Here is a 57,671-nt window from a genome sequence, read left to right as displayed (position 1 = left end):
TCAAAATCGGCAATACCGCTTCAAATGTGGCGCGATCACATCCCGCAAAGATCGAAATATTGCCGGTCGCCGCGCGGTGGCATCCGCCCGACACAGGGCAATCCACGGCCATGCCGCCCGCAGCCTGCACGGCTTTGGCCAACCGCTGCACCTCGTCCGCGTCCGTGGTCGACATCTCAAGCCAGATTTTGCCGGCCCGCACGCTGGGCAACATCGCCTCGACCACCGCTGAACAAGCGGCGGGGGATGGCAGGCAGGTGATGACCACATCACACATATCCATCAATCCCGCAGGCGATCCGCCATCCTGCGCCCCGCGCGCCACGAAACCCGCAACCGCATCAGCGTCCAGATCATGGACAGCCAAATCAAACCCGTTGCGCAATACCGATCCGGCCAGCTTTGCGCCCACCGATCCCAAACCTACAAATCCGACTTTCATGAAAACTCTCCCCGTTTGGCCCCAACTTTGGGCGCAGCAAACGACCCGTCTGCCCCATTCGCGACACGGCTCGAAAATTAGCCTTGGGCCATACCAACAGCCCCGTGCACCATATCGATGTAAATCCGCTCAATCTCGTCCAGCGGCAATCGCCCGCCATCGCGATACCACGTGGTCAAACCCGTCAGCATCGCAATGATCGCCAGCGTGGTGATCTTGGTGTCGCGCACCGCAAACACACCCGCCGCAACACCGTCCTTTAATATCGCCTCAAGCTGGTCTTCGTATGTGCGGCGCAGCCCCTCAAGTTTGGTGAAATTATCGGGCGTTAGATTGCGCAATTCCATATAGGAAACAAACACCGCATCGGGGCGTTCAGAATGGAACCGGATATGAAACCGCGTGAAATCATCCAGCCTGTCCAATACGTTACGCGCTTCGCCCCGCGCCGCACGTGCCGCCAACAGCGCATCCATATGATCGCGCATCAGTTCAAACAGCAGTGTTTGTTTGTCAGGGGTATAGCGGTACAGCGCCCCCGCCTGCACACCGACATCGGCCGCAATCTGGCGCATCGAAACGGCGGCAAACCCGTGGCGCGCAATCAGATGCAACGCCACTTCGCGCACTTTCGGGCCTGTAATATCCCCATGTGATCCGGTTTTGCGCGCCATTACGCTATTTAACTGAACGCGCGTTCATTTGAAAAGCCCCGCACGCACAATCCCATACCTTGCCCGCCACAACGTCCCCCCCTATGGTCCCCCGACCTGATTGGACACCCCATGCGCTTTGCCGTTGCCTTGCTGATCGCCCTTGCCGCCTGCGCCGAATTTCCGGCGCTGGATGACACTGTGCCGCTTGATCAAACGCGCGCGGGCTTTCCGGATTTGATCCCGCTTGGCCCGCTGATTACGCAGGCTGGCGCCGCCACCAGCACCGCCGCCACCGCCGCATCTGATCTGTCGCCGCGCCTTGCGGGGCTAAATGCACGCGCCGCCCGTCTGCGTGGCCCCGTCATTGCAGCACCCGTTCGCACCCGTATGCTGCGCGGCATCCGTTGAAGTCCAATCGCTGACGCGCTAACACGCCCCAGAACCTCATTTAAGGACGCGCACTATGACCACTCCCCTCCGCCTCGGCATTGCTGGCCTCGGAACCGTTGGCGTGGGCGTTGTGCGCATTATTCGCCAACAATCAGCCCTTCTTGAAGCCCGCACAGGCCGCAAAATCACAATTTCCGCTGTGTCGGCCCGTTCCAAAGACAAAGATCGCGGCGTGCCGCTGTCCGATTACGCATGGGAAGACGATCCCGTCGCACTGGCAAAGCGCGACGATGTTGATGTCTTCGTCGAACTGATGGGCGGCGACGCTGGCCCCGCCAAGGACGCCACAGAAGCGGCGATAAAGGCGGGCAAAGACGTCGTCACCGCCAACAAGGCCATGCTGGCCCATCACGGCCAAGCCCTTGCAATCGCGGCAGAATCCGCAGGCCAGGTCATCCGCTACGAGGCCGCAGTCGCGGGCGGCATCCCGGTGATGAAAACCCTCACCGAAGGGCTTGCAGGCAACGACATCACCCGCGTCATGGGCGTGATGAACGGCACCTGTAACTATATCCTCACCCAGATGCAGGCCACGCGCCAAGGCTACAACGCCCTGTTCGATGAGGCAGATAAGCTCGGTTATCTTGAAGCCGACCCAAACCTTGATGTGGGCGGCATTGATGCGGGCCACAAACTCGCGCTGCTGTCCTCCGTCGCGTTCGGCACGCAGGTTGATTTCGATGCAGTCGAACTCGAAGGCATCCAGAACATCACCCTCGAAGATATCGATGCCGCCGCCGATATGGGCTACCGCATCAAACTGCTTGGCGTTGCGCAAATGACGGGCCGTGGCCTTGAACAGCGGATGTCGCCCTGCCTTGTGCCCGCGCAATCCCCCCTCGGCCAGCTTGAAGGCGGCACCAACATGGTTGTCATCGAAGGTGACGCTGTGGGCCAGATTGTGCTGCGCGGCGCAGGTGCGGGCATGGGGCCAACCGCCTCTGCCGTGTTGTCTGACGTCATCGATATCGCCCGTGGTTTGCGTCTGCCCACGTTCGGTCAGCCCGCAACCACACTCAAACAGGCCCGCCCCGCCAAGGCTGCTGTGCCCGCGCCCTATTATTTGCGCATGCAACTCGTCGACAAACCCGGCGCACTGGCCAAAGTCGCCGCCGTTCTGGGTGATGCGGGTGTGTCCATCGACCGGATGCGCCAATACGGCCACCAAGACACCGCCGCACCCGTACTGATCGTGACCCACAAAGTCACCCGCACCGCCCTGGACGAGGCAATGGCCGCCATGGCCAAAACATCTGTTGTACAGGGTGATCCGGTTGCGATCCGCATTGAAGAAGTTGAATAGCCAACGCCGCGTGACCTGCTAAGGTCTTGTTATGACGCCAGCCCTCGCCAGCAACATTCAGCTTTATCGCTGGTCGCGCTTCCTGCGCAGCTTGATCTTCTGGCAAGCCGTCTGGTTTTTATATTTTCAAGACATCCTGTCAGGCGCGCAGGCGATCCTTCTTTATGCCGTCTATGACGTTGCCACCACAGTTCTGGAAGTGCCGTCAGGCTATATGTCGGATCGATTGGGGCGCAAGAAAACCCTGATCGCCAGCGCCATCGCGGGCTTTGTCGCTGCTGTTCTTCTGGTCGTCGGCGACACCTTTCTGGTCTTCGCCCTCGCCAACATCTGTCTTGGCGCCAGCATGGCCTTTGCCAGCGGCACCGACGAAGCGATGCTATACGAAAGCCTTGCAGCGTTGGACAGGACCGATGAAATCGAAGCCCAAGAAGTCATCGCCTGGCGCTATTCGTTCACCGCATTGGCCCTGTCAGCGGTCGCAGGTGGTGCACTGGCGATGGTCGACATGCGCCTGCCCTACATGGGCGTGGTGCTGTCGTTCGCCGCCCTGTTCTGGGTCACGACCCGTTTTGTCGAACCCGCCCGCAGCACAGATACCGCCGAGGGCGCGGAATTGCTGCGCCTGTCCGGCTTGGGCGCAAGTTTTCGCAATCCCGTCCTGCTGTGGTTCTTTGCGCTCGGCGTGTTGATGTACGGGTTCAGCCACCTGCCGTTCGTGTTCGGCCAACCCTTCATTCTTGAAGCCCTGAACACACTAGGCCTTGCCAGCAGCGCCCCGTTGGTCAGTGGCGCGGTCACATCAATGATGATGGCCATTTCTGTCGCCGTTTCCCTGATCGCGCTGAAAATCCGCGACGCCTTGGGCCTGCCCCTATTGTTGCTATGCGCCTTCGGGCTGCAAATCGCGATTTCAGGCGTCATGGCGATCACCGACAGTGCCATCGTGCTGGTTTTCTTGATGCTGCGGATGGTGCCCGATGCCCTGTCGCGCCCGTTCGTGCTGGGCCGCATCCAGCCGCTGTTGCCAAACGACAGCCGCGCAACGTGGCTGTCACTCCAAAGTTTCGTGGGGCGTCTGGCCTTTGCCAGCGCGCTGGCCGCCGGGGCCATTTCAACAACAGACGCGGGCACCTTGCCCTATGCCGACATCGCCCGAATCCTCACCGTGGCCTGCGCAATCGGGGTGCTGGCCCTGCTGGTTCTGGCCGCCGCCGCGCGCACAATTGAGGTCAGCGCAAGAAAAGTGGCCGACCGTTAGCGCACCCAGTGTTGCCTATCCCCGCGCCGACCCGCTAAGCGAAGGATAACCAATACAAAGGAACGCCCCATGACTTCGCCCGATTTTAACGACCGTATGCTGTCCTTGGGCCTCGCCCGCGTCTCCGAGGCAGCCGCCCTCGCCTCTGCGACATTGATCGGGCGCGGTGATGAAAAGGCCGCAGATCAGGCGGCTGTGAACGCCATGCGCGAACAGCTCAACAAGCTCGACATTGCCGGCGTCGTCGTGATCGGCGAAGGCGAACGCGACGAGGCCCCGATGCTGTTCATCGGCGAAGAGGTCGGGTCGGGCACAGGCCCCGGCGTGGACATCGCGCTGGACCCGCTTGAGGGCACGACCCTGACCGCCAAAGACATGCCCAACGCGCTGACGGTCATCGCCATGGGCCCACGCGGATCAATGCTGCACGCACCAGACGTCTACATGGATAAACTGGCCATCGGCCCGGGGTTCAAAGACGGTGTGGTCACACTGGCCATGTCCCCGGCTGAGCGCGTGTCGGCATTGGCCGCCGCCAAAGGGTGTTCCATCGAAGACATCACCGTCTGCGTGCTCGAACGTCCGCGCCACGAAGATATGATTGCCGAAATCCGCAGCACGGGTGCGGCGATCCGCCTGATCACGGACGGCGATGTGGCCGGTGTGATGCACTGCGCCGAAGCGGCCACCACGGGCATTGATATGTATATGGGCAGCGGCGGCGCGCCAGAAGGCGTGTTGGCCGCCGCCGCGCTGAAATGCATGGGCGGGCAGATGTTCGGCAAATTGCTGTTTCGCAACGACGATGAACGCGGCCGCGCCGCAAAAGCAGGAATCACGAATTTTGACCGCGTCTACACCCGCGATGATATGGTCACATCCGATGTGATCTTTGCCGCCACCGGCGTGACAGACGGATCGCTTCTGTCGGGCATCAAACGCGAACCGGGGTTTTTGACGGCCGAAACGATCCTGATGCGGTCCAAAACCGGATCCGTGCGCCGCATGACTTACCGCAATCCGGTCTAGGGTTTGCGCCGCCTGTCGGCGTCGCGACAGCGGGGGCCAGCCCCCGCACCCCCGGAGTTTAAGGGCCAGATGAAGAAGAGCGTGGCGAATCCACAGGCCGCGCCATATAGTGGTGGGCGATGAATAACGCACCACATATGACCCCCGCCTTCCTGAATGTTGAGGTTTCCACCACAGGTCGGCGTTGGGTCGGACCCAGCGGTGAAGACGACCGTTTGGCCGAAGCGATGGCGCAAGATACCGCACTGCCGGCGCCTGTGTGCCGCACGTTGGTGCGACGCGGCGTGGAGGCGCGCGATGCCGCCGCTTTCCTTGCCCCGACCTTGCGCGACCTGATGCCAGACCCGCGATCCCTGCGTGATATGGAACCTGCCGCCGCGCGCATTGTAACCGCCGCCCGCAGCAACCAGCGCATAGCCATTTTCGCCGATTATGACGTGGACGGCGGCACATCTGCGGCCCTGCTGATCGACTGGCTGCGCAGTTTTGGTGTCACCCCGACGCTATACGTGCCTGACCGCATCGACGAAGGCTACGGCCCCAACGATGACGCCATGTCAGCCCTCGCGCGTGATCATGATCTGATCATCTGCGTGGATTGCGGCACGCTGTCCCATGGCCCGATTGAGGCGGCCAAAGGCGCGGACGTTGTCGTGCTCGATCACCATTTGGGCGGCGAAACCCTGCCCCCTGCGCTGGCCGTGGTGAACCCGAACCGCCAGGATGAAACCGGCGATCTTGCCCATCTGTGTGCGGCGGGCGTCGTGTTCTTGATGCTGGTCGAGGCAAACCGCCAACTGCGCGACGCAGGCCAGAAAACGCCCGACCTGATGGCGATGCTTGACCTCGTGGCGCTTGGAACGGTCGCAGACGTGGCCCCCCTGATCGGCGTAAACCGTGCCTTCGTGCGACAAGGCCTTACGGTTATGGCGCGGCGTCAGCGTGTCGGGCTTGTCGCGCTTGCAGATGTGTCGCGTATGGACACAGCACCATCGTCCTATCACCTTGGGTTCCTGCTGGGGCCGCGGGTGAATGCGGGCGGGCGCATCGGCAAGGCGGACCTTGGCGCGCGCCTGCTGTCCACCACCGACCCGCGCGAAGCGGGCAGCATGGCCGAACGCCTTGATCAACTAAATACCGAACGCCGCGAAATCGAATCCAGCGTGCGCGACATGGCCATCGAACAAGCCGACCAACGCGGCACCGACGCCCCACTGGTCTGGGCCGCTGGCGAGGGCTGGCACCCCGGCGTGGTCGGCATCGTCGCATCCCGCCTGAAAGAGGCCACAAACCGCCCCGCCATCGTCATCGGGCTGGATGGCGAAACCGGCAAAGGATCAGGGCGCAGCGTGTCCGGCATCGACCTTGGCGCGGCCATCCAGCGCTGCGCAGCCGAGGGTTTGTTGATCAAGGGCGGCGGGCACAAAATGGCGGCGGGCCTGACCGTGGCGCGCGACAAACTTGACGCGGCAATGGACCGCCTGTCTGAACTTCTGGCCAAACAAGGCGCGGGTGACATCGGGCCCTCCGATCTGAAGGTCGACGGATTGCTCATGCCAGGTGCTGCTACGGTTGAACTGATCGAAACGATTGAACAGGCCGGCCCCTTTGGCGCGGGCGCCCCTGCCCCGCGATTTGTCTTTCCCGATTGCACGATCCACTTCACCAAAGTTGTCGGGGCCAACCATCTGAAAATCACCTTCGGGGATGGAATTTCCGCCCGCGTCGATTCGATTTGTTTTGGCGCAATGGACGGCCCGATCGGCCCGATGCTCCAGAACCACGGCGGCGCGCGCTTCCATCTTGCGGGGCGGCTTGAAATCAACACATGGCAGGGCCGCCAAAGCCCACAATTACGCCTAGAAGACGCCGCACCAGCCGCCTGAAAAATCAACGCACTTTTTGCTAAGTTTCTGCTTGCGCAAGCGGGACAGGTTCCCTAGAACCGCCTCACCAAGAGCGGTCCCTTCGTCTATCGGTTAGGACGCCAGGTTTTCAACCTGGAAAGAGGGGTTCGATTCCCCTAGGGACTGCCACTTGGGATTATCCAGACAATTCAGATGGTTGAAGCGCGCATAGCGCATCTGCCATTTTGACGATCACCGCGTGATTGTTCAGGCCTGTGCGCCAGTGTGGGGGGATTCCCTTATGGCCTAGATCCGGCCTGCCCAATCAGCCCGGCGGCGCGTAATCCGTCCCGGCGATTGCGGCCATACGCGCCAGCACATCATCCCCCTGCTGCATCAACCAATACAGCATATCGATAAAGATCCAGTTTTCCGCCAGCTTGTCCCCGTCGCGGCGATAAATATCGATCACACGGAATTCGCAATCTTTGTCATTGGCCGGCAATCCCATAAACCCGCCACGATGTTTTGCGGTAAAGTTCGGCCAGCCAAAGAACCCGCCGAAATGCCCCTCTGACACGCGGGCCTCGTGACCCGTAAAAGAGCGGTCATAAAACGCCGCGCGAAACGGGCCAGAATGCTGTTTGGCATAGCGTTCAATGGTGTAGGTCGCGCCTATTCCGGCAGGGCCCCACCAAATCATGTCGTCGTGCCATGTGCGCGCCAGTTCTTCTTCAAGGGGAAGGCCAAGCGCCCACGTGCCCAAATCGCTGCACATCGCATCAATCAGGTCTTGCGTCTGGGTGCCCACATCCGCGGGCTGCGCATCAAACAACATCCCCCCATGGCCAATCGGGCCGGGTTGCACAATCGGCGCGCCCGTTTGCGGGCCGAACGGGTTCTGCCCCGCCTGCGCCATCAGATGCGGGATATCGACGTGCAGCATCGTCTTTGTGATCCTGCCACCTTCGACACAGTTGAATTCGCAGTACCGCAGCATCACCATCTTGCGGGTCGCTGCAATACCGAGCCATGGCGCATCAAACAGCCCCATCAAATGGCCCATCGACACCACCCAAACGCCCTCACCTACGGAATTCCGCCCCGCAAAAAATACGTCCTCGCGCCGCTGCAATCGGGTCAGGGACGTCAGCAAAGGGCCCCAGAACGCTGCGGCCACATCTGCTGCCCCGCGCCGTTCATAAAACGGATGCATCCCGCGCCAATGCCAATCGGGGGCCGTATGATCCGCCAGAATGCCAGCAATATCATCCGCGCCCGCACCCTTCATGGCTGCGTATAAATCACGCACCACGGTCTTTTCAGATTGAAACATAAATCAGCCTTTCACGGCACCTGCGGTCAGACCAGACACGATCTGACGCTGGAAGAACAGGATCAACACAAACAACGGCGCCGTCGCCGACACAACCGCTGCAACCGCAAACATCACGTTGCCCTTGGTTTGTGTCGTACCAAGGAAAGACGCGATTTTCGGGATCATCGTCTGGTTTTCCTGATCCAGCAACATCGCCGCAACGGGGAAGTCATTGTAGGCTAACAGGAACGAAAACAGCCCCGTCGTAATCACACCCGGCCACATCACCGGCAGGATCACATGGCGAAACGCCTGAAACCTGTTACACCCGTCGACCATGGCGCTTTCGTCCAGATCTTTTGGGATATTGCGGAAAAACGATGTCATCATCCACAGGCTGAACGGCTGGTTGATGGCCACCAAAACGATGATCGTCGTGCCCAGTTTCCCCCAAAGGTTCCATTCGTAAAACGGCAACAGATACCCGGACACCAGCGTGATCTGCGGCATCGCGCGAAACATCAGCGCGGCGATCAAAATCCAGAACGCATAGTTAAACGTAGACCGCGACAGCGCGTAGCCCGCCAAAGTGCTCAGCGTCAGTGAAATCGTTACGACGCAGACACACACAATCGACGTGTTCAAAACCGCGCGCCCAAATTCTTCTTGGCCCCATGCCCCGGCGTATCCGTCCCCCGTAAAGGACCCGCCGGTTTCCACCCGCGTCAGCTCCCCGCTCAGCGCGAAGGCCCAATTCGCCTTGGAAAAGAAATCACCCTCAACCTTGAACGATCCCCACAAGGTCCACATGAACGGAAACGCCGCCATGATCACCCAAAGAACAAGGAAACCGATCAGAAAAAGCCGCAAGGACATCGGCAGTTTGCGGGGGCTTGCTGTGCTCATGGATCAGGCTCTCTTAAAATCGCGCCACGTGCGCACAAGGACAGGGGACAACAGGATGCCAACGCAGATCACCGTCAACAAAGACGTCGCCGCAGCGGAATTCAAAAGGCGCGTTTCACCGCCAAGATCATAGTAAATATAGGTCGACAGGGATTGGGCGTGGGCCTCTGCGCTGAACGAAATCAGCGGCTCGAACACCCGGAAATTGTCCATCAACTGGATCAGCGCCACGAACGTCACAAGCGGCATGATGTGCGGGATCGTCACGTATCGCACCCGCTGCCAGCGGTTCGCACCGTCAATCATCGCCGCCTCGTTGGTGTCCTGGTTGACCGTTTGCAGGCCTGCATAAAACACCACAAACGCGAAGGGCGCGGAATGCCACACACCATACACCATCAACATAATCCACATCAGCGGCGTTGACGCCTTAACGGATAAGTCAGGATTGCCCGCCAACCACTGGATCGCATGGCCCAGAATTCCGCGCGCATCCACCATCCAGAACAACACCAACGATCCGACCAACGGGGTGATGATGAACGGCAACAAAGACACGAAAATCAACGGGCCACGCACAGCACGGCTGGCCGAATTCACCGCAACTGCAATGGCAAAGCCAAGCCCGATGGTCAGCGGCGTCACAACAAACGTAAACGTCAAGGTAAACACAATGGCCGAATAAAACGGCAGGTTCATCACCTTGTTCCACCAATCGCCCCACCCCGTGGACGTGCGCCATGCCTCGCCCATTTCGGTAACGGCCAGATGGCCACGATTGAAATAATTATCAAACCCGACAAAACGGCCCAGCGGTTCAGCCTCGCGGATCGCTTGTGTGGCTTCTTGGTTCACCGTCACTTCGTCGGAACACCCGAACGGGCCACAGTTCTGAACGGTCTCGATGACCTGTTCGTGCTGGGCATACAGCGATTGAACCACAACGGAAATGACAGGCAACACGATCAGCAATGTCATCGCCAAAAGCGACGGAAAGACGAAGGTAAAAAAGGTGCTGTGTTTCAAGGCGTGGCCCTCGTCCTAAAGTGATCGCGCAAAGTAGAATGACCGGCGCGCAAATTCGCGTTGCGCGCCGGTCGTTTGGTTTATTCGGTCAGGAAACCGGATTCGATTGCAGCCGCAGTGTAGGCCGCTTCGACGTCTGCCAAGGCTTGCTCGGCGCTCTCGTTGCCTTGCATGAAATCAGACAATTCGTTGCCAAGCGCTGTGTGCAGCAGGCCTTGGAACGGGATCATCGGATAGGGCTTTGATCCAGCCGCAACCGCCGCCAAAACGCCCTCATTGGCCGCCTGTGGTTCAAACCCGTCGATCAACCAGACCGCTTGGTTCATTGTCTCCTCGTTAAGCAACGTTGGGGAAACACCATGCGCCATCGCGATGAATGTCGCGGCTGCGTCTTCGTCGCTGATGTTCTTGGCCACAGTCCAGCCGTCCCACCACAATGTTGTCGCCGGAACGCCGCTGTCACCCACCGTCAGTGGTGCCGTGATGCGTGTGTTTTCGTACACCTGCGGCTCGGATCCTTCTGCGTCCATCAGAACCTGGGAACGTGATCCCCACATGTTCATCAACGCCACATTGCCCGCTTCCCATTCCGCGCTTGTCGCGTTGGAATCGTGTGTCAGGAAATCGGGGTTCATGTAGGCAGACAGCGCTTTCATCATCTCAAGCGCTTCAACACCTTGGGCGTTGTTGATGGACACTTGCGCTGTGCCCGGCTCAAAGAACGCGCCACCCGTACCAAGGTACATGTTGTTGAATTCCTGCGCGAGGTTCCAACCCGCCGCATAGGCACCACCCAGTGGGTTTTCCATGATGCCAGCGGCACGGATCGCCTCAGCGGCAACAAGCATGTCTTCGTAAGATGTCGGAATTTCAAGGCCGGCTTCGGCCAGCACGTCTTCGCGATACATCAACGTCTGCGCATTCGCCATGAACGCAACAGCCATGACCTTACCGTCAACCGTGATCAGCTGGCTTGGGGACAATGCAGACCCGTGCGCCGCGATCAGATCATCCAGCGGGCGAATGACGTCTTCGTTGATCAGCGCCACGATGGACGAATTCGCAACAACCGCCGTCGTGTACTCAGCCGGATCACCGGACATACCCGCAAGGTTCAGCGTCTGGTGGTCTGCCGTCAGGTTGGCTTCGCCTTCAATGCCGTCGCAGGATTGGGCAAGGGCGGCGATGGATTGGATCGCTGGAAATTCGTTACCGATGATGCTCAGGCGGCCTTCAGCGGCACAGCCATGGCCGTCTGCAAACGCAGCGCTGCCCATCGTCAAGGCAACAGCGGTCGCCCCCATAAGTTTCGTCATTTTTGTCATTTTTAGTCTCCCGTTGGCGCACTCTTGGTGCTGTCGTGGTGCATTTAAGTGTGAACGCACCCCGACTCACGAATCGGATTACGCTATGCATACGTTTGCAATGAAACGTCTTGCGCGGCTACATTGCAAGAAAAAATCACATATTGTCGATGCGGGCTGAAATTCTGCATGTGCAAACAAAACAAGGCAAAGAAACCACTTGCCGAAGGGGCAGAATCGGAATTACACCTATTGCATACGTTTGCAAGAAAGGCGCGGACCATGGCCGAAATTCAGCTTAAGAACATCTCGAAACGCTGGGGCAGTTTTGTCGGCGTTGATGATTTCAACCTCACCATCGCAGATCAAGAGTTTCTGGTGCTGCTCGGCCCGTCCGGCTGCGGCAAGACCACGACGATGCGCATGATCGCGGGCCTTGAAGACGTAACAAGCGGTGACATTCTGGTAGACGGCGAACGCATCAATGATCTGGAACCAAAGGATCGCGATTGCGCCATGGTGTTCCAATCCTACGCGCTTTATCCGAACCTCGATGTCTACGAAAATATCCGTTTTCCACTGCGCATGCGCAAGGTTCCCCAATCCGAACACAAAGACCGCGTGATGCGCGCCTCCGCCATGGTTGAACTCGACGATTTCCTGCACCGCAAACCCGCCGAACTGTCGGGCGGTCAACGTCAGCGTGTGGCACTGGCCCGCGCCATCGTGCGCCAGCCCAACGTGTTCTTGATGGACGAACCCCTGTCCAACCTCGATGCAAAATTGCGCGTCTCCACCCGTGCCCAGATCAAAAACCTCAGCCACGAATTGAAGGTGACGACAATCTACGTGACCCACGACCAGATCGAAGCCATGACACTCGCCGACCGCGTTGTCGTGATGGAAAAAGGCGTCGTTCAACAGGTCGGCACACCCACCGACATCTACGATATGCCCGCCAACACGTTTGTCGCCAGCTTCATCGGATCACCTGCGATGAACCTGCTGACGGGGACGTTGGACAATGGCACCTTCAGCGGCGCCAACGTCAAAATCACCGGCATCGACAGCCCCCATTCCGGCCCCGTCACCTTGGGCTACCGCGCCGAAGACGCCATCGTGAACGGCGACAATCCGTCCATCGATGCACCCGTCTATTCAATGGAACTGTTGGGCGACGCCACCATGGTGACGTTCAAGATCGGCGGCACCATCGCCACCGTCAAAGCCGACAAAGATTTCCGCGCCAAAATCGGTGACAAAGTCCGCGCCAATATTCCTGCCGCGATTTGCCACCTGTTTGACGCGACCACAGGCGAGCGGCTGTAAAACCCGCCGGCCTCCACCAACTTGCAGCCCACTCACGCCCGAGGAGTCCCGATGACCATTCGCCACCTGAAAACCGCCCGCTCCCAAGAAGCCCGCGCAGAAGATGACGCCAAGACACGCGCCGTCGTAGAAGACACGCTGGCCCAGATCGAAAAGGGCGGCGATGCGGTGGTGCGTGAACTCTGCATCAAGTTCGACAATTACGACCGCCCGACCTATCGCCTTACCGACGATGAAATCGCGGATTTGATGGTAAAAGTCACACCGCGCGAAATGGCAGATATCAAATTCGCACAAGAACAGGTTCGAAACTTTGCCCAAGCGCAAAGAGACAGCATGTTGGACATCGAAATCGAAACCATGCCGGGCGTCATTCTGGGCCACAAAAACATCCCCGTACAATCGGTCGGTTGCTACGTTCCGGGCGGCAAATTCCCGATGGTCGCCAGCGCGCACATGTCCGTGGCCACAGCATCCGTCGCCAAAGTCCCGCGCATCATCGCCTGCACCCCGCCGTTCAAAGGCGAACCAAACCCGGCCGTGATTGCCGCCATGCATCTTGGCGGCGCGCATGAAATCTACGTCATGGGCGGCATTCAGGCCATCGGCGCCATGGCCATCGGCACCGAAACGATTGATCCAGTCCATATGCTCGTCGGCCCCGGAAACGCGTTTGTCGCTGAAGCGAAACGTCAGCTGTTCGGCCGCGTCGGCATTGATCTGTTCGCAGGCCCCACCGAAACCATGGTGATCGCCGATGAAACCGTTGACGGCGAACTTTGCGCCACCGATCTGTTGGGTCAGGCCGAACACGGCTACAACTCCCCCGCCGTGCTGCTGACCAATTCCGAAAAACTGGCGAATGATACGCTGGCCGAAATTGACCGCATCCTTCAAATCATCCCCACCGCCGACACCGCTGGCAAAAGCTGGGAAGACTACGGCGAAATCATCGTCTGCGACACCTACGATGAAATGCTCGCCGTGGCCGATGATATCGCGTCCGAACACGTGCAGGTCATGACTGACCGCGACGATTGGTTCCTCGAACACATGACGTGTTACGGCGCATTGTTCCTTGGCGCGCGCACCAACGTGGCCAATGGCGACAAGGTCATCGGTACGAACCACACCCTGCCAACGAAAAAGGCAGGCCGATATACGGGTGGCCTTTGGGTTGGTAAGTACCTGAAAACCCACAGCTATCAAAAAATCATCACGGATGAGGCCGCAACATTGGTCGGTGAATACGGGTCGCGTCTGTGCATGCTCGAAGGGTTCGTCGGCCACGCGGAGCAATGCAACATCCGCGTGCGTCGTTACGGCGGGATCAACGTGCCCTACGGGACCGGCGCCCCCCACCGCGAGGCCGCCGAGTGACCCTGCACCCCGCCCTCGCCCCCCTCCAAAAGGCCCTCGCGACCGCCACACCCGAGGCCGCCAAAACGCTCACCCAAACCATCGCGCCAGACGCCAAGATCCAGATGTGCCACCCCTTCGGCACGATCACAGGCGCACACGTCTACGACACACTTTACGCCCCGCTTCTGCACGCCATGCCAGACCTTGAACGCCGCGATATGATCACACTGTCAGGCACCATCCCAGAAGGCCAAACATGGGTCGGCTGCATGGGCAATTACATGGGCACGATGATCCGGCCGTGGCTTGATATCCCGCCCACGGGCCACCTCACCCACATGCGCTACCACGAGTTTTTCAAACTCGAAGGCGGCAAAATCACCGAAGCCCAGATCATCTGGGACATTCCCGAATTGATGATGCAGGCGAACGCTTGGCCCATGGCCCCGCAGCTTGGCAAATACCTGTGCACCCCCGCCCCCATGACGCAAGACGGCCTCACAGCCCATGGCGACGGCCAGGCAACGATGGATCACGTCATCGCCATGCTGACCGATCTGTGCAAACACCCCGCGCAGGGCGGGCCAGAGGTGATGAATCTGGAAACCTATTGGCATCCGCGTTTCAACTGGTACGGCCCCGCGGGCATCGGCACAGGGCGCGGCATCGCAGGGTTTCGCAACTGGCACCAAATCCCGTTCCTGCGCGCCATGCCGGACCGCAAACTTGATGCGATGGGCGATCTGATGTCGCATTGGTTCGCCCAAGGTGATTACGTCTGCGAAACAGGCTGGCCCAACATGCGCCTCACTATTACGGATGACGGCTGGATGGGCATCGCCCCCGCAAACACCGAAGTCCTGCTGCGCTCGCTCGATTTCTGGCGCATGGAAGACGGGCTGATCCGCGAAAACTGGGTGCTTGTCGATCTGCTCGATCTTTATCGTCAATGCGGCGTGGACGTTCTGGCCCGCATGGGCGAATTTAACAAAGCCCGCAACATCGGCCCCGTCACCGTTCCAGAAAGCCAGTTCACATGACCCTGCCCCGCACGCCATCGTTCAATCTATCCGGCAAACGCGCCCTGATCACCGGGGCCACGTCAGGCATCGGCGAAGGCTGCGCCGTTGCCTTGGCCGAGGCAGGCGCCCACGTGACCCTTGTGGCGCGCACCGCCGACAAACTGCACGCCCAAGCAGCGGCATTCACAAACGAAGGCTGGGGCGCAACGGCCCTGCCGCTGGACATTTCGGACATCGCATCAACCGAAGCCGCAATCGCGCAGCATGGCCCGTTCGACATTCTGGTAAACTCCGCCGGACTTGCCCGCCATTCCCCGGCTGTGGCCACCACAATCGATGATTACGACACGGTCACAGACCTCAACGTCAAGGCGGCCTATTTCCTGACCCGCGCAGTGGCCAAAGGCCTGATCGCGGCGGGCAAAACGGGCAGCCTGATGAACATTTCTTCGCAAATGGGCCACGTGGGCGGCATTGATCGCGCTGTCTATTGCGCCACAAAACACGCGCTCGAAGGGATGACCAAATCCATGGCCATCGAATGGGGCCCGCACCAAATCCGCGTCAACACGATCTGCCCGACATTCATCCGCACGCCGCTGGGCGAACAGACCCTCGCCATCCCCGAACGCCGCGCCTGGATCGAAGAGAAAATCAAACTCGGCCGCGTCGGCGAAGTCACTGATATCATGGGCGCCGTTGCCTTTCTGGCATCCGACGCCGCAGCCCTGATCACCGGCACATCTTTGTTGATCGACGGGGGTTGGACAGCGGATTGATGCCCCAAAAAGTGACCTCCCTTCAGGTGGCCCAACGCGCGGGCGTCAGCCAGTCCGCCGTCAGCCGCGTGTTCACCAAAGGCGCGTCCGCATCCCCCGCCACGGTCGAAAAAGTGAAAAAAGCCGCCGCCGAACTGGGCTATCGTCCCAACGTGCTGGCCCGCGCTATGATCACCGGAAAATCCCGCATCATCGGGCTGGTCGTGGCCTACCTCGACAACCAATTCTACCCTGAAGCTCTCGAACGGCTGTCAAACGCCCTTCAGGCCGAAGGCTACCATGTGCTGTTGTTCACCATCCCCAATTCCAGCGAAGGCGTCGAAGGCGTCGTGCAGGATTTGATGGATTATCAGGTCGATGGCATCATCGCCGCCTCTGTGTCGATTTCATCGGGGCTGGCGGAACTGTGCCACGGCGCTGGCATCCCCGTGGTCCTGTTTAACCGTGGCCAACCCGACAGCGGCCTGTCGTCCGTCACATCCGCCAACATCAAAGGCGGGCACACCGCAACCCAAGCGTTGATAGACGCCGGACACACCCGCATCGCCCATATCGCAGGCTGGGGCGGATCCCTCACGGGGCGCGACCGCAAACAAGGGTTTGAGGACGCGATGGAAAACGCAGGCCTGACCCCCTTCGCGATCATCGACGGTATGTTCAAACGCGACATCGCCGCCGCCTCTGCGCGCCAGATGATGCAGGGCCAAACCCGCCCCGACGCGATATTCGTAGGCAACGATCACATGGCCTTTGCCGTCATGGACACCGTGCGCACCATGGGCTTTTCGATCCCCGGCGACGTCAGCATCATCGGCTATGACGACGTGCCCCTCGCCGCATGGGCCGCCTATGATCTGACAACGATGCGCCAGCCCGTCAACCGCATGGTTGAGGCCACGGTGGACACCATGCTGGCCCAGATCAACGGGCGCGACACCTATTCACAAACCATTGAAATCGAAGGGCCTTTGATCCAAAGGGGCTCCTCTCTGCCACCCAAAGGACAACGACAATGAAGGGTTTTTCAAACCGCTGGAAAGATTTCCCCGACTACATCATCGGCATCACCAAAGAAATCTGGGAAGATCGCGGCGTCGGCACCCTGCACGACTATTACGCCAAGGATATCGTCGTGCGCTCGCCCATGGGCATCCAGCGGGGCAACGCGGCTGTCATGGCGTCCACGATGGCGACGATCAATGAATTTCCCGACCGTGAATTGCTCGCCGATGATGTGATCTGGTCTGACGATCCTGACTTCGGCCTTCTCAGCTCGCATCGGCTCAACACCCGCGCGACCCACACCCGCGACGGCCAATTCGGCCCCGCGACGGGCAAACCCTGGAATGCCCGCGTGATCGCCGATTGCGCCGCCAAAAACGACTGCATCTATGATGAATGGCTGATCCGCGATTACGGCGGCATCGTGCGTCAGCTTGGCTTTGATCCGGCGGATTACGCCGCCGCGCTTATCGATGCCGAAGGCGGGCCAGACAGCTGTTCCCGCCCCTTCACCCCCGATCAGGACATCGACGGCGGATACAATTCCAAAGGCAACGACAACACGTGGGGCCAGCGCTACGCCGACACCCTGCACCAGATCATGAATATGGATTTCCAAGTCATCGCCAAAGACTACGACCGCGCCGTGGGCTGTGATTACGCAGGCGGCATCCATGCCTATTCCCATGATACGGTTACAAAATTCTGGCTCGGCCTGCGGTCCTCGTTCCCGGACGCTAAATTCACGATCCACCACCAGATCGGCATGGACAACGACATGCTCCCGCCGCGCGCCGCGATCCGCTGGGCGCTGGATGGCACCCATTCCGGCTGGGGATCGTTCGGCGAACCCACCGGCGCCAAGGTGCACGTGATGGGCATGTGCCACGCCGAATACGGCCCCTTCGTAAACAAAGACGGCCCGCAAGACGCAACAATCCGCCGCGAATGCGCCCTGTATGACGAAGTCGCAATCTGGAAACAGATCCTGATGCAGACCGGAAAGGACGGCCAATGACCCCCGCAGACATGGACGCCCGCATTGTGCGCTACGGCGATTTGCAGCCCTGCAAAACCGCCTTCATTGACGCCCACACACCGGGCAGCGATCAAAAGGAAAACTTCACGATCATCGGCGGCGGCGTATCTGAATCGCCTGATCAACACGTCCACATCGCAATTCCACACGGGTTCAACATTGGTGCTGCGGGCCAGCCCCCGCGCGTGACCAATTCCCTGCACGATCACCACACCGCCGAAGTGTTTTTCGTTCTAAAGGGCAAATGGCGGTTTTTCTGGGGCCGCTACGGCGACGCAGGCGAAGTCACGCTGGAAGAAGGCGATATTTTCAACATCCCGACCGGCATCTTTCGCGGCTTTGAAAACATCGGCACCGATTACGGAATGATCATGGCGGTGCTTGGCGGCGATGATGCAGGGGGCGGCGTCATGTGGGCCCCACAGGTCATTGAAAACGCCGCCGCACACGGGCTTGTCCTTGGTGAAGACGGCAAACTCTATGACACCAAGCGCCAGCAAAAACTTCCCGACGGCGTGGCGCCCATGCCGCTTATGTCCGCCGAAGACCTCGCCAAGCGGCCCGAACCCACGACCGCAGACGTGTTGCCAAACCACGTCGCGCGGTACTGGGACATGATGGCGCTGGCGGATCGCAAACCTGTCACCGTCATCGGCGAAACCGGATTGCTGCGCGACAAGCCCGGGTTCGAGGTTGATTTCATCACCCGCGGGTCCGCCAGCGCCGCCAAACACAGCCACACATACCCCAGCGTCCTGATGCCCATGCGCGGCCATTGGAAGGTCGCGTGGGACGGCGGCGCAGCCACCCTCGCGCCCGGCGATACGATGTCCGTGCCCGAAAACCTCGCCCATTCTGTGGTCCCCTCAATGACAGGCGAAGCATCGCTGTATCACGTCGTGGCGACGGGCGATGCGGCCGGCCACACGTGGACAGAGTAACACGCCCCGCCCAAATCCCGCGAAACGGCATATTTTTCAATATGATACGCAAAATCGACCAAGATTAACCAGATCAGACCCATACCAGAACCATACCGCACCCATACCCGACCCATACGCACCGAAAGGCCCATCATGTCCAAGATTTTAACCTCTCACGTCGGGTCCCTGCCCCGCACCCAAGACGTCGTCGATTTCATCTTCGCCCGCGAAAACGGCAAAGACTACGACACCGCAGAATTTGACGCATGTATGACCAAAGCGGTGTCGCAAACCGTCGCCAAACAGGCCGCGGCGGGCGTCAATATCGTGTCCGACGGCGAGACTTCGAAAATCAGCTACGCCACCTATGTCAAAGACCGCTACACCGGATTTGACGGCGACAGCCCGCGCAATGCACCCGCCGACCTCAAGCAGTTCCCGACCTTCCTCAAACGCCTTGCGGATGATGGCGGCACCCCCCAATACGCCCGCCCCATGTGCGTCGGTGCGGTCAAATCCAAAGGCCAGGGAGAGCTGGAAAAAGACATCGCCAACCTGCGCGCGGGCATGGCCGAACAAGGCATCGAACGCGGCTTTATGAACGCGGCCTCCCCCGGTGTTATATCCTTGTTTTTGCAAAACGATTTCTATGCCACCCGCGAAGAATACCTTGCCGCACTGGCTGATGCGATGCGCGACGAATACCGCACAATCGTCGACGCGGGCCTTGATGTTCAGCTCGATTGTCCCGACCTCGCGCTGTCGCGTCACATGCTGTTCAATGACCTCAGCGATGATGAATTCCTGAAAATCGCCGCCAGCCATGTTGAGGCGCTTAATCACGCGCTTGATGGCATCGATCCCGCCCGCGTGCGCGTCCACATTTGTTGGGGCAATTACGAAGGTCCGCACGTCTGCGACATCCCCATGGCCAAGATGTTCGACACCCTGATGTCCACCAACGCCAACTATCTGTTGTTTGAAACATCCAACCCCCGCCACGGCCACGAATGGGCGGTATTTCGTGATCGCGCCGCAGACATCCCGGACAACAAAATCCTTGTGCCCGGCGTCGTGGATACAACGTCAAACTTCGTCGAACACCCCGATCTTGTGCAACAGCGCATCGAACGCTTCGTTAACATCGTTGGGCATGATCGTGTGATAGCAGGGTCAGACTGCGGCTTTGGCACGTTCGCGGGCTTTGGCGCGGTCGATCCTGAAATCGCATATGCAAAACTCAGCGCGCTTTCACAGGGCGCCGCACAGGTCAAATGACCCTTGTTTTGCTCGCGGGAATGATGTGCGACGGGCGGCTGTTTGACCACATGCCGCCCCATATCTGCCTGCCCATCACAGACCACGACACGGTTGAGGCAATCGCCGCGGACGTCCTCAACAACGCCCCCGCAACCTTTGCCCTTGGGGGTCTGTCCATGGGCGGCATCATCGCGATGGAGGTCATTCGCCAAGCCCCCGAACGCGTCACCCGCCTAGCCCTGATGGACACAAATTGCGAAGCCGAAAGCGATAAAATAAAGGCCCTGCGCGAACCCCAGATCGACAAGGCCGTCAGCGGGCACCTCAAATCCGTGATGCGCGATGAGATGAAGCCGAATTACCTATGTGATGGCCCAAACCGCGCCGCCGTTCTGGATCTGTGCATGGACATGGCGCTTACCCTCGGGCCGGACGTATTCGTGCGCCAGTCCCGCGCCCTACAAACCCGCCCCGACCAGAAAACCACGCTGTCCACATGGCAAAAACCCACCCTGATCCTAACGGGTGAGCACGACCGCCTATGCCCCCTGCACCGTCACACGCTGATGGCAGACCTGATCCCCAACGCCACGCTTGAGGTCATCAAAAACGCAGGCCACCTGCCATCCCTTGAACAACCAAAGGCAACCCGCGCAGCTATGGAACGCTGGCTTAAATGATTATCAATCTTTTCAAACGAGAGTGTCAGCGCGTTCCTCACTTGGCCTTAGCGTCGCGTCGTCTACGTTAGAGGTATGAAAAAACCCACATATTACGCCCCTCAGGGTGGCCATCCGCCACAAACGCAGCTTCTGACAGATCGTGCGATCTTCACCGAGGCTTACGCCGTCATCCCCAAGGGCACGATGCGCGACATCGTAACGAGCAATTTGCCATTCTGGGATAAGACACGCGCCTGGATCCTCGCGCGGCCTCTGTCGGGTTTTGCTGAAACCTTCAGCCAATACATCGTCGAAGTCAGCGCTGGCGGTGGGTCGGAAAAACCCGACACCGATCCCGAAGCACAGACAGTGATTTTCGTGGTTGAGGGCAGCGCGACGCTTACTATTGACGGCGCCACGCACACATTGACCGAAGGCAGCTACGCCTACATCCCCGTCGATACCGACTGGACGTTCAAGAACGACACAGACGCAGCCTGCCGGTTCCACTGGATTCGCAAGGCCTATGAATGGGTCGAAGGCATCGACGCCCCGCCCGCGCTTGTTACCAACGACGCAGATGTCGAACCGACCTTTATGCCCGACACCGACGGCGCATGGGCCACGTCGCGCTTTGTTGACCCAAGTGACATGCGCCACGACATGGCCGTGACAATCGTGACGTTTCAGCCGGGCGGCGTGATCCCGTTTCTGGAAACCCACGTTATGGAACACGGCCTTTATGTGCTCAGCGGCAAAGCCGTTTATAACCTCAACAACGATTGGGTTGAGGTCGAGGCAGGCGATTTCATGTGGCTGCGCGCGTTCTGCCCGCAGGCGTGTTATACAGGCGGACCCGGCGAATTCCGCTATCTGTTGTACAAAGATGTGAACCGCCACCCGGGCCTGTAATCACGACGACGCCGCCACCACGACACCGCCCAATTCCAAGGTCAACGCATCGGCCTCAGCGCGCACCGCAGCGCCCATTTCAACGATCTTGGCATCCGTCACCCGCGCCACCGGGCCCGAAATAGACAGCCCCGCCACGGCCTCCCCCGCGACGTCAAAGACAGGGGCCGCGATGCAACGCATGCCGATGTTTTTTTCTTCTGCGTCAAAGGAATAGCCACGCTGCCGCGTCTTGTGCAGATCATGCTGCAAGGCGTCTGGCGTGACCAGCGTATGTTCGGTGAACATCTCGGGCGTGCGGGCGGCAAACAGCCCCTCAACCCGCGTGTGCGGCCACTGCGCCAACAGTGCCTTACCGATCCCCGACGCATGCATGGGCGAAAGCGTACCGGGCGGAAAAAACGCACGGATCGCGTGGTGGGTTTCGGCCTGCGACAGGAACAGCACGTTGTCGTCTTTGGCCACGCCCAAGTTCGCCGTCTCCCCCGTCGCCTCCATCAGGCTGCGCAAATGCGGCCGCGCGCGTTCCACCAACGATGTGCGCCGCAAGAATTTCGCGCCCGTCAAAAACGCCCCCGCCCCCACAGACCAAACCTGCCGCGCGTCATCAAACTCGGTAAATCCGTGGGACTGATAGGTCGTCAAGACGCGGTAAATCGTGGCGGCAGATTGGCCCAAATCACTGGCAAGTTCGCTCAGCGTGGCTTCTTCCATGTCGCCCAATCGGGCCAGAACAATCAGGGCACGGTCCAGTGATTTAATGGTGTTCTGATCCGTCTTATCCACCCATGCTTTGGGCCGCCCACGGGCCCGCGTCGGGAAGTTCTGAGGATCATCAGCCATTATTTTTTCCACTTTTGAAAATCAATTTTAATATATGAAAAATATTAACCTTCTGACAAGGCTTACTTTTCCCTGAAAATTGGCAATTCGAAACCTACTTTCGAAAAAATTGCGTGCTCGATTGACCCTCCGTAAACAGGACAGACCTTAAAGGAGGACCGACCGATGAGCTTTCAAAACCCAGTCTTTATTCCCGGCCCCACGAACATCCCCGAAAGCCTGCGCAAAGCCTGTGACATGCCCACGATCGATCATCGTTCTCCTTTGTTTGGTCAAATCCTCCATCCGGTGCGGGCCAACATCCAAAAGGTGTTGAAATCCAAAACCGCAGAGGTTTTCATCTTTCCCTCGACAGGGACAGGCGGCTGGGAAACGGCCCTCACAAACACGTTGTCAGCCGGTGACAAAGTGCTCGCTGCGCGCAACGGCATGTTCAGCCACAAATGGATCGACATGTGCCAGCGTCACAAGCTGGGTGTGACGATCGTTGAAACCCCGTGGGGCGACGGGCTCCCCGCTGAGCGTTACGCAGAAATCCTCGCGGCGGATACCAACCACCAAATCAAAGCCGTCCTCGCCACGCACAACGAAACCGCGACAGGTGTAAAATCCGACATCGCTGCGGTGCGCAAGGCGCTCGATGATGCCAAACACCCTGCCCTGCTGTTCGTGGATGGCGTGTCATCCATCGGGTCGATGGATTTTCGGTTTGACGATTGGGGCGTCGATATCGCCGTTACGGGATCCCAAAAAGGGTTCATGCTGCCTGCGGGCCTCGCCATTGTGGGGTTTTCACCCAAGGCCATGGCGGCAATCGCAAAGGCGACCCTGCCGCGCACCTTTTTTGACGTGCGCGATATGTCAAAGGGCTATGACGCCAACGCCTATCCCTACACGCCCGCGGTTGGATTGTTGAACGGGCTTAAGGCATCGACCGACATGCTTTTGGACGAAGGACTCGACAATGTGTTCGCCCGCCACACACGCATTGCGAACGGGGTGCGTGCCGCGATCAGCGCGTGGGGCATGGATCTATGCGCGACGTCGCCGGATGTGTATTCTGACACCGTCAGCGCCATCAAAACACCGGACGGATTTAACGCATCCGACATCGTTGATCTGGCCGCCACGAAATACGGCGTCGCGTTTGGCACTGGTCTGGGTGAGGTCGCGGGCAAAGTGTTTCGCATCGGCCACCTTGGATCGCTGACCGATGTCATGGCCCTGTCCGGCATCGCAACGGCGGAAATGTGCATGGCTGATCTGGGCCTGCCGATCACGCTAGGGTCTGGCGTTGCCGCCGCCCAAGAAACCTACCGCACGACCGCATAAGGAGCCCTGCCATGTACATTCCGACCTTCCAAGACATGCTGGATGCCCATGAACGCATTAAGCCCCACATCCACCGCACGCCGGTCCTGACGTCTTCGTATTTCAACGAACTGACCGGGGCTGAGCTGTTTTTTAAGTGCGAGAACTTCCAAAAGGCGGGCGCGTTCAAAGTGCGCGGCGCGTCAAATGCGGTCTTTGGGCTAAGCGACGAAGACGCCGCCAAAGGTGTGTGCACCCATTCATCCGGGAACCACGCGCTGTCGCTGTCCTACGCCGCTGGCCGCCGTGGTATACCGTGCAACGTGGTCATGCCACGCACCGCACCCGAGGCCAAAAAGGCCGCCGTGCGTGGCTACGGCGGGATCATCACGGAATGCGATCCATCGACCACATCACGCGAAGAAGTGTTCGCAAAGGTACAGGCCGAAACGGGTGGTGATTTCGTGCACCCTTACAACGATCCACGCGTGATTGCGGGCCAAGGCACCTGCAGCCGCGAATTTATGGAACAGGTTGACGGGCTGGACTTGATGGTTGCCCCGATTGGCGGCGGTGGCATGATTTCAGGCACCTGCCTAACCCTGTCCCACATCGCACCCGAGGTGAAGATTATCGCGTCCGAACCCGAACAGGCGGACGATGCCTACCGCAGTTTCAAGGCAGGCCACATCATTGCCGACGATGCCCCGCAAACCATCGCGGACGGCCTTAAGGTGCCGCTGAAAGAACGCACATGGCATTTTGTATCCAACCACGTCAGCGATATTCTGACGGCCAGCGAAGATGAAATAATCGCGGCCATGAAACTGACGTGGCAGCGCATGAAGCTGGTGATGGAACCCAGCTGTGCGGTGCCGTTGGCCACCATTCTGAAAAACAAAGAAATGTTCGCGGGCAAACGTGTCGGCGTGATTGTAACGGGCGGAAATGTCGACCTCGACATGCTGCCATGGATGCTGAACTAGGGAGACGACGACATGAAAGACACCAACATTATGGACCTCGAAGTCGGTTTTGATGTGCCTGCCCTGCCGGGTATGGACGAAGCTGACATTCAAACGCCGTGCCTTGTGCTTGATCTGGATGCGCTGGAACGCAACATCAAAAAGATGGGCGATTATGCTGCGGCCCACGGCATGCGCCACCGCAGCCATGGCAAGATGCACAAATCCGTTGATGTGCAAAAACTACAGGAAAAACTGGGCGGCGCGATTGGTGTGTGCTGCCAGAAAGTATCCGAAGCCGATGTGTTCGTGCGCGGCGGCATCAAAGACGTGCTGGTGTCCAACCAAGTGCGCCAACCCGCCAAGATTGACCGCCTCGCGCGGATGGCGTCTGAGGCAAAGATCACGGTTTGCGTGGATGACGTGGCCAATGTGGCAGACCTGTCTGCAGCGGCAGTAAAGCACGGATCGACCATCCACTGTTTTGTTGAAATCGACTGCGGTGCGGGGCGCTGCGGCGTGACGACCACGCCCGCGGTTGTAGAAATCGCCCAAGCCATCGATGCGGCGGACAACCTCGTGTTTGACGGTATTCAGGCCTATCAGGGTGCAATGCAGCACATGGACAGCTATGAGGAACGTGCGGGCAAAACGCAGGTCGCGGTTGATCAGGTGAAGGACGCGGTTGAGGCGCTGACGGCCATCGACATGACGCCGAATTTCGTGTCAGGCGGTGGTACGGGATCTTATTATTTTGAAAGCAATTCGGGTGTGTTCAACGAACTCCAGTGCGGGTCTTACGCGTTTATGGATGCCGATTATGGCCGTATCCTCGATAAAGACGGCAAACGGATTGATGCGGGTGAATGGGAAAACGCGCTGTTCCTGCTGACCTCTGTGATGTCGCACGCCAAGACCGACAAAGCGATCGTGGACGCGGGCCTGAAGGCACAGTCGGTCGACAGCGGTCTGCCGTTCATCTACGGGCGCACCGATGTGGAATACGTCAAATGCAGCGACGAACACGGCGTTGTGGCCGACCCGGACGGTGTGTTGAAGGTTAACGATAAGCTGAAGCTCGTCCCTGGTCACTGTGATCCGACCTGCAATGTCCACGACTACTACGTCGGCGTGCGCGGCGGCAAAGTTGAAACCGTTTGGCCCGTGTCCGCGCGTGGCAAGGCCTACTGAAAAAGGGTTCGCCTGGCGGCGATCCGGCGGGGGCTAGCCCCCGCACCCCCAGAGTTTTTTGGCCAGGTGAACAAGGGAAATCTGTTCGCCAACCACGATTTTTATTGAGGAAAGATACCCATGTATATTGTTCCGGAGTCCGCCATTGCAGACATTTTGACCCGTCGGGACGCGTTTGAGGCTATTGAAAAAGTCTTTGCCGCGATGTCTGCCGGGGATGCCTATAATTTTCCTGTGATCCGCGAAGCCATCGGCCATGAGGATGCGCTTTACGGGTTCAAGGGCGGCTTTGACGGCAAGGGCATGTCGTTGGGATTAAAGGCGGGCGGATACTGGCCCCATAACCTTGAGCAGCGCGGGTTGATCAACCATCAATCCACCGTGTTCCTGTTTGATGCGGACACAGGCAAGGTGGCGGCGATGGTCGGGGGCAATCTGTTGACGGCGTTGCGCACGGCGGCGGCGTCTAGCGTGTCGATCAAACATCTGGCGCGCAAGGATGCCAAGGTTATGGGCATGATCGGCGCGGGGCATCAGGCAAAATTTCAACTGCGTGCCGCGCTTGAAACCCACAGCTTTGACAAGGTGATCGGCTGGAACCGCAACCCTGCCGCCCTGACGACATTGGCAGATGTTGCCGCTGAATTTGGCCTGCCGTTTGAGGCCGTGGCCCTTGATGAGATGACACAGGCGGACGTGGTCATTTCCATTACGTCTGTTTTTTCGCCCGTGTTCGGGGCAGCGCACATTAGCGCAGGCACCCACGTGGCCTGCATGGGCACCGATACAATCGGCAAGCAAGAAGCACAGACCGATCTGTTGGCCAAAGCCACGATTTTCACCGACGAGATCGCGCAATCCGTGACGTTGGGCGAGGCGCAACACGTCGTTGCGGCGGGGCTAAAGACACGCGGTGATATCAATGAACTTGGTGCTGTGATCAATGGAGCCCATGCAGGGCGCAGCGCGGACGATGAAATCACGCTTTTCGATGGCACGGGCGTTGGTCTTCAGGATCTTGCTGTGTCAGCGAGCATTGTTGAAATCGCCAAGGCCAAAGGCATCGGCATGGAGGTTGATTTTTAATCAGCCGCCCAATTGCGGCCGCATCGCCTGATAGATCACCGCCGTCGCCACATTGGCGAGGTTCAGGGACCGCACCTTGGGGCTGATCATGGGCAAATGGAACACGCGGTCGTCCATGCCATCCAGAACACTGCGTGGCAGCCCTGCGGATTCACAGCCAAATACCAAATAACCGTCAGGATGATATTGCGGCGCGTACAGGCTTTGCGCGCCGTGTTCTTCAAAGAAATACATTTGATCGCGTGCGGGCTTTCGTGCCTCAAGAAAATGCGCCCAACTGTCGTATTCGCTTAGTGATACATGTTTCCAGTAATCCGTCCCCGCACGGCGCACGGACTTTTCATCGAGAGAAAATCCGTAAGGTTTGATCAGGATCAATTCCAGGCCCAGCGCCACACATGTCCGCCCGATGGCGCCTGTGTTGTAGGGGATTTCTGGGGTCACCAAGACCATTTTCATGCGTGCGTCTGTCATCTTGGCAGCCTTTTTAACGGACGCACCACGGTGGCACGATTAGCCACCTGTTACCCTGTCCTTAGGGCGTCTTACAACGCCAAAGGCCCCCGCATTTCTACGGGGGCCTTCGTCAGTCAAACAGGTTTGGCTTACGCCTCGTCCATGTCTTTGGGCAGGACCAGGTTCAGCAAGATCGCCATAATTGCCGTCGGTGCGACAGCGGATGTGGCCAATGTTTTAACCACGCCTGGAAGATACTGCACAGCAGTTGGCACAAGGTTCAGACCCAGACCAAACGCCAGTGACACCGCGATGATGACCATCGTGCGGCGCGTCATCTTTTCCTCGGCCAGAACGTTCAGGCCCGCAGATGCGACCATGCCGAACATCACAATCACACCACCGCCCAGAACAGGCAAAGGCATGGATGCGATCACAGCGCCGACTTTGGGGATCAAACCACAAACGATCATGATCAGACCCGCGATTGTCACAACGTGGCGCGACATGATGCCTGTCATGCCCACGATACCGACGTTCTGGCTGAAGGAAGTGTTTGGCAGACCACCGAACACACCAGCCACTGCGGTTCCAAGACCGTCCGCGTATGTTGCACCCGTGATTTCTTCGTCCGTTGCATCGCGACCTGCGCCTGCTTTGGCTGTTGCAGACGCATCGCCGACAGTTTCAATCGCAGACACGACGGACACCAACGTTACGGCGATGACAGCACCAAGGTTGAATTCAAACCCGTATGGCAGCGGTGTGATCGGTGTAATCCATGCTGCACCAGAAACCGGTGCAAAGTTTACCATGCCCAGCGCGAAGGCCAGCACGTAACCTGCCAGAAGGCCGATCAGGATACCGGAGGCCGACAATGTGCCCTTGGTGAAAAATTTAACGCCCAGCGACACAAGGATAACTGTCAAAGCAACCGACCAGTGCTTTAGTGAACCAAAGCTTTCAGCGGCCATCTGGAAATCAGCTGCACCACCCGCTGCGTATTTGATCGCAACCGGAATGAGGTACAGACCAATCGCCAAAATCACGAGGCCCGTGATCAGCGGTGGAAACAACCAGCGCAGGTTCTTGATGAACGCGCCGAGGATGAAGTGAACAACACCACCGATGATACACGCGGTAAGCGCAACGCTAAGCCCCATAGTCGCGGCGATCCCTGCCAAAACACCAACAAACGCAAAAGACGTGCCCTGCATAATCGGCAAACGTGATCCGATCGGGCCTATGCCGACCGTTTGAAACAGCGTGGCGATACCCGCAAACAACATTGCCATCTGGATCAGGTAAATCTGCTCTGGTCCGCCAAAAGCAAGGCCAGCGGCGCCGGCAACGATGATAGACGGTGTTACATTAGAGGCGAACATCGCCAATACGTGTTGAAATCCAAGTGGCACAGCCTGCGCAAGCGGCGGCGTCACATTCGGATCTGAATATGTTGCATTCGTCATTTTAAGTCCCTTTTTCCCTTGAGTGGTTTGACCCGTCTGATGCGGGTTTGGTCGTGGTTATGCCGGTGCGACAACGCGTGGCGTGTCGAACCAGTATTCTTGAAGATTGTTACCGTCGCCGATCCTATCAACAACTGCAAAAAGGCCCGGCGCATGAAGCGGTGTTAGCACCCCGTGCCAGACATTACGGTGGTAATTCACGCCCTGTCCGGGCGACGTCATGAACGCATTTGGGGTGCCTGGCGCGCCGTCTTTATCGCGCGCTACGATCACCAAAAACGGGTGCTGCGTCATGGGGATGAAGGCCTGTGATCCCAGCGGATGCCGTTCCATCATTTCCAGCGCATACGGAAACGCGCGCGGTGTAGCGTTAAACAGGCTGATGCCCGCCTGCCCGGTGCCAAACTCCATCTTGGCACGATCATGAAAACGTCCGCACAGTCCCTGATTGATAATCATATCCGCATCGCCCGAACAGTCCATGACATCGCCGAAGGGGGCGAATGCGGCAGCGGTAAGAGGCTGGGGAACGATAGGGGTCATGCGAAGTAATCCATCAAACGGAACTCGGCGATCCGTTCAACCTGACGACAGGCGGTGGCAAATTCCGTGTCTGTGTCATGATCGATGCGCGTATGAAACGCGGCCATGATGCTCGCCTTCGTGTGATCGCGCACGGCGATGATGAATGGAAAGCCGTGCTTTGCGACATACGCGGTGTTGAGGGCCTGAAATGTGCTGCGTTCCTGATCGGTCAGCGCATCAAGACCGGCACCCGCCTGTTCGGATGTGCTTTCATCCGTCAGCTTACCCGCCGCCGCCAGCTTTCCGGCCAGATCAGGGTGCGCGGTCAACACGCCGAGACGTTCATCGTGGCTGGCACTGCGAAACATCCGGCACAGCGCAGAATGAACACCTGTGGCGCTGTCGTGCGTCGGCCCAAGGGACAGTGCAAAGGCACGGTCCGCGATCCAGCTGGAATGTTCGAAAATTCCGCCGAATGTTGTGACGAAAGTTCCGTGATCCATCTGGCTCGGGCGTGCCCAGCGGCGCGGTGGGTTCTGTTCAGCCCAGTGATCCGCGATGTCTTCGCGGGTGGCAAACCACACACCGTCATGGCTGTTGGCGTATTCTATAAATTGTTGCAACGCCTGCGCACGGCCCGGACGGCCGACCAGACGGCAATGCAGACCAAGCGACATCATCCGCCCGCCCTCTGCGTACAGCACATCAAACGTTGCCTTAAGGTAATCATAAAACTGGGTGCCAGAATTGAACCCCTGCGGCGTGGCAAACCGCATGTCGTTGCAATCCAGCGTATAGGGCACGATCAACTGGTCGCGTTCGCCAAATTCGGTCCAATACGGCACATCGTCGGCGTAGGCGTCGGCGATGTATTTGAACCCGCCTTCTTCCGCGGCCAAACGGATCGTGTTTTCGCTGCTGCGCCCTGTGTACCAGCCACGCGGGCGCGATCCGACAACTTCGGTGTGCAGGCGCACCGCCTCCGTCATCATTGCGCGTTCTTCGTCTTCGGGCATGTCTTTGTGTTCGACCCATTTCAGCCCGTGGGATGCGATTTCCCAGCCGGCTTCTTGCATCGCTTTGACCTGTTCGGGTGCGCGCGCCAATGCACTCGCCACGCCGTAAACTGTTACCGGCAGCGGCGACAACATCCGGTACAGCCGCCAAAACCCGGCCCGCGCGCCATATTCATAGATTGATTCCATGTTGGCATGGCGCTGATCAGGCCACGCCGCAGCGCCCACGATTTCAGACAGGAACGCCTCGCTCGCGGGATCACCATGAAGGATGTTATTCTCGCCACCCTCTTCATAATTCAGCACAATTTGCACCGCGATCCGCGCGCCGCCCGGCCAGTTCGCCGCCGGAGGAGTCGCCCCGTAGCCTGTCATGTCGCGTGGATAGCCCGTCGTATCGTTCATTTTCAGCCCTGTCTTCTTGATGAAGTGTTAATACAAAACAATCCCGCGCATTTAATGGATATTCTTGAAAGACTGTCGCGTGACCCTTGTTTGCCTTGTCGTTACGCACGTCGCAGATAGATTGCCAACAAAGGAGACACCTTATGTCTGGATATTTGACCACGCACGTCCTCGATACCGCCCGCGGCCTGCCTGCTGAGGGAATCAAGATCGAGCTTTACCGCCTCGATGGGGACCGCACGTTGATCGCCACAACCGTGACCAATGATGACGGGCGCACCAACAGCCCGATTTTGCCCATGGATGATTTCAAGACCGGCAAATATGAACTTGTCTTTTTCTGCTCGGATTACCTTGAATCCCACGATCTAGCTGCGGGAGAATTGAAATTTTTGGGCGAAATCCCCATTCGGTTCGCAATGGACGACGCAGAGGCGCACTACCATGTGCCGCTTCTTTTGTCGCCCTACGGATATTCCACCTATCGCGGCAGCTGAACCGACGTTTGCGCGGCCTTTACCGCCGCCCCAATGTGCGCCGTCATGAATTCCATGAACAGGCGCGTCTTGGGGTCTTGGCGGCGACGATGCGTGTATAAACAGGCCATTTGAACAGGCACCGGCGGCGTTTTTTCGGCCACGGGCACCAATGTTCCGGCGTTCAAATGTTCTGCAATTTCGAACACGGGTTTCAGCGCGATCCCTTCGCCTGATAATGCCCAGCCGGTTAACACATCCCCGTCATCACATTCATAGCGACCCGAGACGCGAAACCGTTTGGGGCCGTCCGGCAATTGCAACCGCCACTGGAATTCCGGCGCGCCGGGGTAGCGCAAATTCAGGCAGTTGTGATTGTCGGAAATCAACGCATCGCCATCCACTGGATGTCCGCGTTTGGCCAAATAATCAGGTGACGCCACCAACACCCGTTCACAATCCGCGATCTGTTTGATCCGTAAATTGCTGTCCGCCGGTTCACCTAGAAAGAAAGAGATATCAAGCCCTTCGGTGGTCAAATCAACCTTGCGATCTGTCAGGCGCAACCTGATATCGATCAGGGGGTAATTGCCCGCAAATTCAGGCACGCAGGGCGCAATCAGCCGCCGACCAACACCTAGCGGCGCGGCAACATACAGCGATCCTTTGGGGTTATCGGTGATACCGGCAACCTGCCCTTCGGCCTCATCCACGGCCTCAAGAACCGCGACAGCGCCCGTGTAAAACGCGCGCCCCTGTTCGGTCGCCGTCAGGCTGCGGGTCGTGCGCTGGAACAAGCGCACGTTCAAATGTTCTTCAAGCGATGAAATCCGCGATGATGTTACCGCAGGCGATATGCGCAAATCGCGACCAGCGGCGGACATACTGCCCAATTCATAGACACGTACGAAGGTTCTGATGTTATCGAGGTAGGACATTTTATCGCTTTTCTTGATAGAGCGTAGCTTTATGCCCCAATAGCAGAATAAACTGACCCGCGATAGATTGCCCGAAACGGATAGGGGAAATGCCATGTTTGACGCTGTGATTTTATGGGAATGGGTAGCGTTTTCCGTGCGCTGGCTGCACGTCATCACGGCAATGGCGTGGATCGGGGCATCGTTCTATTTTATCGCGCTGGACCTCATGCTCAAACCTGCGGACGACATGCCCGAGGGTGCGGCGGGTGAAGAATGGGAAGTCCACGGGGGCGGTTTTTACCACACGACCAAATACATGGTCGCGCCCGCACGCCTGCCCGAACATCTGACCTGGCACAAATGGCAAAGCTATAGCACCTGGCTGTCAGGTGCCGCGCTGTTGATGATCATCTATTGGGTCGGCGGGGAATTGTACCTGATCGACGCGGCCAAGGCCGATCTGGCCCTGTGGCAGGGCATCGCGATTTCCGCGCTGTCGCTGACAATCGGTTGGTTGCTGTATGATTTTATGTGCAAGTCCACATTAGGAAACCACCCTACTGCATTGATGATAATCTTGTTTTTGATCCTTGTGGTCATGTCATACGGCTACAATCAGGTCTTCACAGGACGCGCGGCAATGCTGCATTTGGGTGCGTTCACGGCCACGATCATGACGGCCAATGTGTTTTTCATCATCATGCCCAACCAGCGGATCGTCGTAAAAGACCTGCAAGAAGGCCGCACGCCAGACGCCAAATACGGCAAGATCGCCAAACTGCGCAGCACGCATAACAACTACCTGACGCTGCCTGTGATCTTTCTGATGCTGTCCAATCACTACCCGCTGTCGTTCGCCACTGAATACAGCTGGATCATCGCATCACTGATCTTCCTGACCGGCGTCACGATCCGCCATTACTTCAACACGATGCACAAAACCGGCAAAGGCCCGCATTGGACTTGGGCCATGACCGTGCTGTTGATGATCGTCATCGCCTGGCTGTCGACGGCCAACATGTGGGACACCTACGATGAGGCCGAGGCCCGCGCGCCGACTGAATACGAAGAAACCCTCATGGCGGCGGCAGGGTTTGACGATGCGCACAACGTCGTTATGGGCCGCTGTTCCATGTGCCATGCCCGCGAACCGTCCTGGTCCGACACAATGCTATGGGCGCCCAAAGGCGTGCTGCTTGATACACCTGCCGACATCGCCCGCAATGCCCGCGCGATCTATATCCAGTCTGGGGTCAGCCACGCCATGCCCCCCGCCAACGTCACCTACATGAGCGATGAAGACCGCGCGACGATCGTGCGTTGGTATCAAAACGCCAATAAATATTGATCTAAAAACCCCTTATTGCGAATAATTCTCAATTGCATTGACATTCTTCTGGCTTCAGCCGTAACGTAAGCTGAACCCGTTAGGAGTCGCGTGAAATGCCCCTTCGTACCTCTAGACTTGCCATCCTCGCTGCCATCATCGCCACGCCCACGCTGGCGGATGATTTCAAGGTGGTGACAACTTTTACCGTGATTGCGGATATGGCCAGCAATGTCGCGGGCGATATGGCAGTGGTTGAATCCATCACTCGTGCGGGTGCGGAAATCCACGGCTATCAGCCCACGCCTAGCGATCTTGTACGTGCGTCCGGTGCGGACCTGATCCTTTGGAATGGCATGAACCTTGAACTGTGGTTCGAACAGTTCATCGGCAACCTTGGCCCCATCCCCTCAGCGACCATTTCTACAGGCATCGATCCGATGTCGATCCGCGAAGGCAGCTATGAAGGCCTGCCCAACCCGCACGCCTGGATGTCGCTTGATAATGCGCTGATCTATATCGACAACATCGAAGCTGCGATGTCCGAACATGATCCCGACAACGGCGCGATTTATGCCGCCAACGCCAACGCGTACAAGGCCGAGATCACCGCGACGATTCAGCCCCTGCGTGACCAGATTGCCGCCATCCCCGAAGACGAACGCTGGCTTGTGACGTGCGAAGGCGCGTTCAGCTATCTGGCCCGCGATTTCGACCTGAAAGAAGCCTACCTGTGGCCGATGAACGCGGATCAAACTGGCACGCCCCAACAAGTGCGCAGCGTGATTGATACAGTGCGCAACAACGATATTCGCGCGGTATTCTGCGAAAGCACCGTCAACACCGACCCCGCGCAACAGGTCGCGCGTGAAACAGGTGCGGCTTACGGCGGTGTGCTTTATGTGGACAGCCTGTCGCTTTCCGATGGGCCCGTGCCCACCTACCTTGATCTGCTGCGCGTCACGACGGAAACGATTGTCGAAGGTTTGACAGAATGAACCTGCCACCCCCCGCCCCGCACCAGACCTCCAAGAACCAAGCGGGGCTGTATGCCGAAGGGCTGTCGGTGACGTATCGCAACGGCGTCACTGCCCTCAAGGATGCAAATTTCGCCATCCCCCGTGGCACCATCGCAGCGCTTGTCGGGGTTAACGGCGCGGGTAAATCAACGCTGTTCAAGGCGATTATGGGGTTTTTGCCCGCAGCCGCTGGCGAAATCGGCGTTCTCGGGCAGACTGTAAAACAGGCCATCAAAGCAGGCATTGTGGCCTATGTCCCACAAGCCGAGGAGGTCGATTGGTCGTTTCCGGTGCTGGTCAGCGATGTCGTCATGATGGGGCGCTATGGCCATATGGGTATGCTGCGCCGGCCAAAGGCTGCAGATCACGAAGCGGTGGCAAACGCCCTCTCTCGGGTGGGCATGACAGATTTTGCAGATCGCCAGATCGGAGAACTTTCGGGCGGCCAACGCAAACGTGTTTTCCTTGCTCGTGCGCTGGCGCAAAACGGCCAAGTCATCCTGCTTGATGAACCCTTTACCGGTGTCGATGTTCAAACCGAAGAAGCGATTATATCTTTGCTGCGCGAGTTGCGCGATGAGGGGCGCGTGATGCTGGTCAGCACCCACAACCTCGGCTCGGTCCCTGAATTTTGCGACCAGACGGTGTTGGTCAAGGCGACGGTTCTCAACTTTGGGCCCACCGAAGAGGTGTTTACCAAGGCGAACCTAGAGGCCGCGTTCGGCGGTGTGCTGCGCCACTTCGTTCTGGGCGGCGATGATCTGCACGACGATGATGATCAACGCAAAGTTACTATCATCACAGACGACGAACGCCCGTTCGTTATCTACGACGACAAGACAAAGACACGGCCCGAGCAGGACGGTAAGTGACCTACCTGCTTGAGCCGTTCACCTACACCTTCATGCTGAACGCGATGTTCGTGTCCGCCCTTGTCGGGGCGGTTTGTGCGTTTCTATCGTGTTATCTAATGCTTAAGGGGTGGTCTTTGATCGGCGATGCACTGTCCCACTCTATCGTGCCCGGTGTCGCGGGGGCCTATATGTTGGGCGTGCCCTTCGCCCTCGGTGCGTTTTTGTCGGGCGGTTTGGCGGCGGCGGCCATGCTGTTCCTCAACCAACGCACGGGGCTGAAAGAAGACGCCATTATCGGTCTGATCTTCACGTCCTTCTTCGGACTGGGCCTGTTCATGGTCTCGGTCTCCCCTGTCTCGGTGGATGTGCAAACAATTATCCTCGGCAATATCCTCGCGATTACCCCATCCGACACGATCCAGCTGGCGATTATTGGCATCGTTTGCCTCACCGTGCTGCTGGCAAAATGGAAAGACCTGATGGTCGCGTTCTTTGATGAAAATCACGCGCGCTCTATCGGGCTGCGGCCTGATCGGTTGCGGTTCATGTTCTTCGTGCTGTTGTCGGCGGCCTGCGTTGCGGCCCTGCAAACGGTCGGCGCGTTCCTTGTCATAGCCATGGTCATCACGCCGGGTGCGACGGCCTATCTGCTGACCGACCGCTTCCCGCGCTTGTTGATCATTGCCGTCGCCATCGGATCAACCTCAAGCTTCACTGGCGCCTACATTTCCTATTTCCTGAACGGCGCAACCGGCGGCGTGATCATCTGTCTGCAAACGACCCTGTTTGTCCTCGCCTTTTTCTTTGCCCCCAAACACGGGCTGATCGCAAATCGCCGCCGCGCCGCGGAGGCTTTAAAAGCATGAGCGACCTCCTCCTTCCGTTTCAATTCCCTTTCATGCACGGCGCATTCTACATCGCCCTGCTGATCGGCCCGCCAACAGCGCTGCTGTCGTGTTTCCTTGTCCTTAAGGGCTGGTCGCTGATGGGGGACGCGGTGTCCCACGCCGTTCTGCCGGGTGTGGTTCTTGCTTATGTTGTCGGCCTGCCTTTGATCGTGGGTGCGTTTATCGCGGGCATGGTTTGCTCGCTTCTAACCGGATACCTCGACGCGAACAGCCGCGTGCGGCAGGACACCGTCATGGGCGTCGTGTTTTCGGGCATGTTCGGACTGGGGCTGGTTCTTTACACCAAGATCGAAACCAACATTCACCTCGATCATATCCTGTTCGGTAATATGCTCGGCGTGGGGACGGCGGATCTTTGGACGTCTGGCATCATCGGCGTCATCGTCTCGGCTGCGCTTTTGATCACTTGGAAAGACCTGTTGCTTAACGCATTCGACCCAGCCCAAGCCCGCGCCATTGGATTGCCCACGAAACTGTTGCACTACGGGCTGCTGACGATATTGTCTTTGACCATTGTTGCGACGCTCAAGGCGGTTGGCCTGATCCTCGCCATCGGTCTTTTGATCGCGCCGGGGGCCATCGCATTTCTGATCACCAAACAGTTTCGTCACATGCTGATCATCGCTGTTGTCGTTTCGACATGTGCGCTGGTCACTGGGGTTTACCTCAGCTTTTTCCTTGGCTCTGATCCCGGGCCAACGGTGATCCTCGTGCTTACCGCACTGTTCATTCTGGCGTTCATCTACCGCACGATCGCCAACAAAACGCGCGAGGCGCAACCTTCATGACCATCCTTTCCCTTATCGCGTCGGTCGGTCTGATCATCATTGCCGCGCTCCATCTGCTTTGGTCGCTCGGCTATTGGTGGCCGATCAAGGATGAGGCTGAATTGGCCCGCACGGTTGTTGGCACCAAGGGCGTCGAAAAGATGCCGGGTGCCGTGGCCTGTTCGCTGGTCGTGGTCGCGTTGTTGTTCGCCGCGGCATGGCCTTGGTTTCCTGAAACGGCGATCAAATCGCTTGGCTTGTTCGGGATTGCGATGGTGTTTCAAATCCGCGCCGTGCTGGCCTATGCGCCATTTTGGAAACGTGCGACGCCCGAACAGCCCTTTCGCCGTCTGGACGAGGCGTATTACGGCCCCTTATGCATCTTTTTCGGCGTGATTTTCATGATTTTGGCAGGGGCCGCAGCGGCCTAAAGCCACTTTTCGAGCAGCCCCACCACATTCACCTGCGCGCGCAAACGTGCTGCCAGCAGAAACATGCCCGCAAACTTGCGCTGCAAGAACAGCGCATCCATCGGCAGCGGGGGCGGCACGAAACCGTTCTGGGCCAGCGCCATACCTTGCGATTGCAATTGCTGTGACAACGCGGTGTCCGCGAAATTAAACTGGTCGTGCGCGGTGAGGGCCGCAAAAACCGCCTCCATCATGTCGACAATCCGATCCAGATGCAGCGGTGCAATATCGTCGGACACAAACCCGATTGAGGTTGCAGCAGCGATCAACCCATCGCGGTCACCAGCCAATCCGGCCTTGATCAAGTGTCGATAATCCTGCGCCACATATGCGCCCAAGGTGCGCGTCGCCCCAAAATCGAGCAAAACAATCTGCCCTGTGTCCGCACAATAGCGATAATTTGCAAAATTCGGATCCGTCTGCATCAGACCGAAGCCAAACAATTCGCGCAACATCAGGTCGAACAGGTCATGAGCCACGCGGTCGCGGGTGGTTTGATCCGTGCCTTCGACGTGTTCAATCGGCACGCTTGGCACATAATCCATTGCCAATATCTGCGGGCCTGACCAATCCGCGTGGCCTTGGGGAACAACGAACCGCGCATCCCCATCCAGCAACGCGCCAAACTGCGCAAGCGCGGATGCCTCAGCGGTGTAATCGGTTTCGACATGCAGCTGAAGACGGGATTCTTCAAGATAGGGATCAAGCGCAAATCCCTTTGGCAAAAGACCCGTCAGTTTGATCAATGCCCCGACATTGGTGACATCGCTGTCTATGCTGGCGGCAACGCCGGGGTACTGCACCTTAATCGCCAAATCGCGCCCATCGCGGGTTTGCGCGCGGTGCACCTGCCCGATAGACGCCGCAGCAATCGGGCGCACGTCAAACCGCTGCAACTTGGGCAGCCACCCCGCACCCCATTGATCATTCAAAACGGACTTCAGCTGTTTTGGCGGCATGACGTGGGCATCATCGCGAAGGCGCGCCATGATCTCGCTCAATTCAGGTGGCAGCACATCGCCCGTGTCCATGGACATCAATTGCCCCATTTTCATCGCGGCGCCGCGCATCTTGGCCAGTTCATCCGCGATGCGGTGCATATTGCGTGGCGTCAGCAACAGGCCCTGCATAGACGGCCGTTCCCCCCGCCCGACCTGCGCCAAACCGCCCAGCGCCATATTGCCCGCCACGCCCGCTGTCATCCGTCCAAGCCGCGACAGGCGTGCAACGCGCCCCGCAGGGACGGCCAGTCCTTTGATGTTGTTTTCGCCATTCATACCGCGAAGGTAGCGCACAAACCGGCCCTGCCCAGCAAACAACCGTAACACTAGCCAAGCGCAAATACCGCCGTCTGGTCGCGGACGTTTCAGCAGGTATTAAACACCTTCTTAAGACTTTTGGCCCAAAGAACGGTTGTGACCCTGAATGGCCGACTGGTCTGTTCTGTGAACAAGGAGTTTCTGTGAACAAATCATCCAAAATCGCGGCTGCTGTTCCCGATCCGGCGCAAGACGGCGCGACCAAAGAGCTTTCCCCAAGCGAAATTCGCGGTGTTCTTGAGGTGATGGAACCCGGGTTGCTTGTTTGGGACGATAATGAACGATGCGTGTTTTACACTGACCGTCTCCGCCAAGTCTTGAGCATGCGCGCCGCCGATCTGCACATCGGTATGACCAGAAAAGATTTCCTGAACGGAAGCCTGATCCGGGGCGAGATTTCGGAAGAATCCCTTCTCGCGATCAACCGTCAATTCCAGTCACGCGAGACTTTTCAATTCGACCGTCAATTAAGGTCCGGACAGGTCATTTCCACGCGGGCGCGCCCTTTAGGTGAAAACGGATTTGTCGTCACATTTACCGACGTTTCGATGGAACGGACCAAATCCACGGAATTGGACGAAACGATCAGGATCGCCGATGAAGCAAGGGCGGCTTTGGCCACAACGCTGGAACAAGAAAAGAAACGCCAATACGAAGCAGGTATTCTGAACGAGTTTGGCGATTGGTTGCAGTCCTGTAAGACCCTCGATGAGCTGTTCGCAATCGTATTGCGCTATCTGGAGGAGACCCTGCCAGGCAGTCAGGGAGAGCTGTATATTTATTCAAACTCGCGCGACGTTCTTGAAGGTACTCTCAGTTGGGGTCGCGCGAAACTACAGGCCCATATCCACGCGGATTCCTGTTGGAGCCTGCGGCGCGGTCGTGGTTATCGATATAAACGGGGCGAAATCGGGTTCGAATGTGCCCATGTGTCGGCGATCACCCACCTGCCGATCGAAGAATATTCCTGCATTCCGATCGTGGCACATGGCGATACCGTCGGGCTGCTGCACGTAAGGTATGGTGGGTGCGGCAGCGTTGAAAACAAACTGACAGACCCAACAGCATTTGCCTTCAAGTGCGGTGAACTCATTAGCCTTGCGATTGCAAATGTCCGACTGCGCGATGAACTGCATGAACAATCAACACGCGACATGCTGACAGGTCTGCGCAATCGACGATATTGCATTGATACCATGTCGGCCCTGCGCAGCGCGTCCGAACGCTCTGGCGCGCCGTTTGCCGTTATTTCTTTGGACGTTGATAAATTCAAAGATTTTAATGACAATTTTGGCCACGACGCGGGTGACGCGGTCCTGCAAAACGTGGCCAGTACCATGCGGGATACTTTGGATGCCGCCCATGTTCCGTGCCGTTTCGGGGGCGAGGAGTTTTTGGTCATCCTCCCGGAATGCACGGCACAAATGGGATTAGAGATCGCTGACACTCTGCGACGCGCGATCATGCAATCCCAAATCACATACGCAGGAAAGCCTTTGCCAAATGTCACGATCTCGTCCGGTGTCGCCGCCTACCCCGAAACATCCAATCTGGTCGAAGGCCTTTTGAAAGAGGCCGATCTGGCCCTGTATCAAGCCAAAGACAACGGGCGCAACCGCGTCGAATGCGCGCCACCGCGCGGCGAACGCAATAGCGAAACCTAAAATAGGCGCTGTTTTTGTGCGCAATAGAATTGCACTTACTTCATCTGGGTTTTCACAATTTGATCCGCATTCAGCGCGGTCAAATTGAACAACCAAGCATGATGTCTAAACCCAATAAGCCAAACACTGTTTGGGCTGCCTAAATACAGATGGATGGCACATCAGAAAATTCGCGAATTAGCTGTAAAAATGCCACGCGCTGCGATGTCATCACGCACCATAAATTCGCGCCCTGCTGGGGGCGCCGCCCCGTAAATGCTCGCTCACTTTAAGGTTGATGGTAAATGGCACAACCGATATTGGTTGGTGTACTTTGTGCATAGTAACTTATGTTGGGAATTCGGGGAGATTTTTCAGTGACAAATAGATTTAAGGCAATTAGTCCGCTCGCACTTTTGGGGTTGGCCGCATGTAAAAGCAGCGATGGCGGGAGTGTATTAACGTCCTCCGGCTTCGCGATCAAAGGCCCGCTGGTAAACGCATTGGCGTTCGTAGACGAAAACGACAACCGGGTTCTCGATTCAGATGAAGCATTCGTTCGCACGGGGTCTGACGGCGGCTTTAGCCTCGCCAACCCGAACGGCGCAAACATCGTTATCCAGACAGATGACCAAACCATCGATTCCGCATCTGGCGAAATCCTTGACGGGGTTACTTTGGTGGGCGCGGCGGACGCGACGGTTATCACGCCGTTCACAACGCTATCGGTGGAAGACGTCGATACGACCGCATTGGCCGCAGCCCTTGGCCTGCCCGATGACGTCGATCTGTTGACGTTTAACCCCTTCGCAGAAGACGCAGACGCGGCGACAGCCCTTGCCGTTGAAAAACTGTCCCAGCAATTGATTGGTACACTGCAAATCCTCGAAGCGGCGGGCGACGAGACCGCATTTGAAAGCATCCTGTCCGTTGTGTCGGACGCACTTGAAGGTGGCGACACAGACATCGACTTTACGGACTCAACCTTTTTGGCCGAAGTTGTTGCCGCATCTGGCCTAGAAGGTGCCGACGCCGCAGGTGTTGCTGGCCAAATCCTTGCGGTGAACGAAAAGATTGATGATGTTAAATCCCTCGACGCACCAGCAAGCGCGTTTGGCTTGGCCTCTGGCGTCGCAGGTATCTACGAAGAAGAAGGCGTTGCAGGCGGAAACGAAGCCGACGTCGACAACATTCTTGCGGAGGCCGAAAACGAAGCCCCAACGGATTTGACCGTAACATCGGAAGCCGGCACCGCGCTGAGCATTGATGAAACGGCAACAGGCGGCACAGATGTCGTTGTTGGCCTTTTGACAGCAACTGACGGCGCCAACGACACGCTGACTTTCGAAGTCACTGGCGATGCAGCCCATCTTTTCGAAGTTTCCACATCTGTCGCAGGTATTGACGGCCCTGTTCTGGTCGCAAAGGCTGGTGCCGTGTTTGACGCAGAAACAACAGCCTCCGTCGATGTAACGCTGAAGGTGACCGACCAGTTCGGTGAAACCGCAGATGCGACTGTCACAGTCAACATCGCGAATATCGCGGATGAAGATACGCAAGGCGGCGATGATGTCTTTGTTGAAGGCAGCATCCATTACGGCGGGTCTGTGACGTTCCAAAGCACGCTGACAGATGCTGACAATGGAACAGACACCGGCGATTTCGCCTCCGAAACATACACCTGGTATCTTGATGGTGAGGCAATCGAAGGCGAAACAGGCCAGACGATCCAGACGACGCAGGCCATGACCGGAAAATTCCTGTCGGCTGAATTGACTGTTGTCGATCAGGCGGGGGGCTCAACCTCGTTCGAAGACGGCTTTGGCCACATCCTGCCGCGCTATTTCGAAGGTGATACGCCGATCGTTATCACGGTGAACGAAAACACCGCTGACGGGCTGGAAGCATTTGCCGACAACATTGCCGTGCTTGAAGACGATATCGACATCTGGGGCGAAAGTGCTGCAGGGCTGTTCAATTTATTTGAAGTCAATATGTCCAACAGCAACGCCGTTGAGGCGTTTTTGACCAGTAGTGGCAAGTTGGGTTTTGAATTCCAACTTGACGATGGTGAAGGTGACATTGACACGCTTGCCCAGCTTGAATTCCGCCTTGGCGATCTGGACACGCAGACATTTGACAGCCTGACGACCCTGGTCGGGGCCTTCAACGCGAGCGAAGATTTGGTCGTCGACGTCGAGGCAATCTTTGATAACCCGTTACTGAGCGGCGCGCTTGAAGATATCATTTTTGAAACCGAAGTCGGTGCGTTGCAGCTTGCGCTGCGTGAAGGTGACACCGACGACGATCAGGACGCATTTGATATCCGCCTGAACTACTACGACGAAGAAACGGGCGAAGACGTGCTTGATCCCGATTTTCTTCAAACGCTCAGCATCCGGGGCGATTATGGCTTCGGCCTGGCCGATCTTTACGGTCTGGTCACAGATTTGGCGGTCGCTGTTGAAGAAAGCGACGAAGCCCAAGATGCCTTTCCTGAATTCGGCGATTACTATGTCGATGGCATCTTCGATGAGGCCGCGTATGAAGACGCACTCGATGACTATGACAACGCCGTCAACCTCGCTGATTTCAACATCTTTACGACCCTCGTTGATACATTGTCGCCAGAAGGTCTGCGTGCCAATTATTTCGATAACGGGTCCGACGGTGACAATGACGATCGCTTCGTCGAAGCGTTCTATCTGAACTTCTTTAATACTGACGATGACGGTTCCGAAGGGATTTATTTCTCTGTCGGTGATTACGCGATCTATGCCGAAGGTGACTTCCCGGGTTCGCTTGGTGAAATTCTCAGCGGCGTTGAACCCTTTGTCGGTGACATCAACGGGGGCGATCCTTCTGCATCTGATCTGGGCTTCGAAGCCCTTGATTATATCGCTGTGTTCGAGCAATCCGAGGACGAGAACGGCAACCGCGAAACTACGAATTTCTTTAGCGTGGATATCGCGGATAATGTGGATCTGCTCGCTGTTCTGGATGCCATCACAACCGATGACGGTGAGGCATTCGGCAGCTATCCGAACGTTGGCGAAAATGAAGACACGCCGGATGATGAACGATACGACCTGAGCTATGCCTACGATGAGGATGGTCTTTATATCGTTCTGGGCGAAGGTCTTGATCTGGACGCGTTCGATGTCTTGTTGGATGAGTTGAGCCTGACTGACCTCGTCGCGGCATGATCCAAACAAAATTGCGGGCGCGAGCCCCGAAAAGCATGGCCATGTTCTGCATGGCCATGCTGCTGTTTATATATGGGCAGGCTGGCGCAGCCCAAACGTGGGGTTATTCGGTCTCGTTGGGCACCGACCCGCACATCGGCCTCGCTGATGAACCTTATCGCAGTCTGACAAGCAGCGGTGGGGGCGGTGGCAATGGCCCCGGTGGGTCTTCTGTTGATCTGGCAGACGCTGTTTTCGATTTGGACTATTCGCTACAATTCGCCGTGACCGCGGAACGGACGTTCACCCCGCTTACCTCGGGCTGGGTGCCTTCTTTTCAGGGCTCGTTCGTCGTGCGCGAAACTGCGATTACTTTTCCTGATGGTGTTCGGTTGTCCGGGGGCAGCCTTACGCTGGTGGATCCTTTGAAACTGTCATCCACGTCATTTGGGGTTGATGTACGCGGAGCCATGGAAAGCCCGGTTTTCTATGATCGCTACACAGTGCAAGTGGGCGCTGGTGCTGTCGTTTTGCGGATCACCGACAATTTCGACTACGGGTTCTTACAGGCGGAAAACAAACGGACCGAAACTCTGCCTTACGGCTTTGTACGTGCACAAGCGCGCATGATTGAAACGGCCAATCTTGATGTCAGCGGCTATGTCGAAACGTCCTTCAGCCGCCTTGGCCCGTCTTGGGCATTGGGTTTGGAACAGAAATTTTGAAACGCCCTGCCCTTTCTTTTTTTGCCTTAGCGGTGCTGTGTTCTGGGTGCCTGTCGGCAGCTGTGCGCACCCCAATCGTGCAGGACTATGAAATCGTGCCCCCCGCGATGTCCGCCCTCGAACAGGCTGTGTGGAACCGTGCGGAACTGCAAAGCCAGCGGTACGAATTCTTGGCCACGGCGAGCGAACTGGACGACAGCGATCTGAATTTTCGCCCCGAAATCAGCGGCAACGCGCAATTGGGCGCAAGCGACGGATCAGACAGTTCCGCCAATGCCGTGGGCATCCTAAGCGTCAACTATTCCCAGCTGTTGAACGATTATGGCCGCGGCGACATTCAAAAAGAACAGGCATGGCTGGAACTGGAAGCCCAGCAAACCGCCTATGCCCTTGCGGCGGATCAGATATTTGCAGACGTGGCGCGTGCGATGATCCAAAATCAGGCCGCTGGCCAAAAGATTGCTATTATTGATCGGCAGCTCGGTCAGTTTCGGGAACGCGAGGCACAGATTCAGCAGGCAGCCGCCGTGGGTGTTCTGACGAATGTCGACCTGCTGGACATCCGCAATAGTGAAAACCAAATCAAAGTCACACGCAGCCTTGCGGTTGCCGAACAGGCGCAATCACGGGTGGTTCTTGATCGGGTTCTCCAAACGGCAGCGGCACAAACTGCGGCATCACGCGGCGTTGGCGCGATCACCCAAACGCGCCTTGATCGTCTGCCACAATGGCGACGGGTGCGCGCCGAATTGCTCGTGGATCAATCGGATGCGACGGTAAACAATATCCTAAGCAGCCTGCGCCCGCGCCTTAGCCTTCAGTCCCAAGTCAGCGTTCCGTTTGACCCTGATGAAGACAGCGAATTGTTTGTTGGCGTGCGCTGGGATTTCACGCTGTATGATGGCGGGCGCGCGGCGCAACGTGCGCAAAGCCAACGCATCCGGTCCCAATCCTTGGCGCAAGAAGTTGAAGTTTTTGATCAACTTGTGACCGAAGGCCGCGCAAGTTTGGGCGCGACCTTACAAGGCATTCGTCTTCAACGTGCGGCGTTGCGCGATCAAATCACGATCCGCGCTGAGGGGATAACGCAGCTGGAACAGCTGTTATCCGTGGGGCGTGCGGATGTTTCGACCTTGGCGCAAGAAATCCTCGCGCAGGCCACGACCGAACTGTCACTTGTTGATCTGACAGCACAATCCAAACTGAACATTGTGTCCTACGCCCAGACAGTTGGCGGCACCTGCGAAATATTCAAAGCATGTGAAAACCTGCATTTACAGTGGCGGGTGGTTCCAGATGCGTCTCTTTAAGCGAAACCAAAAACCCGAACTTACGGCGGACGCCGCCGCAGCACTTGAGATCTTGCAGCAACTTGTCACGCTTTTTGATGTGCGTGTGTCCCGCGCTAGAATCGCCGAATGCTGGCAGGCCGCGCCGTCTGAAAGCCCGGGCCTGCGCGTTCTCGAAGCCGCCGCCACACTTGGCCTGCGCGCTGTGCCCGCGCGCTATGACGTCGAAATATCAGTGGCCCAGCGCGCTATGTTTGTGACCACCGCTGCGGACGCGGGCCTGATCAACCCTTTGGCCGACGGCGACGCCGCGACGATTGGCCTGGGCGAGGCATGGTCAACCCGACCAGCAGCGCGCGACGTCCATCACGCCTGGACCTTCGTGCCCGCAGACAGCGAAGACCGCTCAGCCGACGCGCGGCTCAAGGCGATCAACCCGATCAAAAACCTTGGGTCAGGGCGCATGTTCTGGGTTCTGCTTGCTGCGTTCTTGTCCAACATTCTTGGCCTCGCGACGTCGTTGTTTGTGATGGTCGTCTATGACCGCGTCTTGCCCAACGGCGCAACCGAAAGCCTTTATGCGCTGGCCTTTGGTGTGGGTGCGGCGGTGTTGTTTGACACCCTGCTCAAATCCTCGCGGGCGCGTATTCTGGACAACGCGACGGAAACCGCCGACCGCAAAATCACCGAAGACATTTTCGATCAATACGTCGAAGCCCAGCCCACCAAGACTGGCAAATCTGTGGGCGAACTTGCCTCGGTCATCCGCAATTTTGAAACTTACCGCGAATTCACGACCTCCGCGACGATCCTTGCTTTCGTGGATCTGCCGTTTGTGCTGCTGTTCATTTTCGTTATCTCACAGATTTCGGGTCTGTTGTGGGTCGTGCCCGCGGTGGCCGTGCCAACAGTTTTGATCCTTGTTTTGATGGTTCAGCCGTTGGTCGCGCGCAATTCGAAACGGGCCACGGCCTTGGCGCAGTCGCGTCAATCCATGTTGGTCGAAATGCTGTCGGGCCTCGACTATCTGCGCGTGACAGGGGCATTTGGCATCTTCAAACGACGGTTTCTAACGCAAGCCGCATCACAAACAGAGGCCCAGTTGAAGGCCCGCAATTCATCCGCGATTGTGGGCAATGTCGTCAATGTGTTGCAGCAGCTGTTTCAGGTTGCGGTGATCGTGCTCGGGTTTCATTTGTTTGTGACCGATCAGGTGACGATGGGTGGTATCATTGCTGCGGTGATCTTGTTTGGCCGCGTCATGACGCCTTTGTCGCGTCTGGGCCAAACGTTGGGTCGCGCCAATCAGGCCTTTGCATCTTACAAAGTTGTGCGCGATTTTCTTGCATTGGACCGCAACACCGACACCGCCCTGCCCGCCCAGCTTAACGCGACACGTGCCGTCGCGCTTGAATTGGCGAACGTCACCCTGCGCCTGTCAGAAAATGCGCCACCCCTGTTCAACGGCATCAGCTTGTCCGTCAAAGAAGGTGAAAAGGTCGCCATTGTCGGGCGGACCGGAAGCGGAAAAAGCTCAATCCTGCGGTTGATGTCGGGCCTGTTGCGGGCTGAAACCGGATCGGTTCTGTGTCACGGAATTTCCGTATCCGCCTACCCCCGCGCTGATTTGCATCGCCGGGTCGGGCATGTTTTTCAGGCGACGTGGGCGTTTGCCGGAACGCTGCGCGAAAACATCAGCCTCAATCAGGTGGATGTTACGGATGACGCCATTCATCGCAGTCTGCGCATGGCGGGCCTGACCGACACCACCGGCAAGGAAATGCCGCTGGATATGCAGATTTACGAACAGGGCGCGAATTTGTCAGGCGGTCAACGCCAGGCCCTCAGCCTCGCGCGCGTGTTCGCCGCCTCGCCCGAGATTTATTTGCTGGATGAACCAAGCTCAGCCATGGACAGCCAACTCGAAGCGCGCCTTGTCAAAAACATCCAAACCGAACTGTCAGACAAGACGATTGTCATCGTCACACATAAGGCGAAGCTTCTTGAATTGTGCGATCGCGTCATCGTGGTCGACCAAGGACAGATCAAAGGCGATCTGCCGGCCAAAGAGTATTTTGATCTGACCCGCAAAAAGGCCGGCAACTGGCAAGATGTATCCGCCACGGCCGCGCCCAAAGTCACAGTGCAACCCATGCTAAATCCAACGAAAGGGCCCACCACATGAGCGACCCTTTCGCGAAATCCGACCGCCACCAACGCTGGCTGATCCTCGTCACGGTTTTGCTGTTCGGCGTGTTTCTTGTCTGGGCCAACGCGACACGGCTTGATCTGGTGACACGCGGACAGGGGCGCGTTGTCCCGCTTGGGCAGAATTTTTCGGTGCAGGTTCCGTACTCCGGCACGATTGTCGCATTTTTTGCCCAAGAAGGCGCGCGGGTTGAAGAAGGCAGCGTTATTGCCGAAATCAACCCGACAGAAGCCGCAGGTGCCCTTGCAGAAGCCGAGAAACGGCTGCAATCCCTGAACCTGCGTTTGGCACGCCTTGATGCTGAAATGGCCGGTGCGGTGTTTGATATCTCAGAAGTTCAAGCAGACGGCGAACTAGAGGCGACCTTGCTGCGCGCAGAACTGGCGTCTTCTAACGCGCGACGCGCCGATCTGGATGCACGGGTGTCAGCGCTGGTGCAGGCCCGTCTGCAACGTGAACGCGACGCACAGGCGCTGCAGGCCGAATTGACGGGCATTCAAGAAGAAGCGCGCCTTTTGTCCGAAGAGGCCGCCTATGTGTCCCCACTGGTTGATTCCGGGGTGTTGGGGCTGGATGAAAGGTTTCGACTGGACCGCGCAGGCAGCAGCTTGGACACCCGCAGTTCGGTGCTGAACGAACAATACGCCGCCATTGAATTCGCGATTTCCGAAATCAACGCGCGCATCGAATCCGCCCGTGCCGAATTTCAAAACGCAATTCTGACAGAACGCGTCGATGTGTTGTCGCAGATGTCCGAACTGACCCAGCGGCTTCCGTCGCTGCGCTTGCGGGTGTCGCAAACTGAAATTCGCGCCCCCGTGACCGGCATCCTGAATCAGGTGTTCTTCAACCGTGCGGGCGCTGTCGTCGGGCAAGGTGAAACAATCGCCGAAATCGTGCCGGAAACCACCGAATTGCGGGTTGAAACCCTCATCGCGCCGCGCGACATCGCCAATGTCGAACCGGGCCAGCCCGTCCGCATTTCGCTAACAGCCTATGATGCCGCAAAATTTGGTGCCCTCGACGGGGAAGTCTTGCGTGTTTCGGCGGACGCCACGATGCGCGAAGAACTGCAAGAACGGATGTTTGTCGTCGAAACCTCAATCCTTGGCGTGATCGAGGACGTGGACGGCGAACCCGTGCGCATCCTGCCCGGTATGATCGCGCAGGTCGACGTGATCCGCGGTGATCGTTCTATCCTCGAGTATTTCTGGAACCCAGTGATCAAAGTCAGAGACCGCGCCTTCCGCGAATAAGCAAGCACGTCGGAATTCGAAACAGATATGACGCTGCTATCACTTAGGAAAAGTGGTGCCCGGGGGCGGCATGGCATTCCAGTCTCAGAGTGGCCCATGTAGTTCCTTAGAGTATTGAAATAGAGGTATTTTCCAGATTGGGCGATCTCAAGAAAGCTTGCGCCCTTCCGGCAGATCCTATACTCATTGTGGGATAACCTGGGGGATATAACCTTGGGGAACCTAACAGCCCTCTTCATCAAATCCGCACCGCCCGGCAAGCACGAGGATGGCGATGGCCTGCGCATGATCAAGCGCGAGGGCGGCGGCGGTCAATGGGTCTTCCGCTACACCATTTATGGACGCCGCAGAAAGATGGGCCTCGGTGGCTTGAAGACTCTCTCCCTGAAGGATGCGCGGGACGTCGCCTCCGAGTATCGAACTATGGTCGCAAAAGGCAAAGATCCCATTGAGCATCGGCGCAAGCAACGCCAAGACGCCATGCGCAACCGCCCCCTCCTCAAGGATGTCGCGTTGGACGCTTTCGAGAGCCGCAAGGCCGACCTTAAGGGGGACGGATCTGCGGGACGATGGTATAGCCCGTTGGAACATCACGTGCTGCCCAAACTTGGACGCATGCCTGTCACCGAGATCACCCAAAGCGATATCCGGGAGGCCCTAATGCCGATCTGGCATTTGAAGGCTGCGACCGCGACGAAGGCCGCCAATCGCCTCAAGATCGTCCTGGATCACGCAGCCGCTCTGGGCCTCGATGTCGACCTGCAGGCGGTTGCCAAGGCGAAGCAGCTCTTGGGGCGGCAACGGCACCAGGTCACGTCGATCCCAAGCATGCCATGGGTGGATGTTCCAACATTCTATGCTTCTCTACATGAGCCGACGATCACACATCTCGCGCTACGATTGCTCATCCTGACCGGATTGCGTTCTGCACCCGTGCGCTTCGCCCGGCTGGACGAGATCGAAGGGGATATCTGGACCGTGCCCGCGAACAACATGAAGGCGCGGGTTGGCGATGCCGAAGCGTTTCGCGTGCCCCTAAGCGACGAGGCTTTGCATGTCATCAAGCTTGTGCGCCCCTACGAGCGCGATGGCTATCTGTTTCCTTCTGTACGCAAGGGCGTCATCAGTGACGCAACCATGGCGCGGCTGATGGAGCGCCGAGGGCTTGAGGCCCGTCCGCATGGCTTCAGAACAAGCCTGCGCACTTGGCTGGCAGACCAGACGGACGCGCCACATGAGGTCGCCGAGATGGTGCTGGCACATGTCTCAGACAGCAAGGTCGTGCGGATTTATCGCAAGACCGACTTCCTGGATCAGCGGAGGCCATTGATGGAGAGGTGGGCAAAGATTTGCACGGGGCAATGCCCCTAACACGTCGCTGGCCGCTGACTTCTGGACCACTACCGGCCCAAGGGCCCATCTCTTTTCTGAGCGTCTTCGAACGCCCCTTTCCCCTTCTCGGCCCAGATATTCCGTGCATGATCGCCTTATTCACTCTCGAGCTTGTCGGCCATCCAGAGCAACGCCCCGTAGATCAGGGCGCGGTCATCGCCGGTCAACTCGATGACGCGTGCCTTGACCACAAGTCCTCCAAGTTCGATCAGATGCCGTGTGCGTTTGCGGCGTTCCACCTGCCAGTTGCGCATGTCATGCCGCGCCTTTGTCGCCTGATGCCGGTTGCGTGCCGCTCGGTTGCGCCGGAGTGCTTTCCGCGTCGCGGTCAGCTGCTTTTGCAGGTTTCCGCGACCGGCCTTGAAAGAACGCGACCCCGCGTTTTGACCAAGCCTCCCTTTTTGCACTATCCGTTGTCTCGGCCAGCACGATCAACGCACCGGCGAGTTCCTCTGCACTGAATGCATCAGCTCCAGTGGCGACGACCAGCTCGCCGAGTTGTTGCACCTTGCGGGTCTTCAGCTCTTTCGCCTTCGCTTCCAGTCCTTTCAATTCCGCATCATAATCCCGTGGTTTGCGCATTCCTGCCTCCATAACCTGTTGATGCAGCGAGGATAGCGGGGCATGTTTCAGAAGGCAGCAGCGTCGCCAGGACGGCTGGGGACGCACCGGTCCATCCCGAGATTTTATTGAGGGAGGGCGCGCTTATACGTCGTTCCGACGTGGGCGTTTTTGTGTATATGATTGCGCCATCATGGCAATCTATCATCTCCACGTGAAAGTCATCGGGCGCGCAGCTGGTTCCAGCACGGTGGCGTCCGCTGTCTACCGCGCAGCATCGCGGTTGCGCGACGAGCGGCTGGACCGTCCCCATGACTTTACGGCCAAGCGCGGTGTCGTGCATTCCGAAGTGCTGCTACCGCAGAACACGCCCGAAGCATGGTCCGACCGCGAACAGCTTTGGAACGCCGTCGAGGCGGTCGAGGTCAGGCGCGATGCGCAGTTGGCCCGGGAGGTGGAGTTCGCAATTCCGCGCGAGATGTCCGAGGCAGAGGGCGTCGCGCTCGCCCGCGACTTCGTGCAGTCGGAGTTCGTGGATCAAGGCATGATCGCTGATCTCAATGTGCATTGGGACAGGGGTGCGGATGGACTGCCGAAACCCCATGCCCATGTCATGCTGACGATGCGGTCCGTCGATGAAGATGGGTTTGGCAAAAAGGTGCGCGACTGGAACAGCACCGGGATGGTCGAGCGTTGGAGGGAACGCTGGGCGACGCTTGCCAACGAGCGGTTGGCCGAACTCGACATCGACACACGCATCGATCATCGCAGCCATGAGGCGCAGGGCATCGCGCTGGAGCCTCAAAGCCAGATCGGCGCGCCTGCGCAGCGTATCGCAGGCGAAGGGAGCCCTGCCGACCGGGCCGAACTGCATCGTGAGATCGCACGCGACAACGGAGCGAGGATCATCGCGGAACCTTCGCTTGCACTGGACGCGATTACCCATCAGCAATCGACCTTCACGCAACGCGACATGGCACGTTTCGCACATCGGCACAGCGATGGGATCGATCAGTTCAACGCGGTAAACAACGCAATCCGAGGCGCGCCTGATCTGGTGGAGCTCGGTCTGGACAGGCGCGGCGAACACCGCTTCTCCTCCCGCGCGATGATTGAGGCCGAACAGCGTCTGCATCGCGCCGCCAAAGTCTTGGCCGAGAAACAACGTCATGACGTGCGGGATGCGGATCACAAAGCAGCCTTGGCGCGTGTGGAAGCGCGCGGTCTGGTTCTATCGCGCGAGCAGGCCGATGCACTGTCGCAAGTAACCACCGGGCGCGATCTTAGCATTGTCGTCGGCCATGCCGGGACGGGAAAGAGTGCGATGTTGGGCGTGGCGCGAGAGACCTGGGAGGCGGCGGGGTGTCGGGTACGCGGCGCGGCGCTCTCCGGTATCGCGGCAGACGGTCTTGAGGGTGGATCGGGCATCGCGTCGCGCACCATCGCCAGCCTGGAACACGGTTGGGCGAACGACCGCGATCACCTCACCGCGCGCGATGTGCTGGTTATCGACGAGGCGGGCATGGTCGGTACGCGGCAGCTGGAGCGGGTGCTGTCTCATGCGGCAGGTGCCGGAGCCAAAGTTGTCCTAGTCGGCGATCAGCAGCAGCTGCAATCCATCGAAGCGGGCGCAGCCTTCCGGTCGCTTCATGAGCGTCATGGAGGAGCGAAGATCGGAGAGGTCCGCCGTCAGCGCGAAGATTGGCAGCGTGACGCCACCCGTGATCTGGCAACCGGCCGGACCGGGGCGGCGATTGACGCCTACGACAACCATGGCATGACGCATGGTGCTGCGACCCGCGAAGAAGCGCGCGTCGATCTGATCGACCGCTGGGACCGCGACAGTCAGGCGGCACCGGATCAGGGCCGGATCATCCTGACCCACACCAACGCCGAAGTGCGCTTGCTCAATGAGTTGGCGCGGCAGCGGAAACGCGCGGCGGGCGATCTGGGCGAGGACGCCTCCTTGACGGTCGAGCGGGGTGACCGTTGCTTTGCGTCTGGCGACCGGGTGATGTTCCTGCAGAATGATCGTGGCCTTGGGGTGAAGAACGGCACGCTCGGGATCATCCATGAGGCCAGCGCGCAGTCTATGTCCGTCCAGACCGACGACCGGCGCTACATTGCCTTCGACCTCAAGGACTACAAACACCTCGACCATGGCTATGCCGCGACCATCCATAAGGCCCAGGGCATGACGGTGGACCGAACCCATGTTCTCGCGACGCCGGGCCTGGACGCCCATGGCAGCTATGTCGCCCTGTCCCGCCATCGGGACGGTCTGGATCTGCATTACGGCCGCGACGAATTCGCCTCGCGGGATCGCCTGATCCGCACCCTGTCGCGGGATCGGTCCAAGGACATGGCGCTGGATTATGCGGAGGCCGATCCGGCGCAGAGTTATGCCGAATGGCGCGGCATTACCTTCCGGGAACGTGTCATCGAGGTCCTGCGAAAGATCGTGCCGGAGAGACTCCGCGATAGGATTGATGGGTCGCGCCCTGCCAGAGACGGCGCGCTTGGCTCCGATGTTGCGCAGGGGCCGGGAAGGGAAGAGGCAAGAAAGGATATCCGTCCCAGCGTGGATGCGCTGCAAAAGACCGCGGCGTATGACCCGGAAGCGGCATTGCGAAAAGCCCGCACCGAAGCCCTCAAACGCCATGCCCGCGCGGTGGATGCGGTCCTCACGGCCCAGATACGGGGCCGCCCGGGCACACTCGACCAGTTGCGTGGCCTCTCTGAATCACGCGTGGCCTTTGAGGAGGTCCGGCCCGACGGCTGGCGCGATGCCGAGGCGGCCTATTCCAAGGACCCGACGCTGGCCCGAGAGGCGGGATCGGGCCAGGTCAATCGGACCATTCGGGCGCTACAACTGGAGACCCAGTTGCGCACCGCTCCAGAGCGCCGGGCCGCAGATTTTGTGGATCTCTGGCAAAAGCTCCACTGGAGCAGCCTGAAGCACTACCGGTCGGGGACGATGTCCGATTACCGGGCGACACGCGCGGAGATGGGCGAGATGGCGAAGAGCCTCCAACGCGATCCGCAGCTGGAATCCCTTCTTACAAACCGCAAGGCCGAGCTGGGCATCAGGATGGACTCGGGTCGCCGACTCGGTCCCGAGCTCGCCTTTTGCCACGGCATCGACATCACCAGGGGACGTGGTCTTGGTCTCTGAGACCCGTCCGATCTGCCGCCCATTCTACGCCCCGCTGCGACGATGGGCCGGGCGCTCTTGCGCGGCGGCAACAGCTTGCTCTGTTTGGTTCAGCAGACTTCAGAACCCATTAGCAGGAGCCAGACATCCCATGTCCAACCCAGACCGCATCATCCGCCTGAGCACCGTCCTCGACCGAACTGGCCTGTCCCGGTCCACCATCTATCGCAAGATCGCTGAAGGCACATTCCCCGCCCAACTGCGGATCAGCGTGCATGGTGCTGGATGGCGGGAGTCCGACATCAACCGGTGGGTTGATGACCCAGTGGGCTGGCGACTTGAGCGCGAGGAACGCTGACTACCGCAAAGATTTTGCGTTGTTGCTGGCTCGCCTTGATCATCAGCCATGCGACATCTGGCGAAAGACAGGCTGCAAGACTAAGCCGTCGCTCGTCGAACCTGCCATTCGCTGCAACGGCGAAATCATAGCGGTGGTGAATTCACATATTGCGGGTAAAGCATGGGTAATCGGGCTGATCATGATGATGGGTCAGGTTCTTGATAGAGTTGCAGAAGTTATTGCAATTTGAGGAGGACAAAATGGATTACTTTGTTGGACTAGATGTATCACTGAGGACTGTCGCGGTTTGCGTGATCAATGCAGATGGCACGCTGATCAACGAAAGCAAAGAGTGATCGGACAGAGGCCCACTTCGACTACGAGAACGGTGTGGCCGGATCAAAACCCGTGCCCAGTCGTCTTGAAAACTGCTCGGCCGAGCAGGAGACGGGGCGACGTCTTCTACAGTGAAAATTGCTCACGCGAGGATCACGTGATCGGCGGTCAGGATGTCGGGGCTGACATCGGTCAGGATCACCACCGTGTCGCCGTCCAGATCGATCCGCGTGTCGTGACCACCGGGGCCATCTGCACTGACAACCGCCGAGAACTCGGCGAAATCGGTGAACCCAAAATCGCTCACATCCAGTCTGTCGCCCTCGGCGCCATCGAAATCAATCACCGTGGTGGACCCGTCGAGGTTGCGGAACGTCATGATGTCCGCGCCCTGCCCGCCCGAAATCCGGTCCGTGCCGCCGCCACCGTCGATGGTATCGTCGCCGGTGCCCGCAAAGATCACGTCATCGGCCGCCGTTCCGGTCATCGCATCGTCGCCCGTGGTGCCGATCTGCGTCGCGGCCCCGCTGAAATCGCCGCCGAAGATCACGAAGCTCGCGCCGGAGTCGCTGCCATTCGGATCGTCACCCTGTGCCCCAACGATGAGATCGTCGAAGCCGTCGCCATTCACATCACCTGCGCCGCTCACTGAAAGACCGGAGAAGTCACCTTCTGATACGCCATTGATCACAAAGCCGCCGATGCCACTCTCGATGTCGGACAGCGCCACCGTAGTCCCGTCGCTCTTGCCGAAGATCACAAAACTTGCACCGGAGGAGCCTCCATTCGGATCGTCATGCGGCGCGCCCACGATCAGATCGTCTAAGCCGTCGCCATTCACATCCCCCGCTCCGCTGACAGAGACACCCGACTGGTCACCCTGAGCCACACCATTGATGACAAAGCCGCCAAGGCCACTCTCGATGTCGGACAGCTCCACGGCTGTTCCATCGCTTTTGCCGAAGACCACAAAGCTTGCACCGGCGAACTGGCCATTCGGATCATCTCCGTAGGCCCCGACGATCAGATCATCGAACCCGTCGCCATTCACATCGCCTGCTCCGCTGACCGACCGGCCGGACCAGTCACCCGCTGACACACCGTTGATCACAAAGCCGCCGTCGTTATCGTTCGCCTCAATCTCCGAAAGGTTCACCACCTCTCCGTCCGCCTTACCAAACACGACGAAACTCGCACCGGAATTACCGCCGTTCGGATCGTCTCCACGAGCCCCAACGATTAGATCGTCCAACCCGTCGCCATTCACATCGCCCGCGCCGCTGACAGAGGTACCCAACTCGTCAAACCCTGCCACACCGTTGATCACAAAGCCGCCGTCGTTACCGTTCGCCTCAATCTCCGAAAGGTTCACCACATCGCCGTCCGCCTTGCCAAACACCACGAAACCCGCGCCGGACAAGCCACCATTCGGCTCATCGTTGGGCGCCCCGACGATCAGATCGTCCAAGCCGTCGCCATTCACATCCCCCGCTCCGCTGACAGAGGTACCCGCCCAGTCACCCTCCGACACACCTTTGATCACAAAGCCGCCGATGCCTGCCTCAACGTCCGAGAGGTCCACCGCATCGCCGTCCGCCTTGCCAAACACGACGAAACCCGCACCGGACGCACTGCCGTTCGGATCGTCCCTACTAGACCCCACGATCAGATCGTCGAAACCGTCGCCATTCACATCACCTGCGCCGCTGACTGAATCGCCGGACCGGTCACCCGCCGAACCACCCTTTATGACAAAACCACCGATGCCGTTCTCGATGTCGGACAGCTCCACCGTGGTCCCATCGCTTTTGCCGAAGACCACAAAGCTCGCACCGGAGCCATCGCCATTCGGATCATCAAAGTAGGCCCCAACGATCAGATCATCGAGCCCGTCGCCATTCACATCGCCTGCGTCGCTGACTGAATTGTTAGATAGGTCATTCTTCGACACGCCATTGATCACAAACCCGCCGTCGTTGTCGTCGGCCGCAATCTCGCCCTGGTTGATCGGCTTGATCGGCTCCGCGACCCCGGTGATTGTCACCGTCACAGTCTCTTCCGTGCCATCCGCCGTTCTGACCGTGAAGCTGTCGGTCACGGTCTGGCCCGCGCCAATGTTCTGGATCGCCGCCTGTGTGTTGTCCGCAGTGTAGGTCCAGGCCCCGTCCGCATTGATGTCAAAGCTGCCGTAGGTCCCCACCGTGCCACTCTGCGCCACAAAGCTCGCCTCACCAGCGTCGACATCCGTCACGCTCAGCACGCCCGTCGCCGTCAGGGTTGTCGCCTCATCCTCAATCACACCACCCGTCGTCTCGCCCGTGATCTCTGCCGCATCGTTGGTGCCGGTGATTGTGATGGTCACGGTCTCTTCCGTGCCATCCACCGTTGTGACCGTGAAGCTGTCACTTGCTGTCTGGCCGTC

Annotated in this window: 52 protein-coding genes and 1 tRNA gene (1 of these 53 running past the window's edge); 37 read left to right on the top strand and 16 right to left on the bottom strand. The window is 58.4% G+C overall.

Annotated elements, in window-relative coordinates; translation table 11 throughout:
* Together L0664_RS12605 and L0664_RS12600 are read right to left on the bottom strand one after the other, a co-directional pair.
* Positions 1-442: the start of an NAD(P)-dependent oxidoreductase gene (locus L0664_RS12605; protein WP_235226244.1), read on the bottom strand. 503 nt of this gene lie to the left of the window's left edge; the window shows 442 of its 945 coding nt (coding positions 1-442); its start codon is at positions 440-442; the stop codon falls past the left edge of the window.
* 77 nt (positions 443-519) lie between these two features.
* Positions 520-1,116, bottom strand: coding sequence for a TetR/AcrR family transcriptional regulator (locus L0664_RS12600; protein WP_235226243.1), 597 nt, complete (start codon positions 1,114-1,116; stop codon positions 520-522).
* A 111-nt stretch (positions 1,117-1,227) separates the two neighbouring features.
* Here L0664_RS12600 and L0664_RS12595 point away from each other — a divergent pair, with 111 nt between their 5' ends.
* From L0664_RS12595 to L0664_RS12570, 6 genes are all read left to right on the top strand, one after another.
* Positions 1,228-1,506: a hypothetical protein gene (locus L0664_RS12595; RefSeq protein ID WP_235226242.1), complete on the top strand. Its 279-nt coding sequence runs from the start codon at positions 1,228-1,230 to the stop codon at positions 1,504-1,506.
* A gap of 55 nt (positions 1,507-1,561) precedes the next feature.
* Positions 1,562-2,851: a homoserine dehydrogenase gene (locus L0664_RS12590; protein WP_235226241.1), complete on the top strand. Its 1,290-nt coding sequence runs from the start codon at positions 1,562-1,564 to the stop codon at positions 2,849-2,851.
* A gap of 31 nt (positions 2,852-2,882) precedes the next feature.
* The gene (locus L0664_RS12585) at positions 2,883-4,112 is read left to right on the top strand and encodes an MFS transporter (RefSeq protein ID WP_235226240.1); all 1,230 of its coding nucleotides are present in this window, start codon (positions 2,883-2,885) and stop codon (positions 4,110-4,112) included.
* A 69-nt stretch (positions 4,113-4,181) separates the two neighbouring features.
* Entirely contained in the window at positions 4,182-5,141 is a 960-nt protein-coding gene (gene glpX, locus L0664_RS12580; protein WP_235226239.1) for a class II fructose-bisphosphatase, read from the top strand.
* A gap of 119 nt (positions 5,142-5,260) precedes the next feature.
* On the top strand, positions 5,261-7,027 hold the full coding sequence (gene recJ / locus L0664_RS12575) for a single-stranded-DNA-specific exonuclease RecJ (RefSeq protein WP_235226238.1): 1,767 nt from the start codon (positions 5,261-5,263) through the stop codon (positions 7,025-7,027).
* A 75-nt stretch (positions 7,028-7,102) separates the two neighbouring features.
* Positions 7,103-7,177: transfer RNA gene (locus tag L0664_RS12570), tRNA-Glu, on the top strand.
* A 136-nt stretch (positions 7,178-7,313) separates the two neighbouring features.
* Here the strand turns inward: L0664_RS12570 and L0664_RS12565 are convergent.
* The 4 genes from L0664_RS12565 to L0664_RS12550 form a co-directional block, all read right to left on the bottom strand.
* Positions 7,314-8,324, bottom strand: coding sequence for a nuclear transport factor 2 family protein (locus L0664_RS12565; RefSeq protein WP_235226237.1), 1,011 nt, complete (start codon positions 8,322-8,324; stop codon positions 7,314-7,316).
* A 3-nt stretch (positions 8,325-8,327) separates the two neighbouring features.
* Positions 8,328-9,212 carry a carbohydrate ABC transporter permease gene (locus L0664_RS12560; RefSeq protein WP_235226236.1) on the bottom strand — a complete coding sequence of 295 codons (885 nt, stop codon included), beginning with the start codon at positions 9,210-9,212 and terminating at the stop codon, positions 8,328-8,330.
* 3 nt (positions 9,213-9,215) lie between these two features.
* Positions 9,216-10,238 carry a carbohydrate ABC transporter permease gene (locus tag L0664_RS12555; RefSeq protein WP_235226235.1) on the bottom strand — a complete coding sequence of 341 codons (1,023 nt, stop codon included), beginning with the start codon at positions 10,236-10,238 and terminating at the stop codon, positions 9,216-9,218.
* An 80-nt stretch (positions 10,239-10,318) separates the two neighbouring features.
* Positions 10,319-11,563: an ABC transporter substrate-binding protein gene (locus L0664_RS12550; protein WP_235226234.1), complete on the bottom strand. Its 1,245-nt coding sequence runs from the start codon at positions 11,561-11,563 to the stop codon at positions 10,319-10,321.
* A 261-nt stretch (positions 11,564-11,824) separates the two neighbouring features.
* Here L0664_RS12550 and L0664_RS12545 point away from each other — a divergent pair, with 261 nt between their 5' ends.
* From L0664_RS12545 to L0664_RS12500, 10 genes are all read left to right on the top strand, one after another.
* Positions 11,825-12,871 (top strand): ABC transporter ATP-binding protein, encoded by a 1,047-nt coding sequence (locus L0664_RS12545; protein WP_235226233.1) that lies wholly within the window; start codon positions 11,825-11,827, stop codon positions 12,869-12,871.
* A gap of 51 nt (positions 12,872-12,922) precedes the next feature.
* Positions 12,923-14,251: a histidinol dehydrogenase gene (hisD, locus tag L0664_RS12540; protein WP_235226232.1), complete on the top strand. Its 1,329-nt coding sequence runs from the start codon at positions 12,923-12,925 to the stop codon at positions 14,249-14,251.
* A complete protein-coding gene (locus L0664_RS12535; RefSeq protein WP_235226231.1) occupies positions 14,248-15,273 on the top strand; it encodes an ester cyclase in 1,026 nt (341 codons plus the stop codon). The genes hisD and L0664_RS12535 overlap by 4 nt, the downstream gene beginning before the upstream one ends.
* Entirely contained in the window at positions 15,270-16,034 is a 765-nt protein-coding gene (locus L0664_RS12530; RefSeq protein WP_235226230.1) for an SDR family NAD(P)-dependent oxidoreductase, read from the top strand. The genes L0664_RS12535 and L0664_RS12530 overlap by 4 nt, the downstream gene beginning before the upstream one ends.
* Complete coding sequence (locus tag L0664_RS12525; protein ID WP_235226229.1) at positions 16,034-17,050, top strand: LacI family DNA-binding transcriptional regulator; 1,017 nt, start codon at positions 16,034-16,036, stop codon at positions 17,048-17,050. The genes L0664_RS12530 and L0664_RS12525 overlap by 1 nt, the downstream gene beginning before the upstream one ends.
* On the top strand, positions 17,047-18,054 hold the full coding sequence (locus L0664_RS12520; protein WP_235226228.1) for a nuclear transport factor 2 family protein: 1,008 nt from the start codon (positions 17,047-17,049) through the stop codon (positions 18,052-18,054). Before L0664_RS12525 ends, L0664_RS12520 begins: the two co-directional genes overlap by 4 nt.
* Complete coding sequence (locus tag L0664_RS12515) at positions 18,051-19,016, top strand: cupin domain-containing protein (RefSeq protein WP_235226227.1); 966 nt, start codon at positions 18,051-18,053, stop codon at positions 19,014-19,016. Before L0664_RS12520 ends, L0664_RS12515 begins: the two co-directional genes overlap by 4 nt.
* Positions 19,017-19,151: 135 nt before the next feature.
* Entirely contained in the window at positions 19,152-20,276 is a 1,125-nt protein-coding gene (locus tag L0664_RS12510) for a cobalamin-independent methionine synthase II family protein (protein ID WP_235226226.1), read from the top strand.
* Positions 20,273-20,938 (top strand): alpha/beta fold hydrolase, encoded by a 666-nt coding sequence (locus L0664_RS12505; RefSeq protein ID WP_235226225.1) that lies wholly within the window; start codon positions 20,273-20,275, stop codon positions 20,936-20,938. Before L0664_RS12510 ends, L0664_RS12505 begins: the two co-directional genes overlap by 4 nt.
* A 75-nt stretch (positions 20,939-21,013) precedes the next feature.
* Positions 21,014-21,832, top strand: a complete 819-nt coding sequence (locus L0664_RS12500; RefSeq protein ID WP_235226224.1) for a bifunctional allantoicase/(S)-ureidoglycine aminohydrolase — start codon at positions 21,014-21,016, stop codon at positions 21,830-21,832.
* Here the strand turns inward: L0664_RS12500 and bhcR are convergent, their stop codons facing one another.
* Positions 21,833-22,675, bottom strand: coding sequence for an HTH-type transcriptional regulator BhcR (gene bhcR / locus L0664_RS12495; protein WP_235226223.1), 843 nt, complete (start codon positions 22,673-22,675; stop codon positions 21,833-21,835).
* A 165-nt stretch (positions 22,676-22,840) separates the two neighbouring features.
* On the opposite strand from bhcR, the gene bhcA reads away from it, so the two are divergent.
* The 4 genes from bhcA to bhcD all read left to right on the top strand — a co-directional run bounded on the left by bhcA (position 22,841) and on the right by bhcD (position 27,228).
* Positions 22,841-24,007, top strand: coding sequence for an L-aspartate--glyoxylate aminotransferase BhcA (gene bhcA / locus L0664_RS12490; protein WP_235226222.1), 1,167 nt, complete (start codon positions 22,841-22,843; stop codon positions 24,005-24,007).
* Between the two features lie 11 nt (positions 24,008-24,018).
* Positions 24,019-24,972, top strand: coding sequence for a beta-hydroxyaspartate dehydratase BhcB (gene bhcB / locus L0664_RS12485; protein ID WP_235226221.1), 954 nt, complete (start codon positions 24,019-24,021; stop codon positions 24,970-24,972).
* 12 nt (positions 24,973-24,984) lie between these two features.
* Positions 24,985-26,142, top strand: coding sequence for a 3-hydroxy-D-aspartate aldolase BhcC (gene bhcC / locus L0664_RS12480; RefSeq protein ID WP_235226220.1), 1,158 nt, complete (start codon positions 24,985-24,987; stop codon positions 26,140-26,142).
* 120 nt (positions 26,143-26,262) lie between these two features.
* Positions 26,263-27,228 (top strand): iminosuccinate reductase BhcD, encoded by a 966-nt coding sequence (gene bhcD, locus L0664_RS12475; RefSeq protein WP_235226219.1) that lies wholly within the window; start codon positions 26,263-26,265, stop codon positions 27,226-27,228.
* Here bhcD and L0664_RS12470 read toward each other — a convergent pair whose 3' ends face one another.
* The 4 genes from L0664_RS12470 to puuE all read right to left on the bottom strand — a co-directional run bounded on the left by L0664_RS12470 (position 27,229) and on the right by puuE (position 31,099).
* Complete coding sequence (locus L0664_RS12470) at positions 27,229-27,702, bottom strand: tRNA (cytidine(34)-2'-O)-methyltransferase (RefSeq protein ID WP_235226218.1); 474 nt, start codon at positions 27,700-27,702, stop codon at positions 27,229-27,231.
* Positions 27,703-27,833: 131 nt separating this feature from the next.
* Positions 27,834-29,153, bottom strand: coding sequence for a uracil-xanthine permease family protein (locus L0664_RS12465; RefSeq protein WP_235226217.1), 1,320 nt, complete (start codon positions 29,151-29,153; stop codon positions 27,834-27,836).
* A 57-nt stretch (positions 29,154-29,210) separates the two neighbouring features.
* Positions 29,211-29,696 (bottom strand): ureidoglycolate lyase, encoded by a 486-nt coding sequence (locus L0664_RS12460; protein ID WP_235226216.1) that lies wholly within the window; start codon positions 29,694-29,696, stop codon positions 29,211-29,213.
* Positions 29,693-31,099 carry an allantoinase PuuE gene (gene puuE / locus L0664_RS12455; RefSeq protein ID WP_235226215.1) on the bottom strand — a complete coding sequence of 469 codons (1,407 nt, stop codon included), beginning with the start codon at positions 31,097-31,099 and terminating at the stop codon, positions 29,693-29,695. The genes L0664_RS12460 and puuE overlap by 4 nt, the downstream gene beginning before the upstream one ends.
* Positions 31,100-31,242: 143 nt before the next feature.
* Here puuE and uraH point away from each other — a divergent pair, with 143 nt between their 5' ends.
* Entirely contained in the window at positions 31,243-31,596 is a 354-nt protein-coding gene (uraH, locus tag L0664_RS12450) for a hydroxyisourate hydrolase (protein WP_235226214.1), read from the top strand.
* On the opposite strand, the gene L0664_RS12445 is transcribed toward uraH, so the two are convergent.
* Positions 31,581-32,513, bottom strand: coding sequence for a LysR family transcriptional regulator (locus L0664_RS12445; protein WP_235226213.1), 933 nt, complete (start codon positions 32,511-32,513; stop codon positions 31,581-31,583). The two genes, uraH and L0664_RS12445, sit on opposite strands and share 16 nt — an antisense overlap.
* Before the next feature lie 94 nt (positions 32,514-32,607).
* Between L0664_RS12445 and L0664_RS12440 the strand changes: the two genes are divergently transcribed.
* From L0664_RS12440 to L0664_RS12415, 6 genes are all read left to right on the top strand, one after another.
* A complete protein-coding gene (locus L0664_RS12440) occupies positions 32,608-33,843 on the top strand; it encodes a urate hydroxylase PuuD (protein ID WP_235226212.1) in 1,236 nt (411 codons plus the stop codon).
* Positions 33,844-33,938: 95 nt separating this feature from the next.
* Positions 33,939-34,820, top strand: a complete 882-nt coding sequence (locus L0664_RS12435; protein WP_235226211.1) for a metal ABC transporter substrate-binding protein — start codon at positions 33,939-33,941, stop codon at positions 34,818-34,820.
* Complete coding sequence (locus L0664_RS12430) at positions 34,817-35,713, top strand: manganese/iron ABC transporter ATP-binding protein (protein ID WP_235226210.1); 897 nt, start codon at positions 34,817-34,819, stop codon at positions 35,711-35,713. Before L0664_RS12435 ends, L0664_RS12430 begins: the two co-directional genes overlap by 4 nt.
* A complete protein-coding gene (locus L0664_RS12425; protein WP_235226209.1) occupies positions 35,710-36,561 on the top strand; it encodes a metal ABC transporter permease in 852 nt (283 codons plus the stop codon). The genes L0664_RS12430 and L0664_RS12425 overlap by 4 nt, the downstream gene beginning before the upstream one ends.
* Positions 36,558-37,391, top strand: a complete 834-nt coding sequence (locus L0664_RS12420; protein WP_235226208.1) for a metal ABC transporter permease — start codon at positions 36,558-36,560, stop codon at positions 37,389-37,391. Before L0664_RS12425 ends, L0664_RS12420 begins: the two co-directional genes overlap by 4 nt.
* Entirely contained in the window at positions 37,388-37,801 is a 414-nt protein-coding gene (locus L0664_RS12415; RefSeq protein WP_235226207.1) for a DUF3995 domain-containing protein, read from the top strand. Before L0664_RS12420 ends, L0664_RS12415 begins: the two co-directional genes overlap by 4 nt.
* Here L0664_RS12415 and L0664_RS12410 read toward each other — a convergent pair.
* Positions 37,798-39,135 (bottom strand): ABC1 kinase family protein, encoded by a 1,338-nt coding sequence (locus tag L0664_RS12410; protein WP_336247106.1) that lies wholly within the window; start codon positions 39,133-39,135, stop codon positions 37,798-37,800. The genes L0664_RS12415 and L0664_RS12410 overlap by 4 nt on opposite strands.
* Positions 39,136-39,302: 167 nt before the next feature.
* On the opposite strand from L0664_RS12410, the gene L0664_RS12405 reads away from it, so the two are divergent.
* The 7 genes from L0664_RS12405 (at position 39,303) to L0664_RS12375 (ending at position 50,837) form a co-directional block, all read left to right on the top strand.
* Positions 39,303-40,823, top strand: coding sequence for a bifunctional diguanylate cyclase/phosphodiesterase (locus L0664_RS12405; protein ID WP_235226206.1), 1,521 nt, complete (start codon positions 39,303-39,305; stop codon positions 40,821-40,823).
* A 356-nt stretch (positions 40,824-41,179) separates the two neighbouring features.
* A complete protein-coding gene (locus L0664_RS12400; protein ID WP_235226205.1) occupies positions 41,180-44,008 on the top strand; it encodes a cadherin repeat domain-containing protein in 2,829 nt (942 codons plus the stop codon).
* A gap of 35 nt (positions 44,009-44,043) precedes the next feature.
* Positions 44,044-44,712, top strand: a complete 669-nt coding sequence (locus L0664_RS12395; RefSeq protein ID WP_235226204.1) for a hypothetical protein — start codon at positions 44,044-44,046, stop codon at positions 44,710-44,712.
* Positions 44,713-44,774: 62 nt separating this feature from the next.
* The gene (locus tag L0664_RS12390) at positions 44,775-46,022 is read left to right on the top strand and encodes a TolC family protein (protein WP_235226203.1); all 1,248 of its coding nucleotides are present in this window, start codon (positions 44,775-44,777) and stop codon (positions 46,020-46,022) included.
* Positions 46,009-48,186 (top strand): ATP-binding cassette domain-containing protein, encoded by a 2,178-nt coding sequence (locus L0664_RS12385; protein WP_235226202.1) that lies wholly within the window; start codon positions 46,009-46,011, stop codon positions 48,184-48,186. The genes L0664_RS12390 and L0664_RS12385 overlap by 14 nt, the downstream gene beginning before the upstream one ends.
* Positions 48,183-49,466, top strand: coding sequence for an HlyD family type I secretion periplasmic adaptor subunit (locus tag L0664_RS12380; protein ID WP_235226201.1), 1,284 nt, complete (start codon positions 48,183-48,185; stop codon positions 49,464-49,466). The genes L0664_RS12385 and L0664_RS12380 overlap by 4 nt, the downstream gene beginning before the upstream one ends.
* A 186-nt stretch (positions 49,467-49,652) precedes the next feature.
* Positions 49,653-50,837, top strand: a complete 1,185-nt coding sequence (locus L0664_RS12375) for a tyrosine-type recombinase/integrase (protein WP_235226200.1) — start codon at positions 49,653-49,655, stop codon at positions 50,835-50,837.
* Between the two features lie 116 nt (positions 50,838-50,953).
* Here L0664_RS12375 and L0664_RS12370 read toward each other — a convergent pair whose 3' ends face one another.
* On the bottom strand, positions 50,954-51,112 hold the full coding sequence (locus tag L0664_RS12370; RefSeq protein ID WP_418888032.1) for a conjugal transfer protein TraD: 159 nt from the start codon (positions 51,110-51,112) through the stop codon (positions 50,954-50,956).
* Between the two features lies 1 nt (position 51,113).
* The gene (locus L0664_RS12365) at positions 51,114-51,440 is read right to left on the bottom strand and encodes a conjugal transfer protein TraD (protein WP_235226199.1); all 327 of its coding nucleotides are present in this window, start codon (positions 51,438-51,440) and stop codon (positions 51,114-51,116) included.
* A 172-nt stretch (positions 51,441-51,612) separates the two neighbouring features.
* Between L0664_RS12365 and traA the strand changes: the two genes are divergently transcribed.
* The 3 genes from traA (at position 51,613) to L0664_RS12350 (ending at position 55,163) form a co-directional block, all read left to right on the top strand.
* Complete coding sequence (traA, locus tag L0664_RS12360) at positions 51,613-54,594, top strand: Ti-type conjugative transfer relaxase TraA (protein WP_235226198.1); 2,982 nt, start codon at positions 51,613-51,615, stop codon at positions 54,592-54,594.
* A gap of 130 nt (positions 54,595-54,724) precedes the next feature.
* A complete protein-coding gene (locus tag L0664_RS12355; protein ID WP_235226197.1) occupies positions 54,725-54,931 on the top strand; it encodes a helix-turn-helix transcriptional regulator in 207 nt (68 codons plus the stop codon).
* Positions 54,849-55,163 (top strand): hypothetical protein, encoded by a 315-nt coding sequence (locus L0664_RS12350; protein ID WP_235226636.1) that lies wholly within the window; start codon positions 54,849-54,851, stop codon positions 55,161-55,163. The genes L0664_RS12355 and L0664_RS12350 overlap by 83 nt, the downstream gene beginning before the upstream one ends.
* A 228-nt stretch (positions 55,164-55,391) precedes the next feature.
* Here L0664_RS12350 and L0664_RS12345 read toward each other — a convergent pair.
* Positions 55,392-57,671, bottom strand: a 2,280-nt coding sequence (locus L0664_RS12345) for a VCBS domain-containing protein (RefSeq protein WP_235226196.1), incomplete at its 5' end; no start/stop codon positions are given.

This window comes from Octadecabacter dasysiphoniae (genome assembly GCF_021532615.1).
GTDB lineage: Bacteria > Pseudomonadota > Alphaproteobacteria > Rhodobacterales > Rhodobacteraceae > Octadecabacter > Octadecabacter dasysiphoniae.
The sequence above is the reverse complement of the archived record's forward strand: the minus strand, read 5'-3'. Positions and strand labels throughout refer to the sequence as shown.

What these genes read in the sequence shown, in the direction of transcription:
- L0664_RS12515 (WP_235226227.1), top strand. Translation starts at nt 18,051, where the DNA reads ATGACCCCCGCAGACATGGACGCCCGCATTGTGCGCTACGGCGATTTG.
- L0664_RS12370 (WP_418888032.1), bottom strand. Translation starts at nt 51,112, where the DNA reads ATGCGCAACTGGCAGGTGGAACGCCGCAAACGCACACGGCATCTGATC.
- L0664_RS12460 (WP_235226216.1), bottom strand. Translation starts at nt 29,696, where the DNA reads ATGACCCCTATCGTTCCCCAGCCTCTTACCGCTGCCGCATTCGCCCCC.
- L0664_RS12590 (WP_235226241.1), top strand. Translation starts at nt 1,562, where the DNA reads ATGACCACTCCCCTCCGCCTCGGCATTGCTGGCCTCGGAACCGTTGGC.
- bhcC (WP_235226220.1), top strand. Translation starts at nt 24,985, where the DNA reads ATGAAAGACACCAACATTATGGACCTCGAAGTCGGTTTTGATGTGCCT.
- L0664_RS12510 (WP_235226226.1), top strand. Translation starts at nt 19,152, where the DNA reads ATGTCCAAGATTTTAACCTCTCACGTCGGGTCCCTGCCCCGCACCCAA.
- bhcB (WP_235226221.1), top strand. Translation starts at nt 24,019, where the DNA reads ATGTACATTCCGACCTTCCAAGACATGCTGGATGCCCATGAACGCATT.
- L0664_RS12565 (WP_235226237.1), bottom strand. Translation starts at nt 8,324, where the DNA reads ATGTTTCAATCTGAAAAGACCGTGGTGCGTGATTTATACGCAGCCATG.
- L0664_RS12355 (WP_235226197.1), top strand. Translation starts at nt 54,725, where the DNA reads ATGTCCAACCCAGACCGCATCATCCGCCTGAGCACCGTCCTCGACCGA.
- L0664_RS12415 (WP_235226207.1), top strand. Translation starts at nt 37,388, where the DNA reads ATGACCATCCTTTCCCTTATCGCGTCGGTCGGTCTGATCATCATTGCC.
- glpX (WP_235226239.1), top strand. Translation starts at nt 4,182, where the DNA reads ATGACTTCGCCCGATTTTAACGACCGTATGCTGTCCTTGGGCCTCGCC.
- L0664_RS12505 (WP_235226225.1), top strand. Translation starts at nt 20,273, where the DNA reads ATGACCCTTGTTTTGCTCGCGGGAATGATGTGCGACGGGCGGCTGTTT.
- bhcD (WP_235226219.1), top strand. Translation starts at nt 26,263, where the DNA reads ATGTATATTGTTCCGGAGTCCGCCATTGCAGACATTTTGACCCGTCGG.
- L0664_RS12395 (WP_235226204.1), top strand. Translation starts at nt 44,044, where the DNA reads ATGGCCATGTTCTGCATGGCCATGCTGCTGTTTATATATGGGCAGGCT.
- L0664_RS12440 (WP_235226212.1), top strand. Translation starts at nt 32,608, where the DNA reads ATGTTTGACGCTGTGATTTTATGGGAATGGGTAGCGTTTTCCGTGCGC.
- L0664_RS12600 (WP_235226243.1), bottom strand. Translation starts at nt 1,116, where the DNA reads ATGGCGCGCAAAACCGGATCACATGGGGATATTACAGGCCCGAAAGTG.
- L0664_RS12350 (WP_235226636.1), top strand. Translation starts at nt 54,849, where the DNA reads ATGGTGCTGGATGGCGGGAGTCCGACATCAACCGGTGGGTTGATGACC.
- L0664_RS12380 (WP_235226201.1), top strand. Translation starts at nt 48,183, where the DNA reads ATGAGCGACCCTTTCGCGAAATCCGACCGCCACCAACGCTGGCTGATC.
- L0664_RS12385 (WP_235226202.1), top strand. Translation starts at nt 46,009, where the DNA reads ATGCGTCTCTTTAAGCGAAACCAAAAACCCGAACTTACGGCGGACGCC.
- L0664_RS12445 (WP_235226213.1), bottom strand. Translation starts at nt 32,513, where the DNA reads ATGTCCTACCTCGATAACATCAGAACCTTCGTACGTGTCTATGAATTG.
- puuE (WP_235226215.1), bottom strand. Translation starts at nt 31,099, where the DNA reads ATGAACGATACGACGGGCTATCCACGCGACATGACAGGCTACGGGGCG.
- recJ (WP_235226238.1), top strand. Translation starts at nt 5,261, where the DNA reads ATGAATAACGCACCACATATGACCCCCGCCTTCCTGAATGTTGAGGTT.
- L0664_RS12365 (WP_235226199.1), bottom strand. Translation starts at nt 51,440, where the DNA reads ATGCGCAAACCACGGGATTATGATGCGGAATTGAAAGGACTGGAAGCG.
- L0664_RS12500 (WP_235226224.1), top strand. Translation starts at nt 21,014, where the DNA reads ATGAAAAAACCCACATATTACGCCCCTCAGGGTGGCCATCCGCCACAA.
- bhcA (WP_235226222.1), top strand. Translation starts at nt 22,841, where the DNA reads ATGAGCTTTCAAAACCCAGTCTTTATTCCCGGCCCCACGAACATCCCC.
- L0664_RS12530 (WP_235226230.1), top strand. Translation starts at nt 15,270, where the DNA reads ATGACCCTGCCCCGCACGCCATCGTTCAATCTATCCGGCAAACGCGCC.
- L0664_RS12595 (WP_235226242.1), top strand. Translation starts at nt 1,228, where the DNA reads ATGCGCTTTGCCGTTGCCTTGCTGATCGCCCTTGCCGCCTGCGCCGAA.
- traA (WP_235226198.1), top strand. Translation starts at nt 51,613, where the DNA reads ATGGCAATCTATCATCTCCACGTGAAAGTCATCGGGCGCGCAGCTGGT.
- L0664_RS12435 (WP_235226211.1), top strand. Translation starts at nt 33,939, where the DNA reads ATGCCCCTTCGTACCTCTAGACTTGCCATCCTCGCTGCCATCATCGCC.
- L0664_RS12520 (WP_235226228.1), top strand. Translation starts at nt 17,047, where the DNA reads ATGAAGGGTTTTTCAAACCGCTGGAAAGATTTCCCCGACTACATCATC.
- L0664_RS12560 (WP_235226236.1), bottom strand. Translation starts at nt 9,212, where the DNA reads ATGAGCACAGCAAGCCCCCGCAAACTGCCGATGTCCTTGCGGCTTTTT.
- L0664_RS12465 (WP_235226217.1), bottom strand. Translation starts at nt 29,153, where the DNA reads ATGACGAATGCAACATATTCAGATCCGAATGTGACGCCGCCGCTTGCG.
- L0664_RS12430 (WP_235226210.1), top strand. Translation starts at nt 34,817, where the DNA reads ATGAACCTGCCACCCCCCGCCCCGCACCAGACCTCCAAGAACCAAGCG.
- L0664_RS12550 (WP_235226234.1), bottom strand. Translation starts at nt 11,563, where the DNA reads ATGACAAAAATGACGAAACTTATGGGGGCGACCGCTGTTGCCTTGACG.
- bhcR (WP_235226223.1), bottom strand. Translation starts at nt 22,675, where the DNA reads ATGGCTGATGATCCTCAGAACTTCCCGACGCGGGCCCGTGGGCGGCCC.
- hisD (WP_235226232.1), top strand. Translation starts at nt 12,923, where the DNA reads ATGACCATTCGCCACCTGAAAACCGCCCGCTCCCAAGAAGCCCGCGCA.
- L0664_RS12525 (WP_235226229.1), top strand. Translation starts at nt 16,034, where the DNA reads ATGCCCCAAAAAGTGACCTCCCTTCAGGTGGCCCAACGCGCGGGCGTC.
- L0664_RS12470 (WP_235226218.1), bottom strand. Translation starts at nt 27,702, where the DNA reads ATGACAGACGCACGCATGAAAATGGTCTTGGTGACCCCAGAAATCCCC.
- L0664_RS12585 (WP_235226240.1), top strand. Translation starts at nt 2,883, where the DNA reads ATGACGCCAGCCCTCGCCAGCAACATTCAGCTTTATCGCTGGTCGCGC.
- L0664_RS12420 (WP_235226208.1), top strand. Translation starts at nt 36,558, where the DNA reads ATGAGCGACCTCCTCCTTCCGTTTCAATTCCCTTTCATGCACGGCGCA.
- L0664_RS12545 (WP_235226233.1), top strand. Translation starts at nt 11,825, where the DNA reads ATGGCCGAAATTCAGCTTAAGAACATCTCGAAACGCTGGGGCAGTTTT.
- uraH (WP_235226214.1), top strand. Translation starts at nt 31,243, where the DNA reads ATGTCTGGATATTTGACCACGCACGTCCTCGATACCGCCCGCGGCCTG.